The following is a 57,671-nucleotide window of genomic DNA, read 5'->3' on the forward strand; positions in this document are numbered from 1 at the left end:
GCCTATTTAAGTGATGTGCTGAAAAGGTTGCCAACACATAAAGTGCCCCAAATAGAAGAATTACTACCTCACCGCTGGAAACCTGAACCCCGTTAAAACTTGGCGATGGCGTTCAGCGGATGCTTACTTTCTTTCTAAAAATTAAATTTGATAGACTTGTTTCAATCTTGATTTAAAGCACCCTAAGATAAGCGACCTCATTCACTATGCTCCTGAGCAGATCCTCGATAAAATATTTTTATAGATCTGTTTAGATGTGCTTTAATTTTTTGTGCATACGCTGCTTATCAGTATTTGCATTTCTCTCTTGTTGAAAGGATTTATTTTTAATGACCAGTTCGGAAATTATGGCTGATCTTTCTACCTTAACGCCCATGATGCAGCAATACATGTCGGTGAAAGTGCAGCATCCACACTCATTGATGTTTTATCGTATGGGTGATTTTTATGAACTGTTCTTTGAAGATGCACACAAGGCAGCCAAAATTTTAGGCATTACCCTGACCCATCGCGGTAAAGCCAATGGTCAGCCGATCCCGATGGCAGGTGTGCCTTACCATGCAGCCGAAGGCTATCTGGCCCGTCTGGTCAAAAAAGGCGAAACGGTGGTGATCTGTGAGCAGATTGGTGAGGGCGAGAGCACAAGCACTCGCGGTAAGGCTCCCATGGAGCGCGGCGTGGTAAGGATTATCACCCCGGGCACCCTGACCGATGATGCCATGCTCGGTGCACATCAAAGCTCTAATCTGGTGGCTTTATGTATTCAGCAAAATCAGATCGGGATTGCACTGCTCGATCTCAGTGCCGGCTTATTTAAAGTACAGCAGCAGGATTATGATCTTAACCAGCTCATGATTGAACTGGCGCGCTTAATGCCAAGCGAAATTTTGCTGGATGAAAATACCGCTGATCCGATGCTGACCGAGCAACTCAAGCAGCAACTTGATATTTCCGTGACGAAGCGTCCCAATGTGGACTTTAGCCTGAACAATGCACAAAAAACCTTGTGCGACCAGTTTGCCGTCAGCACACTTTCCGGTTTCGGGATTGATCATTTGCCGTTGGCAAAAGCTGCCGCTGCGGCACTGATTCACTATGCCAAAGAAACCCAGAAAACCGCTTTACCACATATTCGTTCGATTCAGCTAGAACAGAGTTCCGACTTTATTGCCCTAGATCCAGTGACGCGTCGCAATCTGGAACTGATTGAGCCTTTATTTGAGCATGGTACTTCACTGTTTCAGTTAATTAATGATTGCCAGACGGCTATGGGTGGACGCTTGCTGAGTCGCACCCTGATGCAGCCTTTGCGTGACACTGCCTTGCTGGATGAACGTTTAGATGCCATCCAGTCCCTGCTACAAGGTTTCCATGAAGCACCTGTACGTTTGGTACTTAAGGAAATTAGCGATATTGAACGTGTCCTGAGCCGAATTGCTTTGGGCAGTGCCCGACCGCGGGATCTGGTACAACTACGTCAGGCCTGTGCGCAAATTCCATTTTTACGCCATGCCCTACAGCCGATTGTCAGTCAACAACAGTCTGAGCTATTAATCCAGCTAAATGAAGAACTCGGAGATTTCCATGGCCTGCATCAACGCTTGATGTCTGCCATCGTAGAAAATCCGCCGGTATTGCTGCGTGATGGGAATGTGATTGCCGAAGGCTTTGATAGTGAACTGGATGAATTACGTCAGATTCGTGATCACGCCAGCCAGTTCCTGATTGATCTGGAAATTAAAGAACGTGAAGCCAGCGGAATTCCGGGACTGAAAATTGGTTATAACCGAGTGAGTGGTTATTATATTGAACTCTCACGTGCTCAGGCCGAACAGGCACCCGAGCACTATATCCGCCGTCAGACTCTGAAAAATGCCGAACGCTATATCACACCTGAACTGAAAGCCTTTGAAGATAAGGTTTTATCCAGTGAATCCCGTGCTCTGGCGCGTGAAAAAATGCTGTTTGAAATGTTGCTGGATGAATTACGTCAGGATATCGGCAATTTACAGATGATGAGCAGTGCCATTGCCCAGATTGATCTGGTGGCAAACTTTGCCCATCAGGCACGTTTACGCAACTGGTCACGTCCAAAATTCAGCCCTGAAGTCGGTGTAAGTATCACTGCTGGCCGTCATCCGGTGGTGGAAGCTTTAAGCAAAACTGCTTTTACACCGAACGATACGCGACTGGACTTTTCTCATCGCATGGCGATTATTACCGGACCCAATATGGGCGGTAAATCGACCTTTATGCGCCAGACCGCATTGATCGTCTTGCTGGCGTATTGCGGGGCTTATGTTCCTGCACAAGCTGCGACTTTAGGGCCTATTGACCGGGTTTTCACCCGTATTGGTTCTGCCGATGATTTATCAACTGGCAAATCGACCTTTATGGTGGAAATGACCGAGACTTCGCAAATTCTGCATCATGCCACCAGTCAGTCGCTGGTACTAATGGATGAAGTCGGTCGTGGCACCAGTACCTATGATGGCCTGTCTCTGGCCTGGGCCTGTGTGCTGGATCTGAGCAAACGCATTCAATGCCTGTGTCTATTCGCAACCCATTATTTTGAGCTGACCGAACTCGATAAAGAAAGCGGCATTGATAACTACCATGTCACGGCTAAAGAACTGAATGGCAATCTGATTTTGTTACATAAGGTACAACATGGCCCTGCCAGCCAGAGTCATGGCTTACAGGTGGCGAAACTTGCCGGTATTCCGGCATCAGTCATTAAAGAAGCACAAAACCGCTTAAAGATTCTGGAAAAGCAACAACTGGTCAAACCAAAGAGTCTACAACATGATCTATTTGCACTGCCGGAAATTGTAGAGCCAGTGGAACGTATTGTCGAAATTGAGAAAGAATCTCCAGCTCTCGAATTACTTGAGGACATCGATGTAGACAACCTGAGTCCACGCGAAGCCTTAGCACAATTATATGCACTAAAAGATTTACTCAAACAGCCGGGGTAATTCTCTGAGCCATAGACCTCATCCCGTATGGGGTCTAGCACTGATTTATACTTGAATTTAGCCCTATTCCGGCTTTTTTCAAATTTAACAGCCCTATATATAACAAATATCAATAAAAGGAATTGTTAGTTCCCCCTGTTTTTGCCTAAAATACAGTATTCGTAAATAGAACCATATTTTTTAGGTAGCTGTCGCCATGACCTTCGTTGTCACTGAAAATTGTATTAAATGTAAATATCAAGACTGTGTTGAAGTTTGCCCTGTAGACTGTTTCTATGAAGGTCCTAACTTCCTGGTGATTAACCCGGACGAGTGCATCGATTGTGCCTTATGCGAACCTGAATGTCCGGCGAATGCAATTTTCTCTGAAGATGAATTACCAGAAGGCCAAGAAGTATTTATTGAATTGAATGCTGACCTGTCGCAAAAATGGCCAAATATCACACAAATTGGTGACCAGCCAGCAGATCGTGAAGAATGGAATGGTAAAGCTGACAAATTACAATATCTTGAAAAGTAATTAATTTCAGTTAAAAAAGATCAGCACATGCTGATCTTTTTTATACTCAATCCACACATTTTATTGCAATATTCTCCAAATTTCTCCGTATATTTAGTCTAAAATGGCGCTATTTATAAATATCTGATTTCTATAAATGAAGAATTTTGCAAAGGGATTATTGAGTCTGTGTGTAATCCCTCTCGTTTTTGTGGGTTGTACCACGACCACAAAACCACCGGGACAGACCGTGCCCGATGGAAAGCGGATTTATATTCCCCAAGAACGTGTTCAATACGACCGCAAAGTCCAACCCAAAACTGTACCTTATCTGTATACCCACTGGGTCTCTGCGCTGGATAATTTATCACGTGTACGTGAGTACGAAGTGTTTCTGGAACGCAATGGCGTAGGTAATATTATTCCCAGTTTTGAATTAATGCGCACCGCGCGAGACTGGGCCAAATGTGGTCGTTCACAGTACATGATTCCAAGCCGTGAATTATGGGCCAATCAGGTTCCAACCTTGCGTGTATTTAAATATTTAGTAGCCGCCAATGTCCTGACTGATTTTGAAGTCACTTCCGTCTATCGTGACCTGCCTTTAAACCAGTGTGCCGGTGGCGCCAATTCTTCACGCCATCTGTATAATTCTGCCATCGATTTTCGTATTGGCCCAGAATATCCACAAGCGCAAGACTATAGTTATATTGAAAATACCAAGTTCAAACTGTGCCAGTTCTGGGCGCAACATGGTCAAAGTCTGAATATGGGACTCGGCATGTATGCTTCTGGTCAGATCCACATCGATACCCAAGGTTACCGTACCTGGGGGCCAAGTCTGGGGCGAAACTCCTCAATGTGTAATTACTAAGTCATGACAACGGCTATACAAAGTTCATTTAGGACTTTATGTAGCCTAAAAAAACAGCAGCTATAGCACAATAAATTGCGCTATGCCGCGAAAAGTTTAAAATGCACCCATCGCAATTGATGGTGCTAAAACTATGCAACACATGTGGACAGACATTGACAACTACATTGAGTCACATTTAATTCCTGAAGATCCCATCCTGAATCAGACTCTGGAAAATACTGCTGCGCATGGTCTGCCAGATCATCTGGCTGTAGCAGCAAATCAAGGCATGTTGTTGCAGATGCTGATCCAGATGAATCAATGTAAACGTGTACTGGAACTCGGAACATTTGCCGCATACAGCACCATGTGGTTGGCACGTGCTTTGCCCGATGATGGCTATATCCTGACAATTGAAGGACGTGATACCCACGCGGCAATGGGTCAGGAAAATATTGACCGTGCCCAGCTCAAGCAAACTGTTGAACTGAAATGTGGTCGTGCAGCAGATGTACTCAAAGCTCTACCCGCAGAGACCGAGGCTTTTGATTTTATCTTCATTGATGCAGACAAACAGAGTTATCCGGAATATCTGGAACTCAGTTTAAATCTGTCGCATTCAGGTACACTTATTTTTCTGGACAATGTAATCCGTGCAGGCGAGATTATCAATCCGGACAATCATAAGCCAAGTATTGAAGGCATCCGTGCCATGTTTAAAGCGCTGCAAAATCATCCACGTATATTATCTTGTACCGCTTTACAGACTGTAGGCAGTAAAGGACATGATGGTTTTGCACTTGCGATTGTCAAATAAAATCAGAAGAACAAAAATTACCCAGCACCATATTTACTATATATAACATTAACTTAAAAACATTAACCACAGAGTTATCCACAATATATGAGGATAACTCTGATCATTTTTAAATCAAGCTGTAACAATTTACGTTGAAATTTTCATTTTGTTTGCTTTTTAGGCAATCCTCACTTTGCAACCAGTAAAGGCACCTTGGAATTACGGAAAATTGTGGTGGCAATACTACCGAGGAAAAACTGATGGATTTTGCTGTGACTAAATGCGCCCAGAACAATCAGTTGAATACCCATCTCCTGTTGATAGGTCAAAATATTCTCGGCGACATCGCCATAGCGATATTGCGGCACTACATCTAGACCCGCTTGAGTCAGATATTGCAGCGGCTCAGTTAAAATTTCGGCATGATCGCCAATATATAACAGGTGACATTGTAATAAACGCAGCAGATCACTTTCCGCAATCCGTCTCATCATTTTGATACAGGTCGGAGAATATTCATAGGCAAAAATAAATCGTGTTGGCGGTTTAAACTGCTCCCCAACGGTCATCACGGTACAATTGGCGCCACGAATAAAGTTTTCGACATTGGTGCCGATCGGTTTGTTTTTTTCCGCTGAGCGTTCACCGAGCAATCCGATGACGGCGATATCATCAGGCTGCAGAATCTGGAAACTTTGCTCCAGAAAATCCCCTTTTTCCTGAATATGTGTGGTTTGAATACCATGTTCGGCTAAAATCCGCTCGGAAATATGTTGCAGCAGATTATTGCTATAATCCAAGGCAATTTCGCTTTGTTTTTGTTCAAGCTCGGCCAATTCCTTCAGCAACATGGCATTGCTTTCAAACCCGATTACCCCACTGATTTCGCCCAGATGATAACTGGCCGGGTAATAATCCAAGACCTGTAACAAAACCAGTTCACGTCCAGTCTGTTTGGCAATCCATGCAGCCGCGTCTGCCAGCGCGTTTATACATGGTGAAGAGTCGATGCAGGCGATGACACGTTTCATGTTTAGCCTCTCTATTTATGATAAAAATTTCTTTGTTATTTTTAACTTAGCATAAGCTTTATAAAATGTGCAGCAAAATCTGTAAGGCTTGAATTGAAATATGTTAACTTTTATATGATTGACCGATAATTAGAAGAATAATTCAGCCATTAGGCCAAACACTTAAATTCAGATCATTAAAATGCGTTTAAAATCATTTTCTAATTTATACCAGCGAAATTCCCTCTTGCTGTTAGGAAGTCAGCAATACTGTTGCATAAGGAAGAGGTCTTTATAAAATCCGCTCATGCCCTTGCGAAGCACTGCTTCTCATCCGAAAGGAAGAAAGGGCTTTTAATATCTCGTGGATTTAAATATCAATAGAACCATCATTTTCTGATTGATGAAAGAGATCTACCGAGTGTAAAGCTTTATTTGCGGTATCGAATAAAGCTTGCAGGATTCCCAGCAACGATAGCCCGTGCTTCGACATCTTTGGTGACCATACTGTCCATTCCGACAATGGCCTGATCTGCGATTTTAACGCCATCTTTAATACCGACATGTGCGCCGAGCCAGACATCCCGGCCAATTTCGATGCCTTGTGAGCGTACCGCTTGCTGATAAATTGGCTGTTCTAGCTGCATACCGTGATCAAATGCATACAGATGACAATACGCTGCGATACGCACCTGATCATGCAGTTTAATCCCCAGCCGGCCACCATCCAGAATACAGTGATGATTGATCGCCACTTCATTGCCAATGTCCAGTGGGCCATGCAGGGTGCAATCTGCGGCGATAAAGGTATTATCGCCAATGACGATCTTGCGTCCCGGTTCCGCAAAAATATGTGCCAGTGGCGAAATGAAACAGTTTTCACCAATCTCGACGGTTTCCATTTCCATCAGATAAGCCTGATATTCTTTTTGCCAAGCTTCTGCCCAGCCACGGTTTTTCGCCTTTAAGGACCAGTATAGCCAAGGCATATAGTTCAGGCGATGTTTATGCTGCTCACGATATTTCAGTAATGGATCTGCTTCAGTCATCTGTCGCTTCTTCTATGATTTTGAGCTGTTCACGGCCACGAGTCACATCCTGAATTTTTAAAGCAAAAGCTTCAATCTGATGCTTCTGCAACTGCGCCTGAACCTGAACGCCTTCGGCACTATAGTCTTCCTGATAATCGATTTGCTGCTGATTCAGTTCATACTGAAAAATGGCCCATTCATTAAACTGACAGAAAAATTGCACTTTTTTCTTTTCAATCAGTTCAATTTTGTCTGCCAGCAGCAAGCATTGTCCAGCGCAGCCGCCATAGGCACGAACCAAACCTCCGGTGCCGAGTTTAATCCCGCCATACCAGCGATTGACCAGCACCAGTACATTAGTCAATTCATTACCTTCAATGGTGGCGAGAATCGGGCGCCCCGCAGTGCCTGAAGGTTCACCATCATCATTAAAGCGCACCTGATGGCCAATTTTCCAGGCCCAGCATTGATGCGTGGTACTTGGATCACGATAAACGTCCAGAAAATCTTTGACCTGCTGTTCATTTTCTACAGGGGTCGCAAATGCCTGAAATCGGCTTTTTTTGATGTCTTCCTCAAAACTGACCAGGCTGGCAAGCGTATATGGCATAACTTCAGGCTTTAAAATCGAACCCTGGCAGTATACCTGCTTTACTTCAACAAATAAAAAGCCTCTCCATGGAGAGGCCCGATTTGACTCGATTGTTTGACTCAATGGCCTGAAAAGATTAGCGTTCCCGCAAGGCTTCTTTGGCCTTGTTGAATGGCTTGATCAGATAATCCATGACAGTTTTTGAACCGGTGCGAATGTCTACCGTGGCCACCATACCTGGGGTGATATTAAACTCCTGACCCGCATTATTATTCAGTTTGTCACTGTCCGTGCGGATATAGACCCGGTAATAGAACTGATCCTGCTTGACTTCATCACGGATGGTGTCTGGTGAAATCATCGCAACTTTACCATTTAACCCACCATAGATTGAATAATCATAGGCTGTAATTTTAACCAGTGCCTCCTGATCTGGACGAATAAAGGCAATATCACGTGGTGAAATCCGCGCTTCAACCAGTAGTTTTTCGTCGAGTGGCACGATGGTCATCAACTTGCCATTTTGTGGAATCACGCCGCCCAAGGTCATCACATCAATTTCTTTTACGATACCGCGTACCGGTGATTTAAAAATAGTCCGGCTCAAGGTATCTGACTTGCCGCGTACCACCTGTTGCTGAGTTTCCACATCGGTATTGGCTTTGGACAGCTCTTCCCGCGCACTCACATAATATTGATTACGAATATCATTCATTTGATTACGCAGGTCGTTGGCTTCACGTTTTAAGCGTAGTACTTCAACCTCACTGGCTGCCCCTTTGGCCACCAGTGGTGCTGTCATTTCCAGCTCTTGCTGTACCAACACCAATGCCTGTTTTAAACCGGCCAGAGATTGTTCCAGATTGGCACGCCGTGATTGATATAATGCAGTTTCTTCTGCCACCAGTTTTGGCTCTTTAAGTACTTCAGGCGGGAAAGACAACGGAGCACCGCTGACTTCGGCACGTAAACGCGCAGCAGTCGCACGTGACGAGATTAATAACGAAGCCGACTCACCAACATTAGACTCAAAACGGGTCGGATCCAGCTGAGCCAATACCTGCCCCTGCTCGACAATCTCACCTTCTTTGACATTCAGTTTGGTGAGAATACCGCCTTCCAGAGACTGAATAACCTGCTCTTTAGATGATGGAATCACTTTACCCGTACCGGTAGAGACTTCTTCCAAGCTAAATAACCAGGCCCAGATCAGCAATACCAATAAACCAATGCCGACAATCCAGATAATGACACTCGATTTAGGTAAAGGTGGTTCCTGAAAGCTGACTTTGCTTGAACGTTTTAGTTCTTTGAGTTCACTCATGCACTTGCTCCAACAACCCGCTTATTACCACCCTGTGACTGATTCAGGATCTGATCTCATGGACCATCCATGACAATTTTCCCATCATTCACCACAATAATACGATCCACCAGCTCCAGTACCGCACGGCGATGCGTCGCAACCACCATGGTAAGATGGCTCAAATAACTTTTAAGATGATCAATCAACTGCTTTTCTGACACATCATCAATCGCAGCAGTAGGTTCATCTAGCAGTAGAATTTTCGGTTGACGGATCAATAACCGTGTTAATAACAGTGCCTGACGCTGACCGCCAGAAAAGCCAACACCACCTTCCAGAATGATATGATCCAGACCTTCTTTTTTCTCCTGCACAAAAGCGAATGCACCCGTGATTTGCAGCGCTTCCAGAATTTGCTGATCGGTGGCCAAGGGCGCACCCAAGCTGAGATTTTCACGAATCGAACCATAAAATAGCTGAGAATTCTGGTTCAGCAAGCCCATATCACGACGTACATCTGAAGGATCAATCAGGGTCAGGTCAATACCATCCAGTTTGACCTTGCCCTGTAACGGCGTCTGCATACCAGACAAGAGCTGCAACAAGGTTGATTTCCCGGCACCGTTACGGCCCAGAATCGCAATCTTTTCACCCGGTTTGATCTCAAGCTTTGGAATCATCAGGCTTGGTTTTGGATCATCTTCGCCATATTTGAATACCACACCACTGAGTTCATAATGGCCATCCAGAGCTGGGCGATGAATCAGATGAGAATAATCCGGCTGATCGACCGATTTTTTCATCAACTCATCCAGACCGGCTTTGGCCACTTTGGCCTGTTGCAGACGACCCAACACGCCAGTAATTTGTGAAATGGGTGCCAGCATTCGTGAAGACAGAATCGAACAGGCCACCAATGCACCTGTGGTCATCTCGCCGTCCATCACCGCAAAAGCACCGACCAATACCACAATGGCAAAGGTCAAGCCTTGGATTTTTTGGGTCCAGGCCGTCATCAAACCCACAATCTTACGTTGCTGCATGCTGACATCGGCTGAAACTTCATTCATATGGTTCCACTGATTCTGGAAGCGTGTTTCAGCTCTGAGCAGCTTGATGTCTTCAATCCCTTGCACGGCTTCTACCAGCAAAGCATTGCGGATGGCAGATTCACGCATGCCCAGCTGAGCCAGTTCTGCCAGTTTTTTCTGCGCCAGAATGCCAGGCAGGATCATCAGTGGCACCACCAGCAGCATCACCCAGAACAGGTTGCCGCCAATCACCCAGAAAATCCCTAAGAACAGGAAGAAAAATGGCAGGTCGGCAATCGCAGTCACTGTGGTTGAAGTGACCAGTTCGCGTACCCCTTCCAGTTCCCGAATCTGCGAGATAAAGGTACCAGTCGATTTGGAACGTTCACTATTTTTGATGCGCAAAGAATGGCCAAATACCCGATCCGAAATTTTCAGATCAGCACGTTTACCAATAATGTCTGATAGATAGATTCGGGAGACGCGTAAAACAAACTCGAAAATTGCCGCAATCAGCACACCGCCAGCCAAAACCCATAAGGTAGGAATCGATTGTGATGGAATCACGCGGTCATACACGTTCATCGAGAAAACAATCGTGGCCAGTGCCAGAATATTCGCGATTAAAGAGGCGAACATGACATCGATATAACGTTTCCAGTCATTCAAGACAATTGACCAGAACCAGTTTTTCTCGAACGGCTTGATATATTCATCCACCCGCGCATCCGGCACAGAAGATTCGGGACGCAGAACATACAGATGCTTTACGCCCGTCTCTAACTGTTCAACCGTGAAACTTTGAGACAAGCCTTCATCGCCACTGAGCTGTATACTAACGTTAGCTTGGGTGTCGATGCGTTCAATCACACCCACATCCCCACTCTCAAACTCCACCAGCAAAGGCAAACGCCACGGATTCAGCAAGCTGCTGTCAAATTTATTTTTACGGACATTTAAACCAATCTGCCGGCTGACAATTTTGAGCATCTCGTCGATGTCATGATGCTGGTTCCAGTCCAGTTGCAGACGAATCCGCTCCTCAGAAGGTTCAATCCGGTAATGTCTGGCAATATTCAAAACCGCTTTAAGCCACGGTTGATAATTTATTGTAGTACTCATGGCTGAACTTCAAACCCCTGAATAGAAATACGGTTAAGCGCGTAAATATCCCGTGTACGGCCGGTAACCTGAATATATTGCACAATCGCCGAATAGATGTCATAGCGCGCAGATTCAATTTCCTGTGCTGCACTATGAATCGCCTGTTCTGCGTTGAGCAAATCCACCACGGTTCGGGTACCCAATTTATATTGTTCTTGATACAGCTCTTTGGCTCGTACCGTGGTTGCACGACGTTGGGATAAAACTCCCATTTGTTTTTGCTTATTCTCAATCTGCTCACGAATCAAGCGAACCTGATCCAGCACATCCAGATAGACCGTATTGACCTGTGCGCGTGCAGCTTCTTCGGCATAACTGGCAGAACGTGCCTGAGAGCGTGCTGCGCCACCCTGATAAAAATTACTGCTGGCTTCAATCATGATTGAATTATAAAAGCCGTCATCTTCATTATTATTCGGATTCCGCCCATTAACAGCCTGACTTAAACTGCCTTTCAGATGAATGCTTGGATAACGACTTAAACGTGCCTGATCTTTTTGCAAACGGGCAACATTGACCCCGGCATGGGCCAAAATCATATTGGGAATCTGGGTAAATTCCGGATCCTGATAAAGATCGGCCTGTGCCACAATACGCTCAGGAATCTCCCATTCAACGGCAGATACATCAAACCCCAGCAAAGTGCGTAAACGTTGCTGATATTGTCTGAGCTGGGTCTGCTGCACCAGCAGGTTCGATTGTGCCGCTTCCAGATTGGACTGAGCCTGAATTGGATCGGCCTGACTGCTGATACCGGCGCGGGCACGCAAATTGGCAATTTCTGCAATCCGTGCAATGCCCTGAATCTGCTGTTGGGCAATCTGGGTAATTTGCTGATAACGCTTGATATTGACAATCGCATCTGCCACTTCAAAAGCCACCTGATCCAGACTGACCAGCACCCTTGCCTGCTCTTCTGCCAATCTGGCTTCCTCGATACTGACATTGGTTTTGATCTTGCCAAAGTCATACAGCATCTGTGTTGCATTTAAGGAAACCACTTGACGTCCACGCTCACCCGAGGTCAGATCACCGGTCCCCAATCCGCCCGATAACTGCGGATAATAGGCTGCTTTTGCCACATCAATATTGGCCGCCTGTGCAGACAGGGTAGAAATACTCTGGCTAATTTCAGGACGTCGCTGAACTGCGGTATGGATCGCTTCCACCACATTCATCTTTTGTGGAATAGGAGCCACGATAGGGCCGGTAGCAGACTGTCCCTGTTGTGGCCGGGTAATCTGTGGCAGTTCAGCTACCTGAGAAGTGTCTAATGAGTAGCGACTGAGTGACGTAATATCAACTGAATGCGCTGACCGTGTTGGCTCTGGTGCAATCAGTTTACTTAAACCGTTTTTAATATTTGCAAAATGGTTTTGCGAAGTTTCTGCATGTGCCAAGGAAATAGATAAAGGCAAAAGAAGACTCATGAAGATCCCCCTTTTTTATCGGTTTTCCCCCTGAACATTTTTTATGTGCTGTACCCTAAATCGCATAATAATTAATGTTTCGTGTTTTAGCCTAACAATATATCAAATCGTTGTAAAAGATACTTTTTTAACGTTGATTTGATGAAAAAAAACCCTCATCCGACAATTGGTGCCGTGATGTGGGTATCTTACAGACATAAAAGCTGTTTATACGGTAAAATCATCACCTAAATAAACTTTTCTTACTGTTTCATTGGCCAGAATTTCAGCTGGCGTACCTTCAGCAAGCAATGCCCCCTCACTCACAATATAAGCATGTTCACAAATCGCCAGCGTTTCACGCACATTATGATCGGTAATCAATACCCCAATCCCACGATCTTTCAAAGTGGTGATGATATCTTTAATATCACCAACCGAGATCGGGTCGACACCAGCAAAAGGTTCATCGAGTAACATAAATTTTGGATCTGCCGCCAATGCACGAGCAATCTCGGCACGGCGTCGCTCACCACCGGAAACACTCATTCCTAAAGAATCTTTGATATGAGTGATTTTAAAGTCGGCCAAAAGTTCCGCCAGACGTTGCTGACGCTGAGCCTTGGTCAAATCCTTGCGGGTTTCCAGAATCGCCATAATATTTTGTGAAATTGTCAGCTTGCGGAAAATCGATGCTTCTTGCGGCAAATAGCCAATTCCCTTGCGTGCCCGTTCATGCATGGCCAGATCAGAAAGATCCAGATCATCCAGATAGATTTCACCTTTATCCATACGTACCAGACCGACGACCATATAGAAGCTGGTGGTTTTACCTGCACCATTAGGTCCGAGCAATCCGACAATCTGGCCACTTTCCATACTAAAAGACACATCTTTCACCACCCAGCGCTTATTATAATTTTTCGCCAGATGTTTGATGGTCAAGGTTTGAACTTGCTGCGATTGTTCCATTAATCACGTGCTCCTGGAAAGGATTGTGAAGCTGATGGTGGAATCACAATTTTTACGCGACCTTCAGCTGAACCGGTTTTATTCGGTGTACCAATCGCTTCAACATCACCTTTATTCATACTATATTTTAAAGTCGCACCACGAATACTGGCCCCATCCTGCTGCAATAAGGCATTACCAGACAGGGTAATAATTCCGGTTTCAGCATTGTAGACAATTTTCTGAGCCTGACCTTTGGTCAGACCTTTGGAGGCATCTACTTTTTGCTGGAACTGTGTCGGGCTACCGGTAGCCGTGATCAGGCTAATCTGGCGCTTATTGTTCAGATTGGCCACAATTGAATTGGCTTGTAGCTTCATGGTGCCCTGTTCAATGATGACATTGCCAGAATAGGTCGTCACCCCAGTACGCTCATTAAAAGTCGCGCGATCCGCCAGTAAAGTGATCGGCTGGTTACGGTCAGATGGCAAGGCAAAGGCCGCGATTGAAGCAAGTCCAATCACAGTCGCCAGCGCAGTGCGCTTCAGGAAAGTGTGCATCATTTTGACTTTAGGAATTTGGTTCATACTTTCCTCGAATATTAAAGAATTCGTATTGACCATCATTAAGATTGGCTTTAAGACCCTGGCTGATAAATTCAGCCTGTGGAGACTCCACGATCACCGTTTTATCAGTTTCAATTTCACGTGTTTTTGGAAAAGCCGTCAGCTCCTCAGTACGGAACTCTAACTGTCCATTTTGCATGATTTTGGTGGCAAGCACTTCTTGAGAGAGTACAACTTTTGTATTGTCATCATAGCCATGCGCCATTTTGGCAGAGAAAGTCGCATCGACTTGAGCATTGTCATAGGTCGAAGCTTGCAGGTTTTCCAGTTTGGAGGTCTGTTGCTGCAAGTTCTGCTCAAGTCGATCCACCTGGGCGCGAACCGATAACATGCCTGATTCATCTGTCTGGGTTAAGTTAATATCTTGAGCGGAATAGGTCATGCTGCGCGCGGAGTCCGTCTGCAGCTTATTGCCCTTGCCACTGTAATAATAATAACCACCACTTATTGCGGCAATCATCACAGCCGTAATATATAAAACTTTAGTATCCATAAGCGGTGTACTTAATCCAAAAGATATGACTTATTAATAAGGCGCACGAGTATATTTTTCAAGTAACTCTTGGTATACGCCTTTGGACATCAGCAGCATATCGCAGATTTCACGTACTGCACCACGGCCACCCAGCGCCTGAGTCACCAGGTCTGCACGGCGACGAACTTCGACATGACCATTCGGTACGGTCACTTTCATGCCAGCAATGGCAAAAGCAGATAAGTCAGGCCAGTCATCGCCCATATATAAGCAGTCTTCAGGGTCGATATTGAGCTGTGCACATGCTTCGCGTAGTGCTGTGCCTTTATCTTCACGGCCCTGATAGACCAGATCCACACCCAGATCCGACATTCGTTTTTCGACAATATTACTTTTACGGCCAGTGATAATAATCACCTTGATTCCAGCCTGCTGAACCAGTTTCATACCCAGACCATCGCGGATATCGAATGATTTGATTTCATCACCAGTATTGGTCAGCGTTACAAAACCGTCACTTAAAATACCATCTACATCAAGCACTAATGCTGCAATATGACGTGCCTGCTCTAATAATACATAAGATGCCATTTATTAATTTACCCCAGCCTGAATCAGGTCATGCATACTAATCACACCAATCACTTTATTGGCCTCATCAACCACTACAAACTGGTTGATTTTACGTTCATTCATACGTTCCAGCGCCACGACTGCACGCGCTTCCTGAGAAATCGTAAGCGGATTCTTGGTCATCACGTCCTGAATTGCCAGATTGACATCAAAACCTTGCTGTTTATCAATTAAACGACGCAAGTCACCATCGGTAAAAATTCCCAGCAAGACATCATTTGCATCTACGACCGTGGTCAATCCCAGACGTTTGTTGGAAATTTCATACAATACTTTGTTCATGGCGGTATCTGGTGAAACTTTAGGTAAATCATCACCCGTACGCATCAGATGTTTTACATGTAATAACAGACGCTTACCCAAAGCTCCGGCGGGATGCGAGCGGGCGAAATCATCTGAAGTAAAACCACGCGCATCCAGTAACGCCACCGCCAAAGCATCGCCTAAGGCCAAGGTGGCAGTCGTTGATGAGGTGGGTGCCAACCCGAGCGGACAGGCTTCCTGAATATTGCCCAGAGTCAAAGCCACATCGGCATTTTGTGGCATTGGGCCACGCTCATCGCCGCTAATGGTAATTAAAGGAATTTCAAGATGTTTGATGAGTGGCATCAGCATCATGATCTCATCACTCTTGCCTGAGTTTGAAATCGCAATCAGCACATCACCCGCGACCAGCATTCCCAAGTCGCCATGACCGGCTTCACCCGGATGCATAAAGAATGAGGGTGTTCCGGTCGAAGCAAAGGTCGCCGCCATTTTACGGCCAATATGACCTGATTTGCCCATTCCGGTAATTACCAGACGGCCAGTACACTGTAGAATAACTTCACAGGCCCGGCTAAAACGGCCATCAATCTGTGTGGCTAAAATCTGTAATGCATTTTCTTCGATGCGCAGTGTTTCAAGTGCGACTTTCTGAAAATCGAGTTGATTCGCTGTTTTTTGTGAATTCAAAGCCTGTTTACCTACGTTAAGGGCAGAGAAAAACTCTCATTTGATGGGCACAATTTTCGCAATTTTAGCATAGCTATGCAATTGCAAGCTTTCTAAATGTAGAAGATTCGACAGATTTTTAATATATCTTGATTGTATGTGACTTACGCAGTCTGGTATCTCCACCTCTACATTTACTTCATTTTTGACGCTGTAAAATATGCTTGTTTTTTATTTTCTATCGACACACGCCTACTCTCTCCTCAATAAGTTGGGTTCAAATGAGATCATACTCACGCCAATACCACCTAATCTCCCTGGCAAACACTAGTTCTGTAAAGCTGAGCTCAATATTCTGACTTCCGTCCAAGAATCACCTTTTTATCAATCAGTATCTCTGCCTAACTATGCTAAATATCTGAGGCTTTTTACGCTTTTGTCTTTATGAATAATTATGCTTAGGTTAAGATGATTCATCCTTTTATTTGAAGTCTTTTGAACAGCTATGCAACCATTTGTTCTATATAACTCAGAGCAACGCAAAAAAGTAGAATTCGTACCTCGTGTTGAAGGTCAAATTGATTTGTATGTCTGTGGTATGACCGTCTATGACTACTGTCATATTGGACACGCACGTACAGTGGTTGCATTTGACTATATTATCCGTTTCCTGCGCAGCCAAGGCTGGAAAGTCAAATACGTGCGCAATATTACCGATATTGATGACAAAATTATTAAACGTGCCAATGAAAATGGCGAAAGTATCTCTGAGTTGACCGGCCGCTTTATTGATGCGATGAATGAAGACTTTGCCAAACTAGGCTGTCTCCCGCCTGATGCTGCGCCTAAAGCCACAGACTATATTGACCAAATGCAAGATATGATTGGCAATCTGGTCGACAAAGGCACGGCATATCCATCTAATAATGGCGATGTCTATTTTGAAGTCGAGAAATTTGCCAAATATGGCCGTCTTTCTGGTCGCAAGTTAGAAGATATGCAAGCTGGAGCTTCTGAACGTGTTGATGTCGAAGTTCAAAAGAAACATCCATTTGACTTTGTCCTCTGGAAACACGCCAAAGAAAATGAACCTGCATGGCCTTCACCTTGGGGTAATGGCCGCCCGGGTTGGCATATTGAATGTTCAGCGATGTCGACCTGCTGCCTGGGCAATCATTTCGACATTCATGGCGGCGGTGCCGATTTGACCTTCCCGCATCATGAAAATGAGATTGCACAATCTGAAGCAGCAACCGGTGAACAATATGTGAATTACTGGATGCATGCCGGATTCATTAATGTCGATGGCGAGAAAATGTCGAAGTCTTTAGGCAATTTCTTCACCATTCGCGACGTGATCGAAAAGTTCCATCCGGAAGTGGTGCGTTACTTTATTGTGTCTTCACACTATCGCAGCCCGGTGAACTATTCGGATGTTGCCTTAAAAGAAGCGAAAAATACTTTGTCTCGTTTCTACCATTCATTTAAAACCTATCAGGCGGTTTATGGCGATCATCTGGTGGAAACGCTGGATGATGCTTTGGTTGAACGTTTTAATGCTGCCATGCGTGATGATTTCAATACACCTGAAGCGATTGCAGTGCTATTTGAAATTAACAAAGAACTGAATCGTGCCGTGAAAGAGGAAAATGCGGAACAGGCAGCAATCTACTACGCAACTTTACGCCATCTGACCAATATTCTCGGTCTGGTACAACAAGATGCAGATGAGTTTCTCAAATCTGATATTGGTCAGGAAGCCCTAGGATTATCACCTGAACAAATTGAAGGTTTAATTCAACAGCGTCAAGATGCCAAAAAAGCCAAAGAATTTTCGCGTGCGGATGAAATCCGCCAATCTTTACTTGATCAAGGTGTTGTTCTTGAAGATACCCGTCAAGGTACGGTTTGGCGCCGTGCTGATTAATTAATCAAACAGATTTATAGAGAGTTGACACTGCTGTGGAATTCTCTATAATTCATCTCATTGCGGGAATAGCTCAGTTGGTAGAGCATAACCTTGCCAAGGTTGGGGTCGGGAGTTCGAGTCTCCTTTCCCGCTCCAGAATACGAAGAACCCTTATCGAAAGATAAGGGTTTTTTTATTGTGTTTAAAAAATTTCATTGATAAAAAGCATATCTCAAATCACTTATTCATCCTCTTTCACCCTGACATTTTTTGGGTTATTCACAACAAAGTGCTATTGTAAATAAACTTCAAAACTTTCAATTCCTTTAATTACGATATCGTTTCATGACTTATAAATTGAATGCCCGTCATCTGGTTTTAGACTTGTTATATGCGTCTCAAAATTCCACCGCCAGCATTAAACAGATGCTATGTGCAGCAGATCTATTAAGCATTTCTCACAATAGTCTCCGGGTTGCTGTAGCCCGATTGAATCAGGAAAATATCATTCAAGCTGTAGAGCGCGGGGTGTATCAATTGCTAGAAAAAAAATTTGATACTTCTTTTATCAGTTTAAACAAGCATCCCAATATGCAAATGGCGACCGCGTGGAATGGAAAATATGTACTGGTTTATACCGGTGCTTTGGGACGTGTAGATCGCACTGCATTATCCAAACGGGAAAAAGCACTAGGTTATTATGGCTTTCAGGAAATGGAGCAGAATGTTTTTATTCGTCCAGACAACTTAATACTGAGCTTAACCGAATTAAAAACGGCTGCAATCCAGTTTGGATTAGATCCAGATGCACGTTTTTTTCAAGTCAGTGAGATAGATCAGGAAATAGATGTCAGTGCACTTTGGGATGTTCAAGCCTTACATCAAACTTATCTGGAGGTGAATCAAGACATTCATCAATGGTTTGATTACTCTCAAAGCTTGCCTTTACCTGATGCAGCAAAAACTGCCTTCTATCTCGGTAAATCTGCCTTATTTAGTTTACGTGCCGATCCCCTACTTCCTACAGAATGGATAGATGCCGAAGCTCGGCAACAATTTGAGCTGGCGGTTCGTAAAATAGAAAAACAGGGGCAATTTTTATGGCAACAATATTTTAACAATCAGGGTGTATAATTTATTTCATATTTATTCACAAAAATAAATTGACTGTAATATTTAGGACAAATATATTGAATAGAGCAATAAGAACTAAATATAGGCAGAAGAATGAACAGCAAGGTCAGTGTCACAGAACTTTTTAGTCGTGATGAAATTAAAGAACTCACCACGACCTCAGACTTGCACGGTGCCTGGGCAGTAGGTTCGACATGGACTGTAATTGTCATGACCTTTGGCACGGTAGCCTATAGTTGGGAGTATTTACCTACGTGGGGAAAAGTACTGATGTGTGCGCTGGCACTGGCCATTCTTGCTGGACGCCAGCTTGCACTGGCCATCTTGATGCATGATGCTTCGCACCATAGTCTTTTTAAAACCAAATGGTTGAACACTCATTTTACTGACTGGCTCTGTGCACGCCCGATCTGGAATGATGTCAGCAAGTATCGTCCTTATCATCTGAAACATCATGCTAAAACCTCGCAGTCAGATGATCCTGACTTGGGGTTGGTAAAAAATTTTCCCATTACTCAAAGTTCACTATTCAGGAAATTCTTTCGTGATCTGAATGGGCAATCTGGACTTAAATTTCTGGCAGGTCGGGTATTGATGGATTTGGAGCTTCTGGAATGGAGTGTATCCAACGATCCCAAACCTATTCCACGTGGTGATCGTAGCAAGGTAGATTTGGCCAAAAATCTGCTGAAAAACAGTTCAGGTATGCTGCTCGCGAATGCCACGATTTTCTCTGTGCTTTGGGCCAGTGGCCATCCTAAGCTGTATTTGCTATGGCCTTTGGCTTATATCACACCATTCCCTTTATTTATCCGTATTCGCGCAATGGCTGAACATGCGGGTCTGGAAACCAGTCATTCTGCCCTTAACAATACCCGAACCACTCGTGCAGGCTGGCTGGCACGTGCTTTTGTTGCACCAATTCATGTGAACTATCATATTGAACATCATTTAATGGCCGCTGTTCCGCATCAAAAGCTGGCGAAAATGCATCAAATGTTAAGAGAGCGTCAGTATGTCGATGCTCCACCAAGTTATTTGGATGTCATCCGTTCACTTCTAAAAAACAATTAAGCCCTGCGATGCTCAGATGATTATATTTCAGTGCTGATGGGTCGAATGCCCTCGTTGTTCCGGTGGACAATTTTCTGCCTCAATCTGTAAAGTCATTTCAGTAATATGATGCTGATGGCTCAACATTTCAAAAGCCTGATGACGCAGTTTCTGATAATCTACATTCGGTGCAACCAGATGTACCGTCAACATGACTTTTTTGGAAGTAATCGCCCAGACTTTAAGCTGATGAATATCTTGTACGCCTTCGAGTGCTAAAAGATCATGACGCAGTTTTTCAATATCAATTTCATCTGGCACTCCTTCTAGCAGAATATTGATACTTTGTTTGAGCAAAATCCAGGTGCGTGGCAAAACCCAAAATCCGATCAATACGGCAATCAGTGTATCTACCCACATCCAGCCAGTAAAATAAATCAGCAGCGCCCCGATCATCACGCCGACTGACCCCAATGCATCACTCAGCACCTCCAGATAAGCCCCTTTGATATTTAGACTTTCCTGACTACTCGACACCAGAATTTTCATCGAAATCAGGTTAATGATGAGTCCTAAGCTCGCCACAACCATCATCCCCAGACTCTGGATTTCTGGAGGATTGCTTAAACGTTGATAGGCTTCAAATAAAATATAAATCGCCACCACAAAGAGCATCAAGGCATTAAATAAGGCAGCCAGAATTTCAAAGCGTTGATAGCCAAACGTGCGTTTGTTATCTGCCGGTTTTTGCCCAATCTTGATGGCCACCAGTGCAATCGCCAGTGCCGCAGCATCAGTAAACATATGTGCGGCATCAGAAAGCAAGGCCAGACTCTGCGTCAAAAAGCCGGCAATAACTTCCACAATTAAAAAACTGGTCGTGAGTGCCAGAGCAATCGATAATTTTTTGATATTTTTCGCAGTCACAGTGACATGACTATGCTCATGATGATGTGAATTCCCCACCCCGCACTCCTTAATAATGATGCAACAAGGACATTATTTCTCGTAATTTTCCACACAGTTCTGATTTATATTACGCTTGATTTTTATCTATTTAAGTCTTTTTTGTATCCTCTAGTTGATAAGTTTTGGCAGCTTAAAGCTTGAGCTTTTCATTTTCTGTTAGCCACGCCTGAACTGAAGCACGCTGGAAATTTCGCTGGATATATACCTGAATTTTATCAGGCAGTTCAATCTGCTGGCTAAGCAGGCGGTGCAGCATAAAGGCCAGATCAAAATCTGCAATTGACCACTGTTCAGTCAGCCAGCATTCACTGAGCAAACTCTCTGTGACTGCCAATAAACGCTGAATATCTTGCAAGACTTCGGCTGATGCAATAAAAAGTCCTTTAGGTGGAACAAAGATTGAGTCTGAAGGCATGGCCTGGCGGATTGCCATAAAATCAGTTTTGACTAAAGCCTGAACTGCACGGCATTTTGCTCTGGCCTGACTCTCTCTGGGGTATAAAGCTGGATAATCTGGCGCTGGAAAAGCATCTTCCAGATATTCTGTAATCGCCCAAGATTCAAATAAATGAAAATCATCCATCACAAGACAAGGAACTTTTCTACTGGGGCAAATTCTGCGATATGCCATGCTTTGTTGTTCCAGTTGATCTAGATCAACCGTTTTTTCCTGAAAATTCAGGCCTTTTTCTTTTAAAGCAACGTAAACTGACATGACATAGGGACTGATACGTTTTTTATCGATATAGAGACAGATATTGTGCATTTTTTCTTCCTCAGTCTTTTTATTCTATATTCACCTCTACTCTACTGCCTTTCTAGTGGGAAATGAAATTGAGCTGCATAATGATACAAAGCCGGTTCAGAATCCTGCACCAGGATTCACTATTCAGATTGAGAATATCTTGCTTCATAAATTACGGGATTAAAAAGACTTCTATTTTTTTACAGAATGACGTTAAATAAATATTTCCCGTTTTAGATCGAATGACCATGCTGAACCTGGACCATTTCCCCGATACTGTATATGCAATCCAACATCTCGCTTTTGAAGACCTCGGTGCTTGGGAAGATGTATTTTATCAGCTGGGGCTACGTGTCCGCTATTTTGAAGCCGGGATTGATGACCTGCGTAAGGCGTATGAGCATCCTGGTTTAACCGTAATTCTCGGTGGCCCAATTGGGGTTTATGAAACAGAAAACTTTCCTTTCTTACAAGCAGAAATAGACCTGCTTAAAGTACGTTTGGATAAGAATTTACCCACTTTAGGAATCTGTCTGGGTGCTCAATTGATTGCGCATGCGCTTGGTGCCAAAGTCTATGCAGGACAGAGCAAAGAAATGGGCTGGTCTAAGCTCAGTCTTGCAGCTATCGAGAATAATCCACTGCGAAATCTGGAAAATATTGAAGTGCTACATTGGCACGGTGATACCTTTGACCTACCTGAACAGGCTGAATTACTGGCAAGTACTGAGCTTTATGCAAATCAGGCCTTTCGTATAGGCAGTAATATTCTGGCACTACAATTCCATCCTGAAGTCGCCAGTGATAGTCTGGAAAAATGGCTGATTGGCCATAGCTGTGAATTGAGTCAGGCTAAAATTGATATTCCTGCACTACGCGCTGCCAATCTTCAGTTTGCGCCTGTACTGGAAACTACCTCGCAAACTGTACTAGAGCAATATCTGGCGCAATTAAATATCGTATCCTAGTCTCAGATACATTCCAGGCTAAACTCTTCCTCTCGACTGTAGAAACATTATGAGCGCATTATTCGGCATTGCCGTGATTCATTTTTTTGCCCTGATTAGTCCAGGGCCGGACTTTTTCTTTGTCACCCAAAGTGCCATCCGGCAGTCCAGAAAGCATGCTTTATGTGCAGCCCTCGGCATTTCATTGAGCATTCTGGTCTGGTCAATTTGCGCACTTGGCGGCCTGCATTTTTTATTTCAGAAAATGGTCTGGTTACAGCAGGTCTTAATGCTATTGGGTGGATTATATCTACTCTATCTGGGCAGTTTGATGTTGAAGTCGAGCTTTAAGACACCTCTACCGTTAACAAATTCGAAAGCAGAAGCTCTTTCTATCGTTCAGCCGTCGTATCTTAAATTATTGCTGCAAGGTTTTTTCACCAACATGGCCAACCCCAAAGCCCTGATTTACTTTAGCAGCGTATTTGCATTGGCGATTAGCCCTAATGCAAAACTATCAGAACAGTCTTCTCTTTTAGCTCTGGTCTTTATCGAAAGTTTGCTCTGGTTTACGGTTGTAGCCATTATTTTTTCAATGCCGAAAATGACGACTTATTATCAAAAATTTGCCAAATGGATTGATGGAGTTACAGGCGGGATCTTTATCAGTTTTGGCTGTCTGCTGATTCTGAATCGTGATTAGATCTAAGTCATTTTATTTGATAAAAAAGCACCTGAATCAGGTGCTTTTTCATACTACCCATACAGAGAATCTTATTTCTTTGTAGGCGCAGGTACAGTGGCTTCAGTGGTAATCTGAACAGTAATTTTATCACCCACACTCGGTACGTTTGCTCCTAAACCAAATGCAGAGCGGTCAAATGAAGTGGTTGCATTGAAACCAATTGCTGGAACTTTCATCATTGGATGTTCAGCCTGTTTGTTTAAAACAGCATCCAATACCACAGGTTTGGTCACGCCTTTAATAGTTAAGTCACCAGTAATTTTGAAGTTCTTTTTGTCCTGTGTTTCTACTTTGGTACTTTTAAAGCTGATGTTTGGATATTTTGCTGCATCAAAGAAATCTGCTTTCTTTAAGTGATCATCTAAAGCTGTCACGTTGGTATTAATACTGGATACTGGAATTGTCACATGCACAGCTGACTTTGCCGGTTGTTCATTGTCTACCACGATTTTGCCCTGAATATCAGAGAAATTACCAGATGGCGTAGAAAAACCGAAATGATCCCAGCTAAATACGGCTGCAGTATGGGTCGGGTCAATTGTATAGGTTACTGGTTTTGCAATAGAAAATGTTGCTACAGATGAAACCGCTAAGCCTAATACTAATGTTTTGAAATTCATGTTTTTATCTCTCGTTTTGGATGTTATTCAGTGTATAGAATTAAGAAATATTTACAGCTCTAAAGATAAAACGTTTTGTTGCAGCGATGAAACGATAAATTTGTAAGTTATTTTTTAAATTTCTATTATTAATCCATACGGTACTGGATAAATCCGGTCTTTTTGGCCACTTTATCATAGAGCATTTGTGCCTGACGATTTGATTCATGCGTGAGCCAGTAAACGCGGTCACAATTACGCTGTTCTGCCACCTGATAAACCTGTTCAATCAACTTGCAAGCGATACCTTGACCTCGATACTGCGAAGGCACAAATAAATCCTGCAAATAAGCATAAGGCCGTAGCGTCCAACTGCTGTCATGCTCGACCACATGTACAATGCCCACCACTTTTTCATCAAGCAATGCAGCAAATCCATACATCGAATCTAGCTCAGTACTGTGTAATTTCGCCCAGGTATTTTCACTGACCTCGTCACAGATCTTCGCATGATAAAAAGCCTGATATTCTTGCCATAAAGGCAGCCATTGGTACTGTGATATTTGCTCTAAAGATTTGATCTGAATCTGGGAATTTATTTTCATGTTTACCAACTTCTTTTGCCTATTTCATCAAAATAAACCGTTTCGATAGGGTGCTGAGTTCTATAGCGGGTTATAAACTTATCTTTATCTCATCTGGTTTTGATAAGCAACTTCCAGACAAAAATCATCTGGCATAAAAAAAAGCCCCAATCAGGGACTTTTTAGTATTTTAGCTTTACAGTTTTTCAACCAGAATACGATCAACCTGTTTTAGGCCAGTCGTCTTTTCATGGTTTTTACGGCGGACTTTGATGACTTTTTCTTCCGCGAGTTCTTGCAGCATTAACTCAACCGCCATCATGGCCTCAAGAGGTAGATCCTGCCCGATCCATTTCTGTTCGCCTGCATCCATCAGAGTAATTTCTTCGCTAATTTGCTCGTACAAGCTCATGTTCATCTCACTTTTTGCATTCAATTATCAAGAGAACTCTTCAACTCTTGTCACATGAAAACAGAGCTAAAAAGACCAAAAAACAAAAAGACGCCCCAAAACTGGGACGCCATTTTAAACTTTTAAAGGGCTGATTAAGCAGTAATTTCTTTTACTGCTGCAACAACGGCTTCAGTGGTAATACCAAAGTGCTGGAACAAGTCTTTTGCAGGTGCAGATTCACCATAAGTACTCATACCAATTACGCGACCATCTAGACCAACGAATTTCCACCAATAATCTACATGCGCTGCTTCAACCGCAACACGCGCACGAATATTGGATGGAAGAACTGCTTCACGGTACGCTGCATCTTGCTTCATGAATTCTTCAGCACATGGCATAGACACGACACGCACGCCCTCAAGCTGTGCATAAGCTTCCATTGCCAAAGCAACCTCTGAACCTGTTGCAATAATAATCGCTTTTAATTCGCCTTTTTCTTCAGCCAATACATAACCACCTTTCGCAGCGTTCTCAATTTGTGTTTGAGTACGAGTTTGGAAAGCTAAGTTTTGACGAGAGAAGATTAATGCTGTCGGACCCTCAGAACGAGTCAATGCAGACTTCCAAGAAATTGCAGCTTCAACGGTGTCACATGGACGCCAGGTATTCAGGTTTGGTGTACCACGTAAAGATGCAATTTGCTCGATTGGCTGATGCGTAGGACCATCTTCACCGAGACCAATAGAGTCATGTGTGTACACATGAATCACACGTTGCTTCATCAAGGCAGACATACGTACTGCATTACGTGCATATTCCATAAACATCAGGAATGTAGCCACATAAGGAATGAAACCGCCATGCAGCGCAACACCATTGGCGATTGCAGTCATACCGAATTCACGCACGCCATAATGTACGTAGTTACCCGCTGCATTGTCTTGTACACCTTGCGCACCTTTCCACAGCGTCAGGTTAGAACCAGCCAAGTCCGCAGAACCGCCTAGCACTTCTGGCAATAATGGAACCAGTGCTTGCAATGCATTTTGGCTTGCTTTACGTGTCGCGATGGTTTCAGCTTTAGCATTCACTTCAGCGATATAGGCATCTGCTTTTGCAACGAAGTCTGCTGGCAAATCACCTGACATACGGCGTTTTAGCTCTGCCGCTTCAGTCGGATATTTTGCAGCATAGGCAGCAAATGTTTCATTCCACGCTGCTTCAGTTTTAGCGCCCTTGTCTTTGGCATCCCAAGCTGCATACACATCTTCAGGAATAACAAATGCTTCGTCAGTCCAGCCTAACGCTGCACGCGTCAAGACAATTTCATCATGCCCGAGTGGCGCACCATGGCTGTCTTCTTTACCTTGCTTGTTTGGTGAACCCAAACCAATCACTGTTTTACAAATAATGATGGTTGGCTTAGCAGTTTCAGCTTTAGCTGCTAAAGTTGCAGCACGAAGCGCTTCGCTATCATGACCATCTACTTTAAGTACTTGCCAACCGTAAGCCAAGAAGCGTTGTTCGGTGTCGTCAGAGAACCAGCCTTCAACTTCACCATCAATCGAGATGCCATTGTCGTCATAATAAGCAATTAACTTACCAAGACCTAAGGTACCTGCCAATGAACACACTTCATGTGAAATACCTTCCATCAGGCAGCCATCGCCCAGGAAGCAGTAAGTAAAGTGATCCACAACCTGGAGGTCATCTTTATTAAATTGTGCGGCTAAGGTTTTTTCAGCCAGCGCAAAACCAACAGCATTGGCGATCCCTTGACCTAGAGGACCAGTCGTCGTTTCAATCCCGGGTGCATAACCCAATTCCGGGTGACCAGGTGTTTTAGAATGAAGTTGACGGAATGCTTTTAGATCTTCAATCGAAAGATCGTAGCCCGTTAAATGAAGCAGTGCATATTGAAGCATAGAGCCATGGCCATTTGACAATACAAAACGGTCACGGTTAGCCCAATTCGGGTTGGTCGGGTTGTGGTTCAGGAATTCACGCCAAACCACATCAGCGATATCTGCCATCCCCATTGGAGCACCTGGATGTCCTGAGTTTGCTTTTTGCACAGCATCCATTGCCAATACACGAATTGCGTTTGCAATACGACGTTCATTAAGCGGGGTTGTCATAAATCAGAGTCCAAAATATTCAGAAATAGGAAATGATGAAAAGACTTTCAAAACTATGGTCTATTGTCTTAAAAAAACAGCGAGGGGTAAAGACTAAGCAACAACATTTATCAGTTTATTAGTCTTGTATTTCCTTATCGGGTAATTATTCCACATTTTTCTCTCTAGTTCTGTTTTCTCTGGTCACTTTTGCGATGGATTTATTAGATATGATAGTTAGCATATTGTTGTCTGATTGAGCTTTTCAACCCTGGATTTTTTAGAATTGGCTGTTAATTCGTTTTTAATCTAAAGTCGGCTCCATCCGTTCAAAGCGAGATGTGTCATATAATTTTCTCGTTGATGATGGAAAGCATTGATGATTCATTCTTATCAATAGATCAATCAACTATGTATTTTTTAGATGAAAAGCTTACATCTATTTAGGCTCAATCATAAGCAGCAAGCGTGCTTAGCGCCCTTGGCAGCTTTTAGGTAAATAGCGCTGATAAATATCGGTCGAGAAGCATTTTCCCGTATAGACATCAAATGCAATTGATTTACCCCGAATCGCTGCATCTAGGCCTTGCTGTCGCAGCTTAAACTCAATTCGGCATGTTGCATTAATCACCACTTTTTCGATATATCGTGTATTCCCCCCAATCTCGCGTCCAGCATCACAATGCTGACCTGAGGCAATGAACTGAGTTCGATATGTGCCAGCCTGCTCAAACACTTCAGCCAGTTGAGCACGTACCACATAGCCCTGATAGCTCATAAACGCCATGGTGGCTAAAATCGCCATCATCGTCAGTACAATCATCACCTCAATTAAGGTAAATGCCTTTTGATACATCATGACTTATCTCCGTACAGTCTTACTTCAAGAAGCCCATACAAAAAGAATCTTGGCCATGCTTAACCGGCCAGTAGTGAAACCTTAGGCCTAATATGCAGAGAAGCCGATGCAACAACAATACAGCTAGTCGAATCATGTTGAATCACATGCGAGCGTATTAATGTAATAATCATTTTCCTGAAAATTGCTCAGATTTTAGCTTTATATTTTTCCAATCAGCGATCTTTTAAAATTTATTCGAGAATATAACTGTTTAATTTTGCTACATCTGGGAAAATCCGGATTAATTTGTCGCTCCTTGCCAAATCAGCAATGACGGTTAAATCGACATATCAATTTTTTTAATTCTATTAATCAATTAAAAACACAATAATTTGAAACAATTTCGACCAATTTTGTCGTGTTAAGCTAGTCCTAGAGCGCAACTCGATGTAACATATCGGGTCTTTAAAATTAACTGTGATAGGACTATGCGCGAGTACGCTGTATTTACTTCGGAATCTGTAAGCGAAGGCCATCCAGATAAAATGGCTGACCAAATCAGTGACGCTATTTTGGATGCAATCTTAAAAGAAGACCCTTATGCACGGGTTGCTTGTGAAACGCTTGTAAAAACAGGTGCGGTTGTACTTGCCGGTGAAATCACAACGACGGCCAATATCGATTTTGAAGCGGTAGTACGCCATACCGTGAACGGTATTGGTTATCACCATTCTGATCTGGGTTTTGATGGTTCGACCTGTGCCGTAATCAACATGATTGGCAAACAGTCACCTGAAATTGCTCAGGGTGTAGACCGTCAGAAACCTGAAGATCAAGGTGCCGGCGACCAAGGTTTGATGTTTGGTTATGCCAGCCGTGAAACTGACGTTTTAATGCCTGCGCCAATTACCTATGCACATCGCTTAATGGAAAAACAAGCAGAGCTTCGTCGTAATGGAACTTTGCCTTGGTTACGCCCAGATGCGAAAAGCCAAGTGACCTTTGCTTATGAAAATGGCAAACCTGTTCGTTTAGATGCTGTGGTTTTGTCGACTCAACACGATCCTGAAATTTCACAAGCCAATCTTAAAGAAGCTGTGATTGAAGAAATCGTTAAGAAAATCATTCCTGCCGATATGTTCCATGCAGAGACCAAATTCCACATCAACCCAACGGGTATGTTCGTGATTGGCGGCCCTGTCGGTGACTGTGGTTTGACAGGTCGTAAAATTATCGTAGATACCTACGGTGGTATGGCGCGTCATGGCGGTGGTGCTTTCTCTGGCAAAGATCCATCTAAGGTTGACCGTTCTGCTGCCTATGCAGGGCGTTATGTAGCAAAAAATATCGTTGCGGCTGGTCTTGCAGACAAGTGTGAAATCCAGGTGTCTTATGCAATTGGTGTTGCTGAACCCACTTCAATTTCAATCAACACTTTTAATACTGCAAAAGTATCTGAAGAATTGATTATTGCCTTGGTTCGTGAGCACTTTGACCTACGCCCATATGGCATTACCCGCATGCTGGATCTGATTCAGCCAATGTATAAGCAGACTGCGGCTTATGGTCATTTTGGCCGTGAAGGCTCTGATACGGCCTTTACTTGGGAAAAAACCGACAAAGTGGAAGCGCTTAAAGCCTCTGCTGGTCTCTAATTTTCTCTTTAAAAAGCCCGCACCCTGCGGGCTTTTTTTATGACTGGGATTTTATTGCTTAAAATCATCTTTTTTACACGACTGACAACTTAAATCGCAAGATTAATAATATACCCCGTTCATTTCCATCATCCTTGAATGCTTATTAAATTAGAAATTTTTTAGTTTCTGGATCTGACTCATTTAATACACTTAAAACAACTTATTAAATAAGTCCTGAGCGAGTTAAAGCAGCATAAGTATTGAAAAAAGTTACAGTTAATCAACAAATTTTGATCTATTTTCTAGCATAAACTTTAAGAAATGACTGTTAAATTAGTTGGCAGCTATACAACAACAAGGGATATTACTCGATGAATAAATTAATGATTGCTTTAGGTTTAGTGGCAACTGTTGCCTTGGTCGGCTGTAACAAAGATAAAGCACCTGAAACCGGGGCAACGACAGGTGAGCATTTAGAAAATGCAGCAGATCAAGCCGGTCATGATATGCAAGATGCAAGCCGTGAAGCTGCGGTAGACACTGAAAGAGCCTTGGATAATGCAGCGGAAAATACAGCTCAAGCAGCTGACGAAGCTGCTGCTGCAACGTCTCGAGCAGCAGATGCTACTGCTGAAGCAGCACGAAAAGCCACTGCGGCCACTGCAGCTGCGGTTGAAGAAGGTGCTGGCAATGTTCGAGAAAAAGCTGAAAACTGATTTTAGCTCTCAGTTTAATGCTTAAAAAGCCTGCGATTCAATTTGCAGGCTTTTTTATGTACTTCATTTGAAAATCTAGAAACTCAAAAATGCTCGATACTGATCTATCGGCATAAAACCATACGATTAAATCTGCAATTTATTTAAGCTGCTTAAGTGTAGAGAATTACAGAATAATGAGATGTTCCATTAGATTTATTTTTATAACTCACTCCCACAAATCAGATAAAGTGATAAAACTTATCAACTATAAGAATGACTTAATACTCACTCATTGGCCAAAATGGGCTGCATTTAAGCTGAAATTCAGTAGAATACCAGCCTTTATTTTTAAAATTTAATCTCCCATGTCAGTCATTGCTGCTGCTTCCCAACGGTCGAATATTTCGGTCTGGGTGGCTTTTATTTTACTTGTAATCGGTACAATCGGTGCCTATCAGATCGTTGGCTTAAATCAGGCTCTGTTATTTTTAATCGGTGGTGCGCTAGGCATGACCCTGTACCATGCCTCATTTGGTTTTACCTCGAGTTGGCGCGTCTTTATCAAGGAACGTCGCGGTCGTGGTCTGCGTGCACAAATGATTATGCTCGCTCTAGCAGTATTGTTATTCTTCCCCGCTTTAGGTGCGGGTGAATTGTTTGGCAACCCGGTCACAGGTAACGTCAGTCCTGTTTCCATGTCAGTCATGATTGGTGCCTTTATTTTCGGCATCGGCATGCAGCTCGGTGGCGGTTGTGCATCGGGTACGCTGTATACCGTGGGTGGTGGTAGTGCACGTATGCTGGTAACACTCTTGTTCTTCTGTATCGGCTCTGTGATTGCAACCTCACACTTAGACTGGTGGTTTGCTTTGCCGCATCTGGAACCTATTTCTCTGGTACAGAGTTTAGGGGTGATGCCTGGATTGCTGCTGAGCTTTGTTATTTTTGCACTGATTGCTGCGGCGACTGTTTATTTCGAAAAGAAATGTCATGGTCGTCTGGAAGTAGAACCAAGCAGTGAGCATCAAGGCTGGAAACGCTTTATTCGTGGTCCATGGCCTCTGATTTGGGGCGGGATTATTCTGACCCTGCTCAACTTTGCGACGTTGGCACTTGCAGGTCGTCCTTGGGGCGTGACTTCTGCCCTGGCAGTTTGGGGTGCAAAAGGCGCCACTTTAGTGGGTGTTGATGTAACTGCATGGGATTATTGGCAGAAAGCTGGCAATGCCAAAGCACTTACAGAGTCGTTGTGGTTTGATATTACCTCGATGATGAACTTTGGCATCATGCTCGGTGCTTTGCTGGCAGCCAGTCTGGCAGGTAAGTTTGCCCCGAATTTCAACATTCCGAAACGCTCGCTCATTGCTGCTGTTGTCGGTGGCATCATGCTCGGCTATGGTGCACGCTTGGCCTATGGTTGTAATATTGGTGCGTATTTCAGTGGCATCGCTTCAGGCAGTTTACATGGCTGGTTATGGCTGGTGTTTGCCTTTATCGGTAATGGTATTGGGGTGAAACTTCGTCCAATCTTCTTCCCGGAAGAAAAACCACAAGCTGAAAAAATTACAGGTTGTTAATTATTTAAACTAAAAATCCCATCTTAATGATAGGCTTTTTTATCTTTAAGATTTAAAGCGCGGCTTTTAAATTACAACCATAACCCATGGTCTGCTGAACCTGACGATAAGTGGTATAGCGATCCAGAATAAAAGTATAGAAGTGATCGGCATTCGAAAAATTGTCTTTTAGATTTTCATTGGCAGCATTCGGCAATTGGATGTCATCGACCAGTTCCAGATTATAATGCCCCAAACGATACATATCGGCAAAATAAGCATTCATCATATCGCAATAGGCAATTTTACTTGGTTTTAATGCCGTACTGCTGACCAAATGACGGTTTAAAGTTTGCAGATTATTCACATCTAAAGGAAACTGGTGTGAGAAAGCAATACTTTCTAGTTTTTTAAATTTCTGAAAATCCTGAGCCAATTGGCTATTGAGTGCATCAAAACGTTGCTGCAATTCCTGCGCTGTCTGAACCTGATATTTGACTGGATCGACGACCGGTTTTTGTGGCTCTTTCGAGCATGCGGTTAATCCAATGAGCAGCGCCAATGACGTTAGCCATACCTTCATATCTATGCACTCAATCTAAATATAAACGCTTATTATGCCTGAAAGATGCCAGATGTACTGTTTAAAGTGTTTTCTCATTCATATAACGCCAGTAGCGTTTCGGTACATATTGAATATGCAGTTTCATATTGTTACGTGTCTGAATATTCACACTATTAAAATAATCTTTCCAGAGCTGATCATACAGCCATTCATCATCATCCAGTTCGATACTGAATGACTGACTGTGCCCAATCTGGATTTGCGGATCGATTGCTTCAGCATTCATCTCGACCTGATGTACCTGCTCTAAATCATAATAAATCCCGTAATTGCGCAGCTCATCATAAATCAGCCAGGATTGATCCTGATAGCGCTCCTGAAAATATCGGGAAATAATCGGTAGAACATTAAAGTCCGGCTTAACCAGACTCAGGAATAGTCCATCCTTGGCCTTTTTAAAGCGTACAAAAGCCTCCATACGGTGCTTTTCCCGTCCGACTTGCTTGGCCCATTGCGACATACCGATAACTGCATGATGACCATAATCTTTATCGACAGGTCGCTGGTTTTTAAATACATAAACCGCGAAATCAAATAGAATCTGAAACGCTGCTTCTTGTTCCGACAGAAAAGTATAGTAAAAAGTACGCAAGCTGCTGGAGGAGACTTTTTGCTTGAGCCCCTGCCAGACCCGCTGTCCATGCTCATCATTAGAGCTAACATAAATAAATTCATCAAACAGGCCATTTTGTGCTTGTGGATTGGCAGTGATGCGGGCATTCAGTTCCTTAAACTCAAAAGCCCGAAATACACAACTGAGCAAGCCGGTCATGCTGCCATCAAAACAGTAACAGGCCATCAGAATGCCAGTCCAAGCTGTGGTGAAAGCTGCTGCTGATATTTAGATTGGCCAGACTGTAAAATTTGCTGACGGATCTGATGCGATTGCTGATCTTTCTTAAATTTTGGCGTATCAGCACAGCGGATAAAATGCTGTGCGCGGTTATATGCCACACCCATGCGTTTTAGCTGATCGATATGAATCTGACCAAAACGGCGTGCCTGTACAATTTTTTTGGCCGAACGTACCCCAATACCCGGTACACGCAAAATTATTTTATAGTCGGCACGGTTAATATCAACTGGAAAAGCTTCAGGATGTCGCAAGGCCCAGCTGAGTTTGGGATCAATATCCAGATCCAGATTCGGCTGCTGGTCATCGACAATTTCATCGGCAGAAAATTCATAAAAACGCATTAACCAGTCGGATTGATATAGACGGTTTTCTCTTAATAATGGCGGCGCTGAACCGACAACCGGTAAGGCTTTTTCTTCAGGATTAATCGGAATATAGCCGGAAAAATACACCCGTTTCAGCTTAAATTCCTTGTAATGCCGATCGGCCATTAAAATAATGTCTTGGTCAGTTTCACTGTGTGCGCCCACCACCATCTGTGTGGTTTGTCCGGCAGGTACAAATTTTGGCACCGATTTAATCAATTTGCGTTCATCTTTGAGCTGGATCAGTCGATCCCGCACAATCCCCAAATCTTTTTGTACTTCGGCATGGGTTTTTTCAGGCGCAAATTTCTGTAATCCGGCTTCAGTCGGCATTTCCAGATTAATACTCATGCGGTCTACGTATAGTCCGGCTTCGGTAATGATTTCCTGAGATGCACCCGGAATGGTTTTCAAATGAATATAGCCATTAAAGTTTTCTTCCAGTCGCAGTTTTTTCACTACCTGTAGCATCCGCTCCATGGTGTGATCCGCCGATTTAAAAATACCCGAGCTTAAAAACAGACCTTCAATATAATTACGGCGGTAAAAGTTCATGGTCAAATCCACCACTTCCTGCACGGTAAATGCTGCTCGCTTGACGTCATTGGAACGGCGCGAAACACAATAAGAGCAATCAAAAATACAGACATTGGAAAATAGAATTTTCAGCAAGGAAACGCAGCGGCCATCTTCGGTATAGCTATGACAAATACCATTGCCGGTATTTCCTACCCCTTTGTCTTTATTTTTACGATTACTTCCACTGGATGAACAGGACACATCATACTTGGCAGCATCGGCTAAAATTTGCAGTTTTTCACGGATACGATCAGACATGAGCTCAGAAAGATTTGACCAAAATGTTATTATAAAGTCTTCAATTGCAGCGCTATAGTTGATCTGTCTGGCTAGCGACATAGCGTGTCGTGAGAAATGTAAATGACAGCTAAGCAAAGTTTAAGTATTTCAAAATAAAATAACCAATATGATTTGCTTAATTTTGAACTCAAGGGCAAAGTAAAAACATAACAAGGAGCAAATCTATGTCTTTATTAGAAAATCTCGGAATTAAACATCCTATTTTCTTGGCGCCGATGGCAGGTGTCTCTACAGCTGAACTTGCAGCTGAAGTGTCCAATCAAGGCGGCTTGGGTTCACTCGGTTTGGGAGCCAGCAGTATCGAGGCAGCACGACAACAGATTTTAAAAACTCAGGAATTGACAGACTGCCCTTTTCAGGTGAATTTTTTCTGTCATGACAGTGTGCCCCTAGATAAAGCTGTCGCGCAGGCATGGATCGCACAGTTTAAAAATAAATTTATTGAATATGGGGCGCAGCCACCCGAGCATTTAAACTGTATTTATCCGAGCTTTAAAGACAATGATGACTTCCTGAATCTGGTGCTGGAAACCAAACCACGGGCGGTCAGTTTTCATTTTGGCATTCCGCATCCGCATCAGATTCAAGCCTTAAAACAGGCAGGAATTTTAACCATGGTTTCTGCGACCAATTTTGCCGAAGCCAAAGCCATCGAAGCTGCCGGAATTGATATTATTATTGCCCAAGGCATTGAAGCCGGCGGTCATCGTGGAATTTTCAGTACCAAATTCGATGCTTCGGTCAAAACCTCTAATCTGGTGAAACTGATCAAACAGCATTGTTCCCTGCCGATTGTGGCAGCAGGCGGGATTATGGACGGCCAACAGGCAAGACAAATGCTGGATTTCGGTGCCGATGCCGTGCAACTTGGCACTGCATTTGTACAGTGCAAATCGTCCAATGCCAATGAGGCTTATCGTAAAGCCCTGCTTTCCAAGCCACTCACTCAAGTCAGTGCCAGTATTTCCGGCCGCCCTGCTCGCGGAATCATCAACCACTGGCATATGGATGTCGACACACCCGATCGTCTGGATGTGCCGGCTTATCCTTATACCTATGATCTGGCCAAGCAATTACATGCTGCTGCAGCCAAACAAGGCGATCAGGGTTATGGCGCGTTCTGGGCAGGCTCAAATGTGGCACAAATTCGTGAAATGGAAGCGTCTGATCTGATCAATCAGCTGGTGCTGGAAATGAAACATCTCTAAAATTTATCAGCATAAAAAACCTCTCTAATTAGAGAGGTTTTTTATTCAGTCGGACTTAGCGGGTAAGTCGATGCCAGGCATCTTTGACTGCAAACTTGGCTTCTTCCCAATTTAAACGGGATTCACCTTTCACCTGTTCCCACTTGGTCCGTAGTTCAGGTTCCGCATGGTCAAAATCTGTATCACGATCATACATGGCACGGTTTTCATAACCTACGCGATAAGCGCCGCGATAGTCACGATCATAATCTAGATCGCTGTAGCTATTCCGCGTTTCATTAAAATACGGGCGATTATGATACTCATCGCGCCAGTAATTATCTTCGGCAATCAACTGGTCAGGATGCTGATAATTATCTGCCTCACTTCGAACTTCTGGATGCTGGTAGTTATCTGCCTGTTTTTGGCGATCTGATGTTGCAATATCATTACCGGCAATGCCACCAACCACACCACCGATAATGCCGCCCACCACTGCACCTGGAGGACCACCGACCAGACCTGCAACGGCCCCTACAGCAGCACCACCTACTGTACCCGCACTGGTCGCAGCCAGATTATCTTTGCCTTCATTCATATCTGGCACATTCGGATTATCTTTTTCAGGAGTATTTAAATCCGGACGTGCATTGGCATCAGTAGGATCTATATTTAAGCCTTCGCTGCGTTCTTGTGGCAATTCCGTTGACGTTTTATGGCTAAATTCTGTGACTGGACGATTGGTATTTGTCATTACAGATCTCCCTTGGTGATGACTACAAACAAGAAGGATCACCTCCTGTTCATATTAGATGAATCCATCATAGAACAAGTTTAAGTAAGCAATGTCCAAGTCCTGTCCGGTTTAAGTCAACAAAATGTTGTGCTATGTATTTGACCGGCTTAAGTGTAAACAGCGTGCTAAAATCGACGCGCTCAAGATAAAAAAGGTAGTATTTCTACACAAAACATATTTCTTGATTACCTCCTACTAGCCTGCCATCATTTGGTCTCTAATAAATTGACCTGTTCGACCTGAACATCACTCATGGTTGAGCCATGTTCAAGTAAAGTATTAAAATAATCTTCTACTACACGATATTGATCAGCTGTATTTTCTACCTGATACATGCCCTGACGAAACTCGTTGCTTGAACGCAGACCTTTGGTATACCAGGCAATATGTTTCCGGGAAATTCGGCAACCGGAATACTCGCCATAAAACTCATATAGCTCAGCCAAATGTCCCAATAGAACATCCTTAACTTCTGTAATACTCGGCGCATCCAGATATTGGCCAGTTTTTAAATAATGGGCAATTTCACGAAAAATCCAGGGACGACCTTGTGCTGCACGTCCGATCATGATGGCATCTGCACCGGTATAATCCAGTACGTATTTGGCTTTTTCAGGACTGTCAATATCTCCGTTGGCAATCACGGGAATATTCAACATGTCTTTTACATCTTTAATGAGTGAATAGCGGGCGGTATTTAAATACATATCTTCACGGGTACGGCCATGTAAAGCCAGCGCCGCAATTCCGGCATCTTCCGCACGTTTTGCCACCCGCATGATATTTTCATGACCATTTAAATACCCCAGACGGGTTTTTAAAGTTACCGGCACATCGACCGCAGCCACGACAGTATCCAAGATACGGGCAACTAAATCTTCATCCTGTAGCAAGGCTGAACCGGCTAATCGATTGCAGACCTTTTTGGCTGGACAGCCCATATTAATATCAACAATTTGTGCACCATTGGCCACCTGATAACGCGCAGCCTCAGCGAGATCTTGTGGATCTGAACCGGCAATCTGGGCTGAGATTGGTGCCAGCTCCCCATCAAAATTGGCACGGTAAAGACTTTTTTTGCTCATACGCAAAGTTTTGTCTGAGGTCATCATTTCACTGACCGCATGACCTGCACCAAAATACTTGCACAAGGCTCTAAACGGACGGTCAGTCACACCTGCCATGGGGGCCACCCAAAGCTTCCTATCTATTGATCTTCCAAACAATTCTTCAATTACATTGTTTTTGCTCAAAATCTTTAACCTCGTTTAACTTCGTTTAGTCGCTTCGTATTGACTTTTAGTGTCCTTTGATTGCACCCTACTTGCACCCCAATATTTTAATGGTGCAAATTCATGGGAACAGTCACTAAGCGACAAACAAAAGACGGCACAACCCGGTATAGAGCTCAAGTCCGTGTACAACGTCAAGGCTACCCTGAATTCAAACAATCAAAAACCTTCAGCAAAAAATCATTAGCTGAGGACTGGATCAAACGCACGGAAGCAGAAATCGAATTGCACCCTGAAAAAATGTTGAATCCGGCGGTGCAAATAAAGCACAAAACGCTCAGGGAGTTCATTTTTCAGTATTTGGAAGAAGCAGACAGCTTTGCCAGGACAAAAACAGGAGCACTACAGCACATCGCTAGTTTAGATATTTCTGAGAAGAATATCTATTCTTTAACACGACAAGACTTTTCTGATTATGCAATTATGCGAAGAAAAGGCGATCCAGTTAAAGGAACTGACGGTGTTGCACCTGCCACCATCTTAAAGGACTTAAGCCATATCAAGGCTGTTATCGTTCATGCAGAGTTTGTATGGGGCGAACCCTTAGAGACTGTGCTAATCGAATTTGAAAAAGCCATGATTGGTTTACAGAAGTCTCGCATCGTGACCAGATCCAAACAGCGTGACCGCTTGCCTACGGCGGAAGAACTTCAAATGCTGACCAACTATTTCTATAAAAGCTGGAAACGGGTCAAGAACTCAACGCCGATGCATCTGATTATGTGGTTTGCACTCTACACTGCCCGCCGTGAAGATGAGCTGTGTTCATTGCGCCTGGATGATTACGATGATCTGAATAGTCAGTGGTTAGTCAGAGATGCTAAAAATCCGAATGGATCCTTGGGTAATCATAAGTATGCTCACATGGAACCAAGAGCCATCAATATGATTGATGAGTTTATGAAGCCAGAAGTCCGGGATCGAATGCTTGCCTTGGGATATGACAAGAATATTTTAATTCCAGTGAATACCCGTACCGTGTCTACATACTTTACCCGGGCGTGTAATGCATGTGGTATTAGTGATTTAAGATTCCATGATTTACGCCATGAGGCTGCAACACGTTATGCAGAAGATGGCTTTACCATTCCCCAGTTGCAGACTATTACCCTTCATGAGTCATGGAATACCTTGAAGCGATATGTGAATCTTAAAAAACGTGGCATTCGATTGGAATTTGAGGAAGCAATCCGTGTTGCAGAAGATAACTATAATAGTTATTACAAGGAATGGAGTAAGAAACAGCGCTACATGGCATTGGTTGATAAGAGTGATGCTTTTGAAGATGAGGGCGTAATTAATGTTGAATTTGATTTCATCAAAAAACATTTAGATCTGTTTATTGAGATCCATCAGAACAATAAATATTTTAAACGTCTGCATGTGAATAAGTTGAATAGTAATAATCCATTCGCCTGGGATAATTCTAATAGTCGATTTGTGGCTCATGATATTCAATTAGCTTGGGAAGACTGGTTTACTGAGAATGGAAAGGTAGATTGGGATGAATTACCGGAAGGAAGTACGCATTTTGGAATTAGGGATCTTACCCTGGTGAAGAAACTTAAAACTCGTACTTATGTGTGGGAAGCATCTATTCAAGGCTGGATAGATAGTTTTGGACAGTATTTGATTGATGATAAGCATGTCGAGAAATAAAAATGATGCAGGATTGGGCTGATATTGTGGATGGGTGGAAGGAGTAAAAATGATCTCTATTTTGAATAAAGTGCATAATTTAAAGAAGAGTAATTGTTAAAAATGAGCAATATCATAAAATTTAAAAGGCGCCGAGTATCTCAAGGGATTATCCTTTCAGGGACAACAGCTAATAATGAAAACGGTATAGTTGCTAAAGACTTAAGTAGGCAGGATTTAATGTTTTATGGGTTATATTGGGATAATATAATCTTGACTCAAATCCCTTATATAGATTGCTCTGATGAAGTTGTTAATGAGTTTAAAAGCAATGGTGTTATTGATTTTTATAGGAATGCTCCTCCGGAATCAATGCATAGTTCCCAGTTTCAGCGCTTAGCCTTGGAATCTCTTATTGCTTGTCAAAGTGTAAAAAAACAGACCAAAGACTCTGACTGGATTATTTATAATAATGTTGCTGCTGGATTTAATAGCATTGAATCGGATGATCTACTGGAACAAGATTCAATTAGGATTGAGATAGCAAAATGTCTGCCGTATCCAAGTACTTATGTTCCTATAGATGTATTAAGGAGATTTAGGGAAGATCATATTGAGCAGCTAGACAATCTTCATTATACAAAATACAAACTTTTTAGGACTATCTCTGCCTTTGATGATAAAGACCAGCGTGCTTTATCTCGCCAAAATGAAATTATTCAATTCGATAAAGCTGTGACTGAGTATCAGGAAGTTTTTGCTTCAAGATTTCCATCATATTCACTTAAACCCATAATTAGTGATATCAAAAGCAATAGGCCTAAATTATGGGAAGCTAGTACCGCAATCGGGGATATGATGTTAAGTGGTGGCACTTTGTCTGGCGCGTACTTGGTAGGAAAAACACTTTTCAATATGCTGGGATCAAAACAGAAGATTCATGAAGCTAAACAGAATTCACCGCAATTCCATTTTATTTCCTCTGCAATTGACAAAGGGATAATTCTTCAAAAAATAAGGGACAATTAAAGAGCCTTAATATATACCCCCCCCATATTCACATTCACATTCGTCGTAATCGAATGAGCTGTGCAGCCCTCACTTGAGGGCCTTCACAATTGCACCATGACGTGCCTTACAATCGTTATATTTAGCAACCACATCGATAGACCAGACCAAAGCAACCTTACCCTGCCCTGATTCCAGTTTTTGCAAATCAGGACAAGGCTCAAGGAGGTTTGCTGGCACCACTGGCGATAAGTGAGTTGAGTTGCTGCAGGCCGTCATCATCAAAGCAATGGTTGAGATACACAGGACGATCAATGATCTTTTGCACTTCACGTGTAACTGCTTCGACCTGCACACGCTGCTTTGATTTTGTTGATTCATAATCCGCACTCATCTGGTTAATTTGATTTTGTTTTTCAGTTAAAGCTTTGAGATGCTTCTGTTCAATTTCTTGAATTTTGGCTGTGCATTGCTCACTGGCTTTGCGTAGCTTCCCGCCTAAGTGGTTGGTATAGGCAATTTGCCCGACCCATAAAACAAAAAAGACCGCAATTGCGATCCAGTGTTTATATTGCCATAATAGATTTAGAGTCATTTTAAAAATAACTCCATTTCAATTTTCCTGCGATTCACCAGACCTTGCAGGCGTTTGCCACGAGCATTTACCCATAAGCCAAATTGATCAGCTGCCGCCTTATAATTTTTCTCATTCAGCCTTTTGACCAAAGTGGATTCTTCAAATGCGGTAGGTCCAATGTTATAGGCCAATGAAACCAAGGCATCAAACTGATTCTGATTGATCGGAACATTGACTGCGCTATTGACGGTTTGCTCGAATTTTTTCAAGTCATGTTGCATGTAGCTTTTGGCTTGTTCCAGTGTGCAGGTATCCCCTTTTTTGACACGAATACCATTTGGGTGTTTTGTGGTGCCATAACCAATGGTCCATACACCCACGCCATCATCGTAGGCATTGAGCCGTAGGCTTTCAAAATTACGGATCAGATCAATACCACTTGGGCTGATATGCATTTCATCCGTAGCGATACCCAGCATACTGGTGACATCATCGTAAGCAGTTGCAATCAGTTTGTCAGCAGCATCAACCTGTTTCTGGGTGAGTTTTCCGCCGCTAATCTTTCGCAAGAAATCAAAAATATATTTCATGGATTGTCACCATCTTTATCCGTATTAAAAAATTTAGGACGTGCACCACCCTTACCCCAAATATAGAGTTGTCGGGTAAAGAGTGCGAATAAAATACTTACTGTAGTGTAAAAAAGGGTTCCGGCCGGACTTGGCGAATACTCATCTTTAACAAAAAGTGCCACTCCAAAAATAATTGACAGCATCAAAAGAAAATCGATGTGCTTTGGTAGTTGAATTTTTGGATGGAATACCATGATTCCAAACGAAATCAAAAACAATACCAATGCCGTCTTACTTATGATTAGTAGCATCTTCATTCTCCTTTTTGACTAAACCAAGAAGTCTTGATCGAGCCAAACTTAATAATGCTTCAGCTGTACTCTTACCAGCAGCACCCAAGACAAAACCAAATAGCTCAGGGTACTTGCCATTAGCAAGAAACAAGCTTGCTGGCTCAGCAAAGACCACACATAAAATGAAACCAGCAAAGAATCCTATCCAGCGATCCCGGGTTGGCTCCTTGCTTAATAGAAAGCCAAAAGTTGCACCCAGCACACCTGTAAAAAGGATGTGTGAATGGTTCTTTATGCTTTCCAATACCTGACTAAGAAAGTCCATATACATCCCCTTTAGCCATACATCCCCTTAAATTTTGGTAATAAAAAAGCACCCGAAGGTGCTGTTGTTTAAGTTTAGACTTCTATTTCTGAATGCTGTCCAGTGGGTGCCGGCCTTAAAATCACTTGATTTGAGACAAATACTCGGACACCCAAATTGTAGGCTGTACCAGATGTGCACAGCACAGGACCAGATCCGCCGTCGATCTGCACCCGATACTCTGGATGATTCGCTGATGTAATGGTGCCGATATATTCAGCGTGAGTAGGATTAAGCAGCTTGCGTAGTTCAAATAAAGGGTTATTCACGGCTGATGCGCTCCACTGTAATAGTTTCATTCACTTTTTCATGTGAGAAACTACCTGAAACTGAATCAATCACGCCCCACCACTGGCCATTAAATGCAATCGATTTACCGGGTAGCATCTCGCCAATTTCTTGACTGACCGGAATATCCGAGAAAGTATGCAGCTCTTGAATATTGGCTTTGACCAATTCATTTTTGCCATAACTCGCACCCGATACCACATTAAATAATGGCCCCGTGACTGTTTCTAGTGGCACATCGCCTGAAGTTCCTCGTTGCTGTACTTTCAGACTTTCACCGCTACGACTATTCACTACAGTAATGGCATTAAAGTCAGCGATATATTCATCGTTCTGTTTTATATTTTGCTGCATCACCAGACTTTCAGATAACAGAATATCGTAATCATCCACCATCATCGCATCCCAATAACCTTTCTGGTACCGGGGTAAGATAGTCAGTGTATTACCGGCTTTCTGGCTATAGATAAAGCCACCACCTGCATCAACCACCTGTTTGATTGCATCGATTGGCGCAAGTTCGGCATAACTCAGGCTTTCAGTCGGAACGATCCAACCCAGTTCATCGATCAGCTTCCAGTCCAGAATTGTATTGGCATTAGCGCGATCCAACTCAGCCTGAACCAGTTGAACAGAGGTACGTTCATTGTCCTGGATAAATGAGCGTAAAGGCCCATATTTATCAGAGTTCAGAGCTGTCACACTCCGACCCGGGTAGGTATATAAAACGCTAGCAAAACGACGGGTTTCTTCTGGATCTTCTAGCAAGACATGATGCTCAAAACCATTGATGACCAGTTTTAAAATGACCGGCTGCCCATCGATTGGCTGCAACTTGTCTTTCTCGGTATGGGCCACGGTAATGGAGTAAGTCCAGCACCATTGCGACCGGCTAGTGCTATAGGTGCCATCCATGACTTTAATCTTCTCGCCGGTATCCAATCGCTCGGCTGTTAATACATTCACGATATACCACCAGTTCCTTTTTGGTTTTACGGGTAAATTCGAGCATTGATCTTTTTCAAAGTTCAGCTGAACATCAAAACGACCATTATTTCTTGCCGGACAGCAAAAGTTGAGAATAACTGGTTGTCGTTTAGGTCTTTCAATCGGTTTAGGCCAAGGCTTTACTGGGTGCTTGCGGTAGTGAATAGCATTGGCTTTATCCCAAGGCAGGTCTGACTTGGTAACAATCTCAAGCCCTTTATCCCATTCAAACGAAAATCGGTGTTCGAATACTTGAGCCACTTCATGTGAATAAGTAAAGGTCTTACGTCTGCGAATCATCTCCTGCCAAACAGTTTCGCGGTTATGACGCAGTTTAATGGTTTCTTCATGTAAATAGCGCTGGTGAATAAAGCGCTTATCGCCTTCTTCCCATATCACATAGGCATCCGAACTTAAACCGGTTGCTTGCTCATGCAGGGATCTAATCGCCCGAGTTAATGATCCTGCTTGCTCATACTGAATATTTGCCTGATTGGAAATCACCAAGCCTAAGTCATAAAAAAGAGCCTCTTTGGAGACTCTTAAAATTGGTTTGGCCCAAGGGATTTCTGTCGTACTTAGGCATGCAATCGCTTTCTGGTACCTCATATTAAAGCCGTATGACACACCAACCAGATGATTGATATCATTTATACCTATTAAACTTGACTCAATATCAGTACATAAGCTTGCTTGTAATCGCCCGCGATTATCGACATTTTCCCAATTTAAACCACTGATTTTCGCATTAACGCGCGTGTCAATTTGAGCATTTAATTGACCGCGATTAATGAAAATCTCAGTATTTGTACCGCTAATTTGTACTGAAATCCGAGTGTCAATACGAGTATTTAATTGATTTAAACTTGGTGTATTTGCACCAAAATTTAAAACCAGATTAAAGCGACTCTGTGGCGTGCTGATTTGCTCAAAATTTAAATAAACATTGTGCTTATTTGGTGGTGTATAAGACATAACCACCTCGTTTTAAAATAGCTTAAGAATAATGCTGTCGAGTTTTTGACTTGAACCAAGTGCGATATTGACACTATTTAAAATAATGTCAGCATCTTCAGTACCTATTTTGAAGTCAGCATATGCTTCATTTTTTCCATTATACAAACGCGCCCAAGTTGCTGTGCCTGCTTGCGTTGCAAGCGCAGTGTCTGTTTCGTGCAACTCAATACCGTCACTCAATAATTGTTTAAAACACGGCTCAGGTAATGTTAGCGCACACAAGGCATTTGCTGGATTCGCGGCTGTTTCAATGCTTGCTGGTTTTGTGTCTGAGTAATACACAAAATATGCTGATCCACTACCGCTATCCAAAAACTGAGCATGTGCTTGCAAGGCTAAAAGCCCCGCCTTTTTTGAGACTTGAATCATTATTTCACCCTGTCTTGCGATGCAATGTTGTGGTCATTGTTCGGATCTACAGCCATCACGATGTTATATCTAGCATGTGAACCCCAAGCCAAAAAGCTACCATCGACTTTACTTCGCACTCTTGAGTTGACTGCTTTTGATGTACGATCCAATACGACCACTTCGCATGAGATCGGCACACCGTCATGTCGTATCTGACCTTTGATGAGGGATTTTGTGCTTGTATGGTTGTTGCTTAGATTTTCTGGTGAAATATCCAATCGCATTTAAATCTCCCCTAAATCAAAAATAATCGACCCTGCACGAATAGACGAACCCATGAGCTTCTTTCTAAGATATGCGCGATTACCATCACTAAAAACTGTAATATTGGGCAGAACTCCTGGTGCGAAATAATTAAGCGAAACTCTCGCAAGTGGTACTTCGCCTAAATAGTTATTAAGCACATCGCGCGCAAGAAAAGCACAGTGCATCGGACCTTGAGCTGCATCATAATTATATAAATCTGCGTAGCCTGAAAAACCTGATTTATCGATGCCGTACTGTAGGCGCGTGTCATTTGAATTTGAATAATTGCCCTGCACATACGTGCCATTTTTATTTTTAAGTAGTATTAAAAAGCCTGCACTAGACCCTGTGAATGCACTATTACCGCCATAACTTGAACTGCCGATTGTATTATATTCATGCCATGCCGCAATATATGGACAATCCAAACCATCGAAAATACCAAAAGCATGACATAGTGAATAATCTTTATACTGGTTTTTTGATGTTTCAATCGCGACACTTGGCATGATGTAAAAATTCTCATCATCACCGACCAATATCCACGACCTTACCCCATTGACCGCGTTCTCACTTAAAGCGTAATACGCTCCTCCGGTGTCGGCTGTTGCATAAGGCCATTTCGCCCAGCCGATATATGACCCTTCACCAATCCAATTTTTTGTAGGGGCTGTGGGATCAAATGGTGCCTGATTGCCACCAATGTCACCAATACCAGTACAAGATTCAAGAATACCCACTTTCGCAAATTTGGCCTGTGTAGGCGTATGTAGCGGATCACAGGTATTATCGACCCGTAAATAATATGGGTTTTTACTGGTATCCTTTGCCTGAAAAACAGCGCGACCCGTATCACTAAACGGCATTGACCAACCGAGTGGCGCAAGCCGGCAACTTAGTGTTTCAGTAATAGTTTGATCCGGTAGATCAATTAAAAATTCAATCGTAGTAGAGGTTGCGCCCAAGATTCTAAATTCATCATTGAGCACACTATTGCTTGATCCTGAGATTTCAACACACTGGAACATTTCAAGCTTGTGTGCAGTACCAAACGATGCAATTGCCACTCCATTTTCAATCACAATATTTAAAAGTGTTTGTGCACCATAACCATCGATCAAACATTTAGAAAGCACATTAACTAATGCGCCCCAATTGTTATCGAGCGTTGGTGCATTAATGTTGGATGATGTAAACCATTTAACTTTTCCGCTCATTATTTTTTCCACAAAAAAGACCGCAATTGCGGTCATATATTAAATTGCTATTTATAGTACGCGATCAATGTCGCCACGTAGCATGATCTGAAATTGGTCTGACAATACCGCCGGTTCAGATTGCTTTACAGTGCGAATTACCCAAACTGGGAAGTTTGCAGCGACTGTATTGAAGCGCAGAACATTCCCATTAGCCCATCCCGAACCCCAACCTTCTTTTTTGATCATAAAATATGGAACACCAGTGACCGGGTTGATCGGTGCATAGTCGGCATTAACGTTACCGGTGCCAATCTGACCAGAGTATTCCCCAATACATCGGAATTCTGTTGAGTTTGTAAACTGGATATACCAACGCTCTTGAATAGCGCCTTTATTTTTCACCATGAATGGATACAGCGCATCGTTGTAATTGGCTGGTATGGTTGCCCCAACAGGCTCATCTGCCCAAGCGCCATTCCATGAGCCTTGTACGAACTTTCTGGTATATCGTGCCTGCATGTCACCAATAACCAAGGCTGATCCAACAATTGTGTTCACGGCATCATAGTTATGCGTCAGTGGCTTGGTAAATGTCAGCTGGCCATTGATCTGCACATCACGGATCAGGCCCATATCCTGATAGCGGTATTTCACTGTCAGTGGTGCAACCAGATTACCCAGCAAGAAGTCACCACCCAGAGTTACACGACCATAGTCATAATCAACTGTGTACAAATCAAAAGCTACTTTCCTGCCGTTGCTGTCTTCAAGTTCAGCCCATGAAATGCGCTGATCATTTAGATCATAGGTAGTACCCGCAATCGCACTTGGTAATTCTTGAGACTTGCTTGAACTGACGATTCCAATGCCACCAACACGGAAGATTGGCACCCGGCCATCAATCGGCAAACGTGTAGCAGACAGACCTAAGATTTCAGAATCCAAAGGAATATAGGTATAAGCCACAGCGTTATAGCGCACGGATGAAGCATCGACCCAGACCGGCACATTGATATAAGTATCGACTCCCTCCTGATATTCCAGCAGCGGGTCATACCAATCGTGTTCCTCAATCTCTGCGCGATTCGCTTCAGTAATTTTGGTTTTAATGTAGAAGTAAATCGTGACAAAACCATTATCCCAATTCACTTGGCCATGCGCCCGGCTTGTTTCGATCACGCCATTTTCGTCAGCGGTCAGTGTTAGCTGGCCATATTCAATTGTTCCCACCACCACAGTTAATGATTGTGGTCGGATCGGCATGATCGGGGTTCTAAAGCTGATCTTATTGACCGGCAACAGGTCGGTTGTAGTGGTTAAGGATTCCAGAGTAATCGTGTTATCTGCGTTCGGCGTCCAGGAATCGATTTCAATAATCCCGGTGCCGTATTGAATGACACCTGACTGAATACCGCTATTATTGGCCGGATTCACATTACGATAAATCAAACCATCTCGATCAATGAAGGTGCTGTCACCGAGTTTAAAGCGAACCGATCCAGATAAAATCTGTTCACTAAATCCATAGGTTAGATCAAATTTCATTGCATCTGCTTGCACAGTTTCGGTTGAGCTATTGGTACCCGATGTGTCTCGATAATGCGCCTTAATCCCAGTAGTTTCGCTATAGGCTTTATATGTTGTACTTGAAAGCACCACATTACTTGGTTGCGACTGATAAATTGTCATAATTTCACCTATTATGCTGAAACATAGCCAACCCACGGGTTGACTTGCATTTTGTATTGCGTTACAGCGGTTCCGGTTACTGATGGGATTGCTGATGAGGACCCAGAACTGCTACTAGAGCCAATTTTAACGGTCGCGGTAGTTGCGCTATTTACCGGTGGCTTAGCTACTTCTTTTTCATAGAAGTAGCCAGTGACAATACTTGGAGTCATTACCACAGCGCCTGTTGTGTAATTTATTGTGCCCTGCGTGGCACCAAAGCCATCTTTCAGATTTCCGAGCCCATCATCAATAACAACCAGTGTGACCTGATCACCTAAATTTGATGTTAACGGGATTTCTAGCATCACAGAGTTTGGCTGTAATGCATTGCCGGTTCCTACGGTAAAATTGATCTGTTGACTTGCGTTTGGAATAACTGGCGGTACCGCCTGCTCTTTCTTGTCGCCATAATCATAAGTGATAGTGAATACCACGCCTTTTTGCGGCAACTCATTTGGAATGATTTCACCAATACCTAGAGCACTATTCACAAAACCGGTTGCATCACCAGTTAAATTTCCCATTGCATTCGATGTTGCTGACTTGGCCACACCATTTAGCATCCAGCTGATCGTCAGGCTATTTGCTGCCACTGCCTGATGATCCAGTTCAAATGGAATTTTTGCAGGCAGCACAGGTAAATCAGCTCGTTGATAGGTTGCAATCGGTGTCCCCCAGTTCAGCAGGATTGGTGTGTCTACATCAGGCAAAGCGCCTGTAGTGAGTAACCATGATCCAGTTTCATAGTTGATCATGCCTGAGCCAAACGATGGGCTTGATGCTTTTAACTGGCCCGAACCATCATCTTTAAGCTCATAGAACTTGCCCTGCGACATGTATGAAATCGAAAGTGCACCAGGTGCAGGAATTGGAATCAACACTCCAGTCCAGTTGGTGCTTTGGTTATTTTGAGTCACCGGAATGGCATGACTCTGGTAATACTGATTCGGTGCAGCTGCTGGCTTGAACGTGATATTCAAACTTACAGTGCCGGCTGGCGCCGCTGCAGTCCATTGAATCAGACCGCGCTGATAATCAATCGTACCAACTTGAGTGCCTTGAGTATTTTTAAGTAGTCCGCCTTGGTCGGTGATCTGCTGACCTTGTAATGTGAAAGCCACACTTGATGGAATCACAGCAGAACCGATATACAGGTTCTGACTGACACCAATTACCATGTTTGGATAATTGGCTGTAATGGTGCCTTCGTTACCTGCGACCAGTACCACACTTTCACCCGCTGCATTCACATCAATAATTGGCGTTTCAGTCTGGGCAGATGGAATCAGCTGTGCAAAGATACTTTTAGCATTGACTGTGAACTCACCCACATTGGCATCAGATGCCAGCGCTGTAGATGAGTAATACAGGCCGGTATCAGCCACAAGTGTGTCACGAATAATGGTCTTTGATGTGCCGCCCTGATACCACTGCCGAGCAGACAAACCAACAAAATCAATTTCCAAAGCATCATTTAATGAGTAAGTGGCAATCTTGTATTCCACGTTTTTGCCATCCACTACCATAATGGCAGTGCGAGTCTCAACTTTTGTGATTCGCACGTACTGCTCACGCTCTAAAGCCTTACCTTCATCACTGATCAGGACAACCGTATCCCCAACGGATGATTCAGTTTCTTGTGGAAACATAGCCACCTGAAGTGATGACATACCTTTCCAGTGGGTGTCCAGTGGTGTACCGGCAATCTGACCACCTTTGGCTAGATAGTTTTCTACACGGTTCTGGGCAGACTGGCGTTCATCAGTCCAGTTTTTGGTGCTAAAAAGCAATGCAGATACGTTTGGATCCGCAGGCAGTTCAGACACAAAGACCGTTGCACCCATCAATAGATCGGTATCTTCTGTGATAACTGCAGGAAAGACCTTGCGCATGGATACATCACCCATGGTGCGATCCATCTCAGACACATCATTGAACAGGTTGTTACTGATGCCATCCTGAACCACAACACCAGAGTATTTACCACCGCCATCAGCGTTGTCCGTCAAGCGTTCAGACTTGTAGATTACTAAATCCTTAGTTTCAATCGCCATCGTCTAACTCCGTAAAGCGCAAGGTCACATTAAAATAATCATCCAGTGATACCGCTGGAATTCCTTTCACCGGTGAGGCCTCTAAAGCCCCATCCTGGTGGTTAAATTTGACGGTGAATTGCCGGCTATCATGTGGTTGCTCAAACTGCAGTCTGAAATTTTCATCTTGCAGTTTTGACCACTCCAAAACAGTCCGCAGTTCACGTAGCTTGATCCAGCCCATTTGTGGATCTGCCGGTTGTAGAGTGATAGGTCGGCCGGACTTCTTTTTGCCCTCCTGAATGATCAAAGTGCCATCCATGGTATAGGCCTGATTCTGTTCAATAGCCTTCCATGAAAATTCATCAGGCCATAAAAAACCGTCCTCTAATGGGACGGTTTCGGATGTTGCTAAGCGGATTAATTTCATGTTGAACCCTTAAGTGTTCCTAGTTGTTTAAGGATTTGGGTTAATGGGTCTACTTGATTAGCATCAACCTGTGCATCCACATACTGCCCATTACCAGTTTCGATCCGAATTGTAGTCTTTGGAGTAGAGTCAATATCTCTAACTGATGGTGCAGAAGGAATAGACGGCGCATAGTCATTCAGGTTGGTACCAGTTGAAGCCACATTGATACTGCGCATCAACTCATTAATCTTGTTGGTACCGTGCTGAGTAGTAATTCCCTTGGCTGCAGCCTGGTCAAACATACTTCGAATCAAGGTACTCAAAGCCCCACCACCTCGACCGTAACTCTCCATCTTGGCATCACGATCCGCTTCCATGGCTTGCGACCAGATATTGCCAGCCAGCTTTTTGGCATCTTTATCGTCATAACCTTGAGATTTCAGCATAGAGATAACATCATTCCTGTTATAAGAATCATAGTTATCCAAACTGCCGAGTGCCTTGCTCTGCTGCTTCATGGCTTTATCAAATTCGCCTTTGGCCTTATTGACTGCGTCAGCCCAAGCTTCAGCAGATGTTTTGGCCTCCTCGCGTGCCACTTGACCGGCATGACGGAAGCCATCACCGATACCACGCGCAGAGTCTCTGACACGGTGATTCGCTTTTTCCCATTCATCCATGGATTTGATCGCAGTTTTCCCAGTCTCATCTACCTGAACCTCTAAATCCAAAGCTGAGGCTTGAGATCTAGTAAAACCATCCACGATACCGCCATTAGCTTGAATGGCTACATCGGCATATTTCCTGAATGCTTGCTGAAGTTGATCAGTTGAAGCCTGGCCACTTTTAAGCAAAACCTCATATGCCGCTTTATATTCAGCAGCTATTATTTTGGCTTCATCGCGAGACCGCAAACCAAATATCGAAAAGGCCTCATTTACAGAGTTGACGCCTGCTGTCATCTCATCAAGTTGGCGATTAATATTGAATGCCTGAGCTTCCACTTGCTGCAAAAGCCCATTCACTACAGTTTCACCAAGCTCACTCTTAAGGCTGTTGATTTGGCTTCGGATAGCACCAAGTTGCTGAATAGTTTCAGCACCATTGACTGCCTTGCTGATCGATTGGTTGAGTGCAAAAGCGGTATCAAGACCTTGGCGCTTTAGTTCATCAAGACTACCAATAATGGTTTGAATATCATTTATTAGTGATCTTGATGCTGCCGACCCTTTTCCTTGGAGTTGCTCGAAACTATATCCGGTACGCTCCACAGCCAAGATCATTGCTTGTTCAGCAATGAGTGCCATCTTCTGAGCTTCAAAAGAAGTACCAGCAAAAGCAGCCTTTGCATTTGCTGAGAACACCACAAGGTCTTCAGTTGCCATTGCAGCTTTAAGCGATACCTTGAGTTGTTCAGCGGTTATCTTTCCCTGCTGCTCAAGTACCACCAGGGCTGTTACTGAATCATTAATACCTTTTGTGGAATCAAACACCAAAGCATCTTGAAGCTTTTCGAGTGAATCGGTTACTGACTCGCCTTTTTTAATTAACTCATCAAACGCTGTAATAAGCTTTTTTGATTCTTCTGTTAATTGGTAGGTCTTATCTCTGGCTTTCTCTGCGGCAGCTGCCTGCTCTGCCTTAATTTCGGCCGCCACTTTAGCTTGAGCTGCTTCGAGAAGTTGCTGTTTCTCTAGTTTCTCAATAGCTTCGCCATAACCCATTGCTTTTGCGGCAGCTTCACCCATCCACTCTCCGAGTGGGGTAAGCATGCCGACAACAGCCACACCCATCACACCGAGTGAGGTAATAGCAATACCCAAGGTGCCTAGACGGCCTACCAAGCCCATTAGGCTTGTACCAGCAGAGGCAGTAGCTGTTGCTGCAGATGTTGCTAACTGTCCTTTAGCCACAGCAGTTGCTCTAGTTGCGTTAGCGTTCGCTATTTGCGCCTGCGTATTGGCTACAACCGAGGTGGTTTCTTGAGTAATAGCTAATGATGCAGCTTTAACGCTATTCGCTTTATCCAAGAACATTAGACCGATGTTTAGAGCCTTATATGCTACAAATGCCTGACCAGCCAACATCAACGTAGAGACAATCGTATCCAAGTTTTCAGCAACAAACTTAATAGCTTCTGCAACTTTAGAGCTTGCACCAGTAGCAGCATCCGCCTCACCAATATAAACCGTCCATGCAGTTTTAAGATTTTCAATTGATGCACCGATTGTTGTGGGGAATTTAGCGAATTCAGCACTAATTGCTTCGCTTTGGCTTAATAAAGCCTTTGTTACAACATCAGTTGTAAGCTTCCCCTCACCAGCCATTTCGCGCAATTTACCGGTGGTTACATCAAGCCCATCAGCCAACGCTTGAGCTAATCGTGGCGACTGCTCCATGATCGAGTTGAATTCATCACCGCGAAGTACACCTGAACCTAATGCTTGGTTAAGTTGAGTAATAGCTGCTTCATTGGATGCGGCAGATCCACCGCCCACCTGAATGGCTTTGTTAATTGTTTCAGTTAAAGAAAGCGCCTGTTCTTGCGGCCACTTCATCTCTTGGCCAATCTTGGTTAGTCGAGAATATAGATCACCAGTTGCGGTTAAATTAGAGTTGGTATTAATGGCGACATTTTTAACATCATCCATGGCTTTTTGTAGATTGCCATGCTCTCCAATTGCTATTGATAGACGACCAGATAGGTTTTTATACTCATCGGCAGTCTGTGCAATTTCCATTGCCGTGGTGCCAATACCGAGAGCAGCTAAAGCCCCGGTTAGAGCATTAAAGCCGATTTTTAAGCCCTGCAACTCCCCTGACGCACCTTTTGAAGCCTGCTCTGTTTGTTGTAACTCTTGTGATGTTGCTTCTAATTCTTTATCAAGCTGCTTTACTTGTTGAGCTGTCTCTTGAGATTGGTTGCCAAGCTGATCTACCTCTTTTGTTGCACTATTGGTATCACCTACAACACTGGCTGATCCATTCTTAAGTGCTGCAAATGCATCCTTTGCTGCTTTCTCTGACTGATGCATATTGGAAACAAAAGCTTTTGTATCCGCATCCATCACCAGCTTAAATGTTAAATTCTTACCAGACATGCTGACCTCTAAATTTTAGGTACTAAAAAAGCGCCTAGAGGCGCAGCAGATATAAAAAAACCGACCTCTTATTGGGTCGGCTTTATTTAATTGAATTCACAATTACATTCCTAAGTAAAATTTGGCGACCTGTATCAGGAAAGATGCAGCCATTATAAAAACTGCAATAAAGGCCAAGTGCCAAAATACTTTCACAAAATTCTCTGGTTTTAAGTTCATTGCTTCCATTGTTGCTCCTAGAAACTTTAATGAAAATTTGTTATCCTTGTCGCTCATTTATGGTTTTTAATCCCTTTGGGTTGGAAACAAAAAAGCCCATGATTACGAGTCACGGGCTTTTTGCTTTTTTGGTACTAAAAAACCACCCGAAGGTGCTTTTGTTAACTACACTTGGAAGACCAAAGTCTGTCCATTATTTGAGGTGTAAATATTGCATCTTTTGCATCAGACTCAATGATTACACTCTTATCTTCTGGGAAGTAGATATAGCGCGAAAAGCCTGTATATCCACCCATTCTGTTTTTGGCGTTTACCTCACCACAACTACCCTTTTGATTTCTAAATTTAGCTGAATCGGAATCTATTAAGCCATCTTTAACCTTTTGGGCGGCAACTTCAATTTGAGCGCGCTCTTTATCCTGTTCTGCCTTTTGATTAGCCTCATTAAGCTTAATGCGATCTAATTCAGCTTGAGCTTTCTTTTCTGCAGCAGACTTGGCAGCGTTTGCAGCATCAATTTTTTCCTGCTCTAATTTTTGCTGATGAGCAATTTCAGCCTGTTGTAATCTTTCAGCTGATGCCTTATTGCTCTGATACATGAAATAAAACATACCGGAGGCCAGAACTAAGATACCAATAATTAAATACTTCATTTGATATCTCGCTTAAAGATTACGCCAAAGAATTTTCACAATTCTATCTCGACATAAAATGACGGTATATTCCTGTAAATCTACCTGTTTTACATACTCAGTAGCAGCACAGTGAAGTCTTCCATCTTCAAGAACATAAAATCTAGGTTTACTTACTTCAAGTTTATCCTTAAGCGCCTGATGGCTATCCCCAATTCTTACCAAATCACCAGATGGAGTGCGAATGCTGGTAGTTGTCCTTTCTGCATACGTGAACCCCGACACTAAACATAAAGCTAATAATAATTTTTTCACAATAACCCCCTAAATAGTTATTTACGCATCATAACTTTAGGGAGGTGCTTGATCAATCAGAGACCATTTCTTTTTTAAATGACTCAAAGCCTTTCTTATCAGATTGAGCGACACGTGCTGCAACGGCGTTATTAAATATTCCCTGTTTATACATCTTGTTTGCTGCCTTAACGTAGCACTGGAATGCGCCGTAGGTCATTTCCATGATTTCGCCATGCTGATGGCCCATTGATACCAGAAACTGGAATGAGTCGAACCAGGTGGAGTCATCTTTCTTTTTGATACCACGCTTTGGCTTTTCGTATTTAAAGTACGATTGGTTGACCAGCAATACAGCTTTAAGTAGTTCTTTAAATCCCTGTTCATCTACGGCGAGCTTTACCAGTGATTCTTGGTTTAAATCTGTCACACATGCCATTGTTGAAATGACTTGTACAGCATGAGCTTTGAGTAGCTCTGTCAAAATCTCATCTGAATGATTTTGGTCTTTGATGAAGTTCTTTAGAGCTTCAGCATGTATTGCCCAGATGTCGAAGTCTTTCATCTGGATCTGACGTACTTCAATGTCATTGATTTTGATGCTTCGATTCGTTGCTAGAAAAAAATCATTCATGATGGGGTCTCGAAAAAGCCACCCGAAGGTGGCGTTGGTTTTCCCTTTCAGATTTGAAATCCAGAAGGGTTTTATTTATTGATCATCTTCAAAGTCTAGGCTTGGTTGCGCTTCTTTGATCAGATCATCCAATTCTTTAAGCATGGCTGGTTTTGTTTGCTTGCCATGAATTGATAGGAAGCTTGCTGCACCTGACAAGGATTGCGTAATCAGATCAAGTTGTGCTGAAAGCTTACCAATTCGCACCTGTAGCCCATCTTTGAGTTGACGGGCTAATTCCTCTTGCTCGATGTAGTATTTGCGGATCTCGTGACCTTTTTTATTGCGCTCCATCATTCCGAGGTGCTTGGTCATATCTACTGAGATAATGTATTCAATCAGAGTGGCGTTATTGGCTTCCATTTTTTGGTGGAGGCGAACGTAATCAAAGCCATCTTCAAATCCGCACTGGGAGATTCTGCGCTTAATCCATGTTGAAAAGTCCTGCTTACTCTCCAGCATCTTATGTAGATCACGAGCGTTCACGCCGAGCTGAACTTTTCCATTTAATTCAACTTCAATAAATGGAGTTTGATTTTCAATTTTTACGATTGCATTCATTGATATGCTCCGACTACTCATTAAAAAAGAAACACTGGCAAGAAGATGCAATGAATAGTCGAAACGACCATCTTCTTTTCGGGGATCAGCCTAGCCAGTGGTTTGCCTGAAAACAGGCATAAAAAAACCGCCCAATAAGGACGGTTTAATTAAGTGGTGGGAAAAATCCCTTTCGTTTTCATTAATCGCTTAATGCAAATGAAAAGAATCTAAAAAACAGGCACAAAAAAAGACGCATAGCGCCGTGGAGTTCTTTCGTGCCTGTATAGGGTTAGCTTGTTGCCGGAATCGTTACGATATGGCCATATAAGCCAAGTGTTGGATCTGTTTCTTTACTCACATCAGACAAGGCCTGACCAGAAATTTCATACTGACCCAGTTCTTCATGAATCAATGGGAAAGTTGTTTCTGGTGACTTCTTGGTACGCCACAAACGAACTGCCATATGCTTACCATTTGCTGTATTCACCCCTTTAAAGAACAATTCATATTCTTCATTAAAGTTATTTGCCAAAGTGGTATGTGTTACAGCACCTGTTGTATAGGTGGCTAGGATCGGCATTGTGAGGTCTGCTACATCATGGAAAATCACAGTACCAAACTTAGCATCCACGGTGTACTGATCATCAGTAAGTGTTTTTGGTGTGCCGCTGGTTGAGTCCTTAAAGGTCACTTCTGATAAGTTATAGCCCTTTAATTGGATTTCCTGACCAGCAACCACAGTACCCAATGATTCATCAGCAATCGCTTTGCTTACAACTTCAGAGTTGGTACCAGATACGATGTACTCCAGATTGTCTTTGTCTACTTCTTCAAGTGTTCCAGAGAAATTCACAGAAGTTGTATTTACCATCGTGAAGTCGGTTGTGCGATTGCCCGATGTTGATTCCTGGTGCTCAATAACATCTGCACCAATCTCAAGTTCAAAATCGGGCACGTTGCCCAGATGACGCATAGCGCCAGCAATACCATTGGTTAGCTTGGATAAATAGAATTTACCCTGCAACGAGATATATTCTTTAGCCATTACTTTTCATCCCCTGTGGTTTTCTTGGCTGGAGCAGCTTTAGCTTCAGGAAGTTCCTGAATCACACCATCTGCCAGTAATTTTTTAATCTGAGCATCATCCAATCCGCCGACCATATCGCCTTTTTGAAAGCGGCCGACAGGCTGAGTTGCCTTGTATTGTTT

At 43.3% G+C, this 57,671-nt stretch carries 57 protein-coding genes, 1 tRNA gene and 1 pseudogene (1 of these 59 running past the window's edge); 17 read left to right on the plus strand and 42 right to left on the minus strand.

The window, feature by feature from the left end:
* The 5 genes from FTT75_RS16050 to FTT75_RS10370 all read left to right on the plus strand — a co-directional run.
* The coding region (locus tag FTT75_RS16050; protein WP_139133946.1) for a transposase domain-containing protein at nt 1-96 on the plus strand (96 nt) is incomplete at its 5' end.
* 233 nt (nt 97-329) lie between these two features.
* Nucleotides 330-2,978, plus strand: coding sequence for a DNA mismatch repair protein MutS (mutS, locus tag FTT75_RS10355; protein WP_100534982.1), 2,649 nt, complete (start codon nt 330-332; stop codon nt 2,976-2,978).
* Nucleotides 2,979-3,174: 196 nt separating this feature from the next.
* The gene (fdxA, locus tag FTT75_RS10360) at nt 3,175-3,498 is read left to right on the plus strand and encodes a ferredoxin FdxA (protein ID WP_004279936.1); all 324 of its coding nucleotides are present in this window, start codon (nt 3,175-3,177) and stop codon (nt 3,496-3,498) included.
* Between the two features lie 136 nt (nt 3,499-3,634).
* Nucleotides 3,635-4,351, plus strand: coding sequence for a D-Ala-D-Ala carboxypeptidase family metallohydrolase (locus FTT75_RS10365; RefSeq protein ID WP_074382876.1), 717 nt, complete (start codon nt 3,635-3,637; stop codon nt 4,349-4,351).
* 133 nt (nt 4,352-4,484) lie between these two features.
* Nucleotides 4,485-5,150, plus strand: a complete 666-nt coding sequence (locus FTT75_RS10370) for an O-methyltransferase (protein WP_005096677.1) — start codon at nt 4,485-4,487, stop codon at nt 5,148-5,150.
* Nucleotides 5,151-5,320: 170 nt separating this feature from the next.
* On the opposite strand, the gene FTT75_RS10375 is transcribed toward FTT75_RS10370, so the two are convergent.
* From FTT75_RS10375 to FTT75_RS10425, 11 genes are all read right to left on the minus strand, one after another.
* Nucleotides 5,321-6,163 carry a universal stress protein gene (locus tag FTT75_RS10375; RefSeq protein ID WP_159515871.1) on the minus strand — a complete coding sequence of 281 codons (843 nt, stop codon included), beginning with the start codon at nt 6,161-6,163 and terminating at the stop codon, nt 5,321-5,323.
* A 410-nt stretch (nt 6,164-6,573) separates the two neighbouring features.
* On the minus strand, nt 6,574-7,191 hold the full coding sequence (locus FTT75_RS10380) for an acyltransferase (RefSeq protein WP_100355049.1): 618 nt from the start codon (nt 7,189-7,191) through the stop codon (nt 6,574-6,576).
* Complete coding sequence (locus FTT75_RS10385; RefSeq protein ID WP_100357109.1) at nt 7,184-7,783, minus strand: YigZ family protein; 600 nt, start codon at nt 7,781-7,783, stop codon at nt 7,184-7,186. Before FTT75_RS10385 ends, FTT75_RS10380 begins: the two co-directional genes overlap by 8 nt.
* Nucleotides 7,784-7,901: 118 nt before the next feature.
* A complete protein-coding gene (locus tag FTT75_RS10390) occupies nt 7,902-9,089 on the minus strand; it encodes an HlyD family efflux transporter periplasmic adaptor subunit (RefSeq protein WP_180186368.1) in 1,188 nt (395 codons plus the stop codon).
* A gap of 56 nt (nt 9,090-9,145) precedes the next feature.
* The gene (locus FTT75_RS10395) at nt 9,146-11,224 is read right to left on the minus strand and encodes a type I secretion system permease/ATPase (RefSeq protein WP_180186369.1); all 2,079 of its coding nucleotides are present in this window, start codon (nt 11,222-11,224) and stop codon (nt 9,146-9,148) included.
* Nucleotides 11,221-12,696: a TolC family protein gene (locus FTT75_RS10400; protein WP_180186370.1), complete on the minus strand. Its 1,476-nt coding sequence runs from the start codon at nt 12,694-12,696 to the stop codon at nt 11,221-11,223. The genes FTT75_RS10395 and FTT75_RS10400 overlap by 4 nt, the downstream gene beginning before the upstream one ends.
* A gap of 207 nt (nt 12,697-12,903) precedes the next feature.
* Nucleotides 12,904-13,647: an LPS export ABC transporter ATP-binding protein gene (lptB, locus tag FTT75_RS10405; protein ID WP_005096670.1), complete on the minus strand. Its 744-nt coding sequence runs from the start codon at nt 13,645-13,647 to the stop codon at nt 12,904-12,906.
* A complete protein-coding gene (lptA, locus tag FTT75_RS10410) occupies nt 13,647-14,213 on the minus strand; it encodes a lipopolysaccharide transport periplasmic protein LptA (protein ID WP_005171293.1) in 567 nt (188 codons plus the stop codon). Before lptA ends, lptB begins: the two co-directional genes overlap by 1 nt.
* A complete protein-coding gene (lptC, locus tag FTT75_RS10415) occupies nt 14,197-14,745 on the minus strand; it encodes an LPS export ABC transporter periplasmic protein LptC (protein ID WP_005096668.1) in 549 nt (182 codons plus the stop codon). Before lptC ends, lptA begins: the two co-directional genes overlap by 17 nt.
* 33 nt (nt 14,746-14,778) lie before the next feature.
* A complete protein-coding gene (locus FTT75_RS10420) occupies nt 14,779-15,318 on the minus strand; it encodes an HAD family hydrolase (RefSeq protein ID WP_005096667.1) in 540 nt (179 codons plus the stop codon).
* 3 nt (nt 15,319-15,321) lie between these two features.
* Nucleotides 15,322-16,314, minus strand: a complete 993-nt coding sequence (locus FTT75_RS10425) for a KpsF/GutQ family sugar-phosphate isomerase (protein ID WP_074382880.1) — start codon at nt 16,312-16,314, stop codon at nt 15,322-15,324.
* A 484-nt stretch (nt 16,315-16,798) separates the two neighbouring features.
* Here FTT75_RS10425 and cysS point away from each other — a divergent pair, with 484 nt between their 5' ends.
* From cysS to FTT75_RS10445, 4 genes are all read left to right on the plus strand, one after another.
* A complete protein-coding gene (cysS, locus tag FTT75_RS10430; RefSeq protein ID WP_005171297.1) occupies nt 16,799-18,220 on the plus strand; it encodes a cysteine--tRNA ligase in 1,422 nt (473 codons plus the stop codon).
* A 62-nt stretch (nt 18,221-18,282) separates the two neighbouring features.
* A tRNA-Gly gene (locus FTT75_RS10435) sits at nt 18,283-18,358 on the plus strand.
* A gap of 189 nt (nt 18,359-18,547) precedes the next feature.
* Nucleotides 18,548-19,336: a hypothetical protein gene (locus FTT75_RS10440; protein ID WP_180085261.1), complete on the plus strand. Its 789-nt coding sequence runs from the start codon at nt 18,548-18,550 to the stop codon at nt 19,334-19,336.
* Nucleotides 19,337-19,429: 93 nt separating this feature from the next.
* Nucleotides 19,430-20,410, plus strand: coding sequence for a fatty acid desaturase family protein (locus tag FTT75_RS10445; RefSeq protein ID WP_180085259.1), 981 nt, complete (start codon nt 19,430-19,432; stop codon nt 20,408-20,410).
* A gap of 27 nt (nt 20,411-20,437) precedes the next feature.
* Here the strand turns inward: FTT75_RS10445 and FTT75_RS10450 are convergent, their stop codons facing one another.
* Together FTT75_RS10450 and yfcF are read right to left on the minus strand one after the other, a co-directional pair.
* Nucleotides 20,438-21,355: a cation diffusion facilitator family transporter gene (locus FTT75_RS10450; RefSeq protein ID WP_180085257.1), complete on the minus strand. Its 918-nt coding sequence runs from the start codon at nt 21,353-21,355 to the stop codon at nt 20,438-20,440.
* 133 nt (nt 21,356-21,488) lie between these two features.
* A complete protein-coding gene (yfcF, locus tag FTT75_RS10455) occupies nt 21,489-22,124 on the minus strand; it encodes a glutathione transferase (RefSeq protein ID WP_159138184.1) in 636 nt (211 codons plus the stop codon).
* A 227-nt stretch (nt 22,125-22,351) separates the two neighbouring features.
* Here yfcF and FTT75_RS10460 point away from each other — a divergent pair, with 227 nt between their 5' ends.
* Complete coding sequence (locus FTT75_RS10460) at nt 22,352-23,071, plus strand: glutamine amidotransferase (protein ID WP_074383170.1); 720 nt, start codon at nt 22,352-22,354, stop codon at nt 23,069-23,071.
* A gap of 49 nt (nt 23,072-23,120) precedes the next feature.
* Complete coding sequence (locus FTT75_RS10465) at nt 23,121-23,753, plus strand: threonine export protein RhtC (RefSeq protein WP_005096656.1); 633 nt, start codon at nt 23,121-23,123, stop codon at nt 23,751-23,753.
* A gap of 71 nt (nt 23,754-23,824) precedes the next feature.
* Here the strand turns inward: FTT75_RS10465 and FTT75_RS10470 are convergent, their stop codons facing one another.
* From FTT75_RS10470 to FTT75_RS10490, 5 genes are all read right to left on the minus strand, one after another.
* Entirely contained in the window at nt 23,825-24,415 is a 591-nt protein-coding gene (locus FTT75_RS10470) for a YceI family protein (RefSeq protein WP_180072681.1), read from the minus strand.
* A 128-nt stretch (nt 24,416-24,543) separates the two neighbouring features.
* The gene (locus tag FTT75_RS10475; RefSeq protein ID WP_005171309.1) at nt 24,544-24,999 is read right to left on the minus strand and encodes a GNAT family N-acetyltransferase; all 456 of its coding nucleotides are present in this window, start codon (nt 24,997-24,999) and stop codon (nt 24,544-24,546) included.
* Between the two features lie 175 nt (nt 25,000-25,174).
* Nucleotides 25,175-25,390, minus strand: coding sequence for a hypothetical protein (locus FTT75_RS10480; protein ID WP_005096650.1), 216 nt, complete (start codon nt 25,388-25,390; stop codon nt 25,175-25,177).
* 134 nt (nt 25,391-25,524) lie between these two features.
* Complete coding sequence (tkt, locus tag FTT75_RS10485) at nt 25,525-27,513, minus strand: transketolase (protein ID WP_074382885.1); 1,989 nt, start codon at nt 27,511-27,513, stop codon at nt 25,525-25,527.
* 451 nt (nt 27,514-27,964) lie between these two features.
* Complete coding sequence (locus FTT75_RS10490) at nt 27,965-28,348, minus strand: prepilin-type N-terminal cleavage/methylation domain-containing protein (protein WP_074382886.1); 384 nt, start codon at nt 28,346-28,348, stop codon at nt 27,965-27,967.
* Between the two features lie 473 nt (nt 28,349-28,821).
* Between FTT75_RS10490 and metK the strand changes: the two genes are divergently transcribed.
* From metK to FTT75_RS10505, 3 genes are all read left to right on the plus strand, one after another.
* A complete protein-coding gene (gene metK, locus FTT75_RS10495) occupies nt 28,822-29,988 on the plus strand; it encodes a methionine adenosyltransferase (RefSeq protein ID WP_005096646.1) in 1,167 nt (388 codons plus the stop codon).
* Nucleotides 29,989-30,341: 353 nt separating this feature from the next.
* Nucleotides 30,342-30,686: a hypothetical protein gene (locus FTT75_RS10500; protein ID WP_005096643.1), complete on the plus strand. Its 345-nt coding sequence runs from the start codon at nt 30,342-30,344 to the stop codon at nt 30,684-30,686.
* 347 nt (nt 30,687-31,033) lie between these two features.
* Nucleotides 31,034-32,245: a YeeE/YedE family protein gene (locus FTT75_RS10505; protein WP_180186371.1), complete on the plus strand. Its 1,212-nt coding sequence runs from the start codon at nt 31,034-31,036 to the stop codon at nt 32,243-32,245.
* 52 nt (nt 32,246-32,297) lie between these two features.
* On the opposite strand, the gene FTT75_RS10510 is transcribed toward FTT75_RS10505, so the two are convergent.
* The 3 genes from FTT75_RS10510 to FTT75_RS10520 all read right to left on the minus strand — a co-directional run bounded on the left by FTT75_RS10510 (nt 32,298) and on the right by FTT75_RS10520 (nt 34,907).
* Nucleotides 32,298-32,807 (minus strand): hypothetical protein, encoded by a 510-nt coding sequence (locus tag FTT75_RS10510; protein ID WP_005096639.1) that lies wholly within the window; start codon nt 32,805-32,807, stop codon nt 32,298-32,300.
* Between the two features lie 61 nt (nt 32,808-32,868).
* The gene (locus FTT75_RS10515) at nt 32,869-33,648 is read right to left on the minus strand and encodes a TIGR03915 family putative DNA repair protein (protein WP_180186372.1); all 780 of its coding nucleotides are present in this window, start codon (nt 33,646-33,648) and stop codon (nt 32,869-32,871) included.
* Nucleotides 33,648-34,907 (minus strand): putative DNA modification/repair radical SAM protein, encoded by a 1,260-nt coding sequence (locus FTT75_RS10520; RefSeq protein ID WP_180186373.1) that lies wholly within the window; start codon nt 34,905-34,907, stop codon nt 33,648-33,650. Before FTT75_RS10520 ends, FTT75_RS10515 begins: the two co-directional genes overlap by 1 nt.
* 206 nt (nt 34,908-35,113) lie before the next feature.
* Between FTT75_RS10520 and FTT75_RS10525 the strand changes: the two genes are divergently transcribed.
* On the plus strand, nt 35,114-36,157 hold the full coding sequence (locus FTT75_RS10525) for a nitronate monooxygenase family protein (protein ID WP_180186374.1): 1,044 nt from the start codon (nt 35,114-35,116) through the stop codon (nt 36,155-36,157).
* Between the two features lie 55 nt (nt 36,158-36,212).
* Here FTT75_RS10525 and FTT75_RS10530 read toward each other — a convergent pair whose 3' ends face one another.
* Nucleotides 36,213-36,890: a hypothetical protein gene (locus FTT75_RS10530; protein ID WP_180077370.1), complete on the minus strand. Its 678-nt coding sequence runs from the start codon at nt 36,888-36,890 to the stop codon at nt 36,213-36,215.
* A gap of 248 nt (nt 36,891-37,138) precedes the next feature.
* Entirely contained in the window at nt 37,139-38,158 is a 1,020-nt protein-coding gene (dusB, locus tag FTT75_RS10535) for a tRNA dihydrouridine synthase DusB (protein ID WP_257230369.1), read from the minus strand.
* 129 nt (nt 38,159-38,287) lie between these two features.
* On the opposite strand from dusB, the gene FTT75_RS10540 reads away from it, so the two are divergent.
* Both FTT75_RS10540 and FTT75_RS10545 read left to right on the plus strand, forming a co-directional pair.
* Nucleotides 38,288-39,883 carry a tyrosine-type recombinase/integrase gene (locus FTT75_RS10540; protein ID WP_074382893.1) on the plus strand — a complete coding sequence of 532 codons (1,596 nt, stop codon included), beginning with the start codon at nt 38,288-38,290 and terminating at the stop codon, nt 39,881-39,883.
* A 102-nt stretch (nt 39,884-39,985) separates the two neighbouring features.
* Nucleotides 39,986-40,891 (plus strand): hypothetical protein, encoded by a 906-nt coding sequence (locus FTT75_RS10545; RefSeq protein WP_180186376.1) that lies wholly within the window; start codon nt 39,986-39,988, stop codon nt 40,889-40,891.
* Between the two features lie 199 nt (nt 40,892-41,090).
* On the opposite strand, the gene FTT75_RS10550 is transcribed toward FTT75_RS10545, so the two are convergent.
* From FTT75_RS10550 to FTT75_RS10640, 19 genes and pseudogenes are all read right to left on the minus strand, one after another.
* On the minus strand, nt 41,091-41,465 hold the full coding sequence (locus FTT75_RS10550; RefSeq protein ID WP_180186377.1) for a hypothetical protein: 375 nt from the start codon (nt 41,463-41,465) through the stop codon (nt 41,091-41,093).
* The gene (locus FTT75_RS10555; protein ID WP_180186378.1) at nt 41,462-42,037 is read right to left on the minus strand and encodes a lysozyme; all 576 of its coding nucleotides are present in this window, start codon (nt 42,035-42,037) and stop codon (nt 41,462-41,464) included. The genes FTT75_RS10550 and FTT75_RS10555 overlap by 4 nt, the downstream gene beginning before the upstream one ends.
* Complete coding sequence (locus FTT75_RS10560) at nt 42,034-42,330, minus strand: hypothetical protein (RefSeq protein ID WP_180186379.1); 297 nt, start codon at nt 42,328-42,330, stop codon at nt 42,034-42,036. Before FTT75_RS10560 ends, FTT75_RS10555 begins: the two co-directional genes overlap by 4 nt.
* Complete coding sequence (locus FTT75_RS10565) at nt 42,311-42,637, minus strand: hypothetical protein (RefSeq protein WP_180186380.1); 327 nt, start codon at nt 42,635-42,637, stop codon at nt 42,311-42,313. The genes FTT75_RS10560 and FTT75_RS10565 overlap by 20 nt, the downstream gene beginning before the upstream one ends.
* A 74-nt stretch (nt 42,638-42,711) precedes the next feature.
* On the minus strand, nt 42,712-42,945 hold the full coding sequence (locus FTT75_RS10570; protein WP_180186381.1) for a hypothetical protein: 234 nt from the start codon (nt 42,943-42,945) through the stop codon (nt 42,712-42,714).
* Nucleotides 42,938-44,926: a hypothetical protein gene (locus FTT75_RS10575; protein ID WP_180186382.1), complete on the minus strand. Its 1,989-nt coding sequence runs from the start codon at nt 44,924-44,926 to the stop codon at nt 42,938-42,940. Before FTT75_RS10575 ends, FTT75_RS10570 begins: the two co-directional genes overlap by 8 nt.
* Nucleotides 44,927-44,938: 12 nt before the next feature.
* Complete coding sequence (locus FTT75_RS10580) at nt 44,939-45,337, minus strand: hypothetical protein (RefSeq protein ID WP_180186383.1); 399 nt, start codon at nt 45,335-45,337, stop codon at nt 44,939-44,941.
* Nucleotides 45,337-45,603: a hypothetical protein gene (locus tag FTT75_RS10585; RefSeq protein ID WP_180186384.1), complete on the minus strand. Its 267-nt coding sequence runs from the start codon at nt 45,601-45,603 to the stop codon at nt 45,337-45,339. The genes FTT75_RS10580 and FTT75_RS10585 overlap by 1 nt, the downstream gene beginning before the upstream one ends.
* Complete coding sequence (locus tag FTT75_RS10590) at nt 45,604-46,878, minus strand: hypothetical protein (RefSeq protein WP_180186385.1); 1,275 nt, start codon at nt 46,876-46,878, stop codon at nt 45,604-45,606.
* A 15-nt stretch (nt 46,879-46,893) separates the two neighbouring features.
* Entirely contained in the window at nt 46,894-48,513 is a 1,620-nt protein-coding gene (locus FTT75_RS10595; protein ID WP_180186386.1) for a hypothetical protein, read from the minus strand.
* A gap of 694 nt (nt 48,514-49,207) precedes the next feature.
* Nucleotides 49,208-50,609 (minus strand): annotated as a pseudogene (locus tag FTT75_RS10600) (hypothetical protein); the annotation flags it as partial.
* A complete protein-coding gene (locus tag FTT75_RS10605) occupies nt 50,599-51,018 on the minus strand; it encodes a hypothetical protein (RefSeq protein ID WP_180186387.1) in 420 nt (139 codons plus the stop codon). The gene FTT75_RS10605 and the pseudogene FTT75_RS10600, both read right to left, overlap by 11 nt.
* On the minus strand, nt 51,015-54,101 hold the full coding sequence (locus FTT75_RS15875; protein WP_257230367.1) for a tape measure protein: 3,087 nt from the start codon (nt 54,099-54,101) through the stop codon (nt 51,015-51,017). The genes FTT75_RS10605 and FTT75_RS15875 overlap by 4 nt, the downstream gene beginning before the upstream one ends.
* Nucleotides 54,102-54,481: 380 nt before the next feature.
* Entirely contained in the window at nt 54,482-54,973 is a 492-nt protein-coding gene (locus FTT75_RS10615) for a hypothetical protein (protein ID WP_081273081.1), read from the minus strand.
* A gap of 12 nt (nt 54,974-54,985) precedes the next feature.
* Nucleotides 54,986-55,267, minus strand: a complete 282-nt coding sequence (locus FTT75_RS10620) for a hypothetical protein (RefSeq protein WP_180186388.1) — start codon at nt 55,265-55,267, stop codon at nt 54,986-54,988.
* Nucleotides 55,268-55,319: 52 nt separating this feature from the next.
* Nucleotides 55,320-55,880 carry a hypothetical protein gene (locus FTT75_RS10625; protein ID WP_180186389.1) on the minus strand — a complete coding sequence of 187 codons (561 nt, stop codon included), beginning with the start codon at nt 55,878-55,880 and terminating at the stop codon, nt 55,320-55,322.
* Between the two features lie 75 nt (nt 55,881-55,955).
* Nucleotides 55,956-56,480: an antA/AntB antirepressor family protein gene (locus tag FTT75_RS10630; protein WP_086044623.1), complete on the minus strand. Its 525-nt coding sequence runs from the start codon at nt 56,478-56,480 to the stop codon at nt 55,956-55,958.
* 271 nt (nt 56,481-56,751) lie between these two features.
* Entirely contained in the window at nt 56,752-57,507 is a 756-nt protein-coding gene (locus tag FTT75_RS10635; protein ID WP_180186390.1) for a hypothetical protein, read from the minus strand.
* Nucleotides 57,507-57,671: the 3' portion of a hypothetical protein gene (locus FTT75_RS10640; RefSeq protein ID WP_180186391.1), read on the minus strand. 6 nt of this gene lie beyond the right edge of the window; the window shows 165 of its 171 coding nt (coding positions 7-171); the start codon falls outside the window, past its right edge; the stop codon is at nt 57,507-57,509. The genes FTT75_RS10635 and FTT75_RS10640 overlap by 1 nt, the downstream gene beginning before the upstream one ends.

This window comes from Acinetobacter sp. YH01008, from assembly GCF_013420435.1.
Classification (GTDB): Bacteria; Pseudomonadota; Gammaproteobacteria; order Pseudomonadales; family Moraxellaceae; genus Acinetobacter; species Acinetobacter pseudolwoffii.

What these genes read in the sequence shown, in the direction of transcription:
- FTT75_RS10520 (WP_180186373.1), bottom strand. Translation starts at nt 34,907, where the DNA reads ATGTCTGATCGTATCCGTGAAAAACTGCAAATTTTAGCCGATGCTGCC.
- FTT75_RS10550 (WP_180186377.1), bottom strand. Translation starts at nt 41,465, where the DNA reads ATGACTCTAAATCTATTATGGCAATATAAACACTGGATCGCAATTGCG.
- FTT75_RS10630 (WP_086044623.1), bottom strand. Translation starts at nt 56,480, where the DNA reads ATGAATGCAATCGTAAAAATTGAAAATCAAACTCCATTTATTGAAGTT.
- FTT75_RS10440 (WP_180085261.1), top strand. Translation starts at nt 18,548, where the DNA reads ATGACTTATAAATTGAATGCCCGTCATCTGGTTTTAGACTTGTTATAT.
- FTT75_RS10565 (WP_180186380.1), bottom strand. Translation starts at nt 42,637, where the DNA reads ATGGACTTTCTTAGTCAGGTATTGGAAAGCATAAAGAACCATTCACAC.
- FTT75_RS10460 (WP_074383170.1), top strand. Translation starts at nt 22,352, where the DNA reads ATGCTGAACCTGGACCATTTCCCCGATACTGTATATGCAATCCAACAT.
- FTT75_RS10510 (WP_005096639.1), bottom strand. Translation starts at nt 32,807, where the DNA reads ATGAAGGTATGGCTAACGTCATTGGCGCTGCTCATTGGATTAACCGCA.
- FTT75_RS10490 (WP_074382886.1), bottom strand. Translation starts at nt 28,348, where the DNA reads ATGTATCAAAAGGCATTTACCTTAATTGAGGTGATGATTGTACTGACG.
- FTT75_RS10475 (WP_005171309.1), bottom strand. Translation starts at nt 24,999, where the DNA reads ATGAAAATAAATTCCCAGATTCAGATCAAATCTTTAGAGCAAATATCA.
- fdxA (WP_004279936.1), top strand. Translation starts at nt 3,175, where the DNA reads ATGACCTTCGTTGTCACTGAAAATTGTATTAAATGTAAATATCAAGAC.
- FTT75_RS10465 (WP_005096656.1), top strand. Translation starts at nt 23,121, where the DNA reads ATGAGCGCATTATTCGGCATTGCCGTGATTCATTTTTTTGCCCTGATT.
- FTT75_RS10625 (WP_180186389.1), bottom strand. Translation starts at nt 55,880, where the DNA reads ATGAATGATTTTTTTCTAGCAACGAATCGAAGCATCAAAATCAATGAC.
- FTT75_RS10385 (WP_100357109.1), bottom strand. Translation starts at nt 7,783, where the DNA reads ATGCCATATACGCTTGCCAGCCTGGTCAGTTTTGAGGAAGACATCAAA.
- FTT75_RS10530 (WP_180077370.1), bottom strand. Translation starts at nt 36,890, where the DNA reads ATGACAAATACCAATCGTCCAGTCACAGAATTTAGCCATAAAACGTCA.
- FTT75_RS10615 (WP_081273081.1), bottom strand. Translation starts at nt 54,973, where the DNA reads ATGAAGTATTTAATTATTGGTATCTTAGTTCTGGCCTCCGGTATGTTT.
- FTT75_RS10470 (WP_180072681.1), bottom strand. Translation starts at nt 24,415, where the DNA reads ATGAATTTCAAAACATTAGTATTAGGCTTAGCGGTTTCATCTGTAGCA.
- FTT75_RS10595 (WP_180186386.1), bottom strand. Translation starts at nt 48,513, where the DNA reads ATGACAATTTATCAGTCGCAACCAAGTAATGTGGTGCTTTCAAGTACA.
- FTT75_RS10605 (WP_180186387.1), bottom strand. Translation starts at nt 51,018, where the DNA reads ATGAAATTAATCCGCTTAGCAACATCCGAAACCGTCCCATTAGAGGAC.
- metK (WP_005096646.1), top strand. Translation starts at nt 28,822, where the DNA reads ATGCGCGAGTACGCTGTATTTACTTCGGAATCTGTAAGCGAAGGCCAT.
- FTT75_RS10390 (WP_180186368.1), bottom strand. Translation starts at nt 9,089, where the DNA reads ATGAGTGAACTCAAAGAACTAAAACGTTCAAGCAAAGTCAGCTTTCAG.
- FTT75_RS10365 (WP_074382876.1), top strand. Translation starts at nt 3,635, where the DNA reads ATGAAGAATTTTGCAAAGGGATTATTGAGTCTGTGTGTAATCCCTCTC.
- FTT75_RS10635 (WP_180186390.1), bottom strand. Translation starts at nt 57,507, where the DNA reads ATGGCTAAAGAATATATCTCGTTGCAGGGTAAATTCTATTTATCCAAG.
- FTT75_RS10560 (WP_180186379.1), bottom strand. Translation starts at nt 42,330, where the DNA reads ATGCTACTAATCATAAGTAAGACGGCATTGGTATTGTTTTTGATTTCG.
- lptA (WP_005171293.1), bottom strand. Translation starts at nt 14,213, where the DNA reads ATGAACCAAATTCCTAAAGTCAAAATGATGCACACTTTCCTGAAGCGC.
- cysS (WP_005171297.1), top strand. Translation starts at nt 16,799, where the DNA reads ATGCAACCATTTGTTCTATATAACTCAGAGCAACGCAAAAAAGTAGAA.
- FTT75_RS10585 (WP_180186384.1), bottom strand. Translation starts at nt 45,603, where the DNA reads ATGCGATTGGATATTTCACCAGAAAATCTAAGCAACAACCATACAAGC.
- FTT75_RS10380 (WP_100355049.1), bottom strand. Translation starts at nt 7,191, where the DNA reads ATGACTGAAGCAGATCCATTACTGAAATATCGTGAGCAGCATAAACAT.
- lptC (WP_005096668.1), bottom strand. Translation starts at nt 14,745, where the DNA reads ATGGATACTAAAGTTTTATATATTACGGCTGTGATGATTGCCGCAATA.
- FTT75_RS10540 (WP_074382893.1), top strand. Translation starts at nt 38,288, where the DNA reads ATGGGAACAGTCACTAAGCGACAAACAAAAGACGGCACAACCCGGTAT.
- FTT75_RS10500 (WP_005096643.1), top strand. Translation starts at nt 30,342, where the DNA reads ATGAATAAATTAATGATTGCTTTAGGTTTAGTGGCAACTGTTGCCTTG.
- FTT75_RS10400 (WP_180186370.1), bottom strand. Translation starts at nt 12,696, where the DNA reads ATGAGTCTTCTTTTGCCTTTATCTATTTCCTTGGCACATGCAGAAACT.
- FTT75_RS10545 (WP_180186376.1), top strand. Translation starts at nt 39,986, where the DNA reads ATGAGCAATATCATAAAATTTAAAAGGCGCCGAGTATCTCAAGGGATT.
- yfcF (WP_159138184.1), bottom strand. Translation starts at nt 22,124, where the DNA reads ATGCACAATATCTGTCTCTATATCGATAAAAAACGTATCAGTCCCTAT.
- FTT75_RS10445 (WP_180085259.1), top strand. Translation starts at nt 19,430, where the DNA reads ATGAACAGCAAGGTCAGTGTCACAGAACTTTTTAGTCGTGATGAAATT.
- FTT75_RS10515 (WP_180186372.1), bottom strand. Translation starts at nt 33,648, where the DNA reads ATGGCCTGTTACTGTTTTGATGGCAGCATGACCGGCTTGCTCAGTTGT.
- FTT75_RS10580 (WP_180186383.1), bottom strand. Translation starts at nt 45,337, where the DNA reads ATGATTCAAGTCTCAAAAAAGGCGGGGCTTTTAGCCTTGCAAGCACAT.
- FTT75_RS10575 (WP_180186382.1), bottom strand. Translation starts at nt 44,926, where the DNA reads ATGTCTTATACACCACCAAATAAGCACAATGTTTATTTAAATTTTGAG.
- FTT75_RS10525 (WP_180186374.1), top strand. Translation starts at nt 35,114, where the DNA reads ATGTCTTTATTAGAAAATCTCGGAATTAAACATCCTATTTTCTTGGCG.
- FTT75_RS10370 (WP_005096677.1), top strand. Translation starts at nt 4,485, where the DNA reads ATGCAACACATGTGGACAGACATTGACAACTACATTGAGTCACATTTA.
- FTT75_RS10590 (WP_180186385.1), bottom strand. Translation starts at nt 46,878, where the DNA reads ATGACCGCAATTGCGGTCTTTTTTGTGGAAAAAATAATGAGCGGAAAA.
- FTT75_RS10505 (WP_180186371.1), top strand. Translation starts at nt 31,034, where the DNA reads ATGTCAGTCATTGCTGCTGCTTCCCAACGGTCGAATATTTCGGTCTGG.
- FTT75_RS10395 (WP_180186369.1), bottom strand. Translation starts at nt 11,224, where the DNA reads ATGAGTACTACAATAAATTATCAACCGTGGCTTAAAGCGGTTTTGAAT.
- FTT75_RS10420 (WP_005096667.1), bottom strand. Translation starts at nt 15,318, where the DNA reads ATGGCATCTTATGTATTATTAGAGCAGGCACGTCATATTGCAGCATTA.
- FTT75_RS15875 (WP_257230367.1), bottom strand. Translation starts at nt 54,101, where the DNA reads ATGTCTGGTAAGAATTTAACATTTAAGCTGGTGATGGATGCGGATACA.
- lptB (WP_005096670.1), bottom strand. Translation starts at nt 13,647, where the DNA reads ATGGAACAATCGCAGCAAGTTCAAACCTTGACCATCAAACATCTGGCG.
- FTT75_RS10375 (WP_159515871.1), bottom strand. Translation starts at nt 6,163, where the DNA reads ATGAAACGTGTCATCGCCTGCATCGACTCTTCACCATGTATAAACGCG.
- FTT75_RS10555 (WP_180186378.1), bottom strand. Translation starts at nt 42,037, where the DNA reads ATGAAATATATTTTTGATTTCTTGCGAAAGATTAGCGGCGGAAAACTC.
- FTT75_RS10480 (WP_005096650.1), bottom strand. Translation starts at nt 25,390, where the DNA reads ATGAGCTTGTACGAGCAAATTAGCGAAGAAATTACTCTGATGGATGCA.
- tkt (WP_074382885.1), bottom strand. Translation starts at nt 27,513, where the DNA reads ATGACAACCCCGCTTAATGAACGTCGTATTGCAAACGCAATTCGTGTA.
- mutS (WP_100534982.1), top strand. Translation starts at nt 330, where the DNA reads ATGACCAGTTCGGAAATTATGGCTGATCTTTCTACCTTAACGCCCATG.